Raw genomic sequence first — 57,671 nt, forward strand, 5'->3', positions numbered from 1 at the left:
AATTATCTTGACTTATTACCACTAGACTTACTTTCATTTACCTATACCATACAGGGAAACGCTGGGCAAAACAAATCCGGCTAGCCGATAGACTAGCCGGATTGATTCACCTTATTTTTTTCGTTTAAGGTAGACGATTCCCCCTAAAGCAAGCAATACGATAAGCCCAACAATCACTAAGATCGTTGACTTTTGTTCGCCTGTTTTAGGTAGATAGGTATGGTTTCGTGAGCTGTAGCTTGCGGAAGTCGTTGTCCGTGAGTGGTTTCCTGTTTTCCTCTTCACGGATGCCTTCACATTTTCCTTCCTCACAGTCACCAATTGTTTTTTCGCGTTTGTTAATTGGAAGGTTACTGGTTTTGTATTCAATACATAGCCTTTCGGTGCCTCGGTTTCGACTAATTGATACTTCCCTGGTTTCATCTCCGAAACAACAAGCGTTCCTGTTTCATCGGTCTTCAACTTGTCTTTCAAGACTTTTCCTTGTTGATCTTGTAAAGAGAACGTCGCATTTGCTACCCCTTCGCCGGTTTTGCTGTCAATTTTCTTCAGCACGACGGTACAAGTAAGGCCTTTATTGGTTTTCTTCACTCGAACAGGGCTCGTTTGATCTGCTTTGATCGTGAAGGCCACTGGTTTCGCATCCAGCTGATACCCAGCAGGCGCTTTGGTTTCGATCAATTGATAATTCCCTGGCTCCAAGTTCTTCACTGCTAGACGTCCGTTGTCATCCGTACGCATCTTTTCCGTCTCAATTACTTTTCCTGCTTGGGTTTGCAGCTCGAATTCCGCTCCAGCCAATGGTTGATTGGTTGCTTCATCGACTTTTTCTAAAAGAACACCGCCGCTAATCGTCTTATTGGTCTTAGTGAGCGCCATTGATTCTGCTTGATCCTTCACCGTAAACTTCACTGGCGTCGTATCCTTCACATAGCCTGTTGGTGCTTCCATTTCGACCAATTGATAGCTGCCGGGTGTCGGTGTCTCAAGTACAATTTTTCCTGATTTATCCGTCACGAGATCCGACTGCAGCACTTTTCCTTGATCATCTTTCAATTCAAAAGCTGCTCCAGATAAGACTTCTCCAGTTTTTTCATCGGTCTTCGTTAGAAGGATTGTTCCTGGTTTCAGTGGTGTCTTGGCATTTGTCTTCTCCACTTCAGCTGCTTTCGCTTGTGCTTTGGTAATCGTGAATTCAATTGGCGTCGCATCCATTTCATACCCTGTTGGTGCCTTTGTTTCAACAAATTGATAATCGCCAGGCGCTAGATCAGCGACTTCCAACTTACCATAGCCATCGGTGGACAAATCTTCCTTCAACGTCTTTCCGTTACTGTCTTGTAATTGGAAGGTTGCTCCTTTTAACGCTGCTTTTGATTGTTCATCCACTTTCGTTAAGATGACTGACCCCGTTGAGAGAGTATTGGTTTTCTTAACATTGACCACTTGTCCTTGACGCTCAGTGATCGAAAATTTCACTGGTGTTTCATCCAGCTGATAGCCTGTCGGTGCTTCTGTTTCGACAAACTGATACTCACCAATTGGCAAATCTTTCACTGTGAAACGTCCGTCCATTCCAGTCTCATGGTTTTCGCTGATGACGCTTCCGTCAGTTTTCTCTAGTCGGAATTTGGCGCCGGCTAAGGCTTCTTTTGTTTGTGCGTCGGTCTTCGTCAGCTCCACACTATTTGGCACGGTCTCTTTATTCACTACCTTGATAACCGCCATATTCTCGTTAAGCGTGATGGCTTTGCCATCTTGATATTCTGGATTTATTTCATATCCATTTGGTGCTTTGCTCTCCTTCAGCAGATAGTCGCCTAATGGCAATCCTGTAAAGGTCAGCTTCCCATCTGCATCCGTATCTGCTTTTAGCCCTGTTTCTGTGCCGTCTGCTTTAAGGATTTCAAAGGTTGCACCTGCCAAGCCTTTGCCATTTTCATCTACTTTCAGGACGGGTAGATCAGCGGTCTTCACTACTCCCGTCCCGCTTCCGTTAGTAAAGCTCAAATTGATCACGGTATTTGCTTGGCGATAATACGCAGGTAGTGCGCCATAGCTGGCGGCATTTACCTGAGAAACGTTTTTTACACCGCCGGGGAACTCGCTAATAGTATTGTATTGTACGCGAAGATTACTTTCTGCTTTGTAGTCAGAAAAAGCAATCTTAAACGTATCTCCCGTGATCGTCAGTCGATAATGATCCGAACTGACTTTTTCGCCAGTGGCCGTATTGGTAACAACGAAAGACGTCGGATCATATGCTGCATTGGTTGTTCCTGGTGTTAAGGTATCCGTGATTTCAGGATCTTGAACAGGCATATTCGCTGTGATATTTCTGGTCGTTACCGTCCAATTGGCTACATTTTCTTTCTCTGGATCTTTGGCCACCGATTTTAGCAAGGCATATTCATAATTGTAGGCATAGAGGCTCGTTTTATATTCGGTCGGCGCCTTGTCACCGTAAGTTACTTTCGCAACATTATCTAACCGATTATATACGTACCAGTCTCGTTTAACTCGGGTTCGATATTTTACATACACTCGTTTGGCACCTAAGTTGCCAAACTCTAAATTGATACTATTGTTTTCAGTATCAATTTTTGTCGGATAAGCGTCGCTGCCCTCTGGAACTAGATTGTAATCGGTGGTTAAGTAGCGCTGAATGTTATCGATCATGGATTGGCTCGTTACTTCTTCAAAACGTAAGGTTCCTGGTACCAGTTCTGTTCCTGCTGGCAAGCTGTCTTCCATTTTAGTCATATCAAATTTCGCACCGGTAGAATTTAAAAAGACCAGCCAGTTTTGATACAAATAGTCGCCCGAAGTACTTGCTGTTTGCGCTATTTTGGTTCCCCCAGTGTAATAAGGATCAATGAATGTTCCTTTAGCCTCATACTCGATAACACCGGGAGTATCACCATAATTCAAAGTCGCTTTGTTTTTGATTTCTGTTTTCTCAGTAGAGGTTTCGATTTTCGTTTTAATCGTAATGACGAGTGTGTCCTTTAATTCATTATAATCTCCAAGAAAATCAATTCTCACACCTCCATTGAAGCTGTCTGGTGCTCCATTAACATTGGGCTGTGCGCCGACAGGTGAGCCGTTTTCATCGAATTTAGTCACCTTGTAATCAACATTTTCAACTAATGGAATGGATTCAGTATCAGAGATTTTTTTATTAATCGTTAAGCCAGTATAATCTTTGACCGCACCAATAAAGTAGTCATGAACGACAGGCCTTTTCATGGTGTATTTTTCCGCATTGACTGTAATGTTCCATTCCATCGTCCGATTGAAGATATCGATGGTCCCTGCTTCTTTGGATAAAAGATTGGGAATAAGGCTAACTTGCGCTTCTTTAGTGACCGTTCCATTGGTTACCTTGTTCTTGATTACGCGCTCGGTCGGATCAGTGATTTTCGTTGAATATCGAACCACGTAAGCCTGTGTCGTATTTCCTTTCGGTGTGAAAGTAACTGACCCATCGCTATCAGATGAAACCGCAAAGTCATTCGTTCCGTCTCCTTGTGAAACCACCTCATAGCTATTGCCATTACTATAGTTAAATCCAACTTTTTCAATACTGATGGAGCCAGCTACCAGTTCAACCCCTTGATCTGCTAGATTAGTAATTAATTGAGACGCGGTAGTCAACGGCTGCTCATTAAAATTGTATTTGATCTCCCAATCAATGGCCCCCGTCTCTTGATTGATTTTTCCTTTTGCCTCTAAGGGCTGCAGTGTCACAAAATTTTTACTTGTACTGCTGGAATTTAATTGTGTGCTGTTTTCATTGGTGTAAGAATACGCGTAAAAATAATTGTATTCATTTCCTGAAATGGATTCGTCAACGTAATTTTTTCCATTAATACCAGAAATGACAGATTCCGCGATCACTGCCTTTTTGCCAATTGATTTTATTAGACTGATTTCCGCAATCGGTCGTGTACTATCTACACCTTTATAAGTGATCTCATAGTCTACGCCCTTAGTCAGCAACGTTTTACTGCCCACTAGCGCTCCATTAAAATCGACATCGCTAGAATATACTTTGATCGAATCGTAACTCATTTTACTGTCACTATTATAGGCCTCAACTCGATAGGTACGATTCGCGTTGTCTGTTCGATCAAGATTAAAAACTGACGTTATTTCAGCCTTTTTAGGGTTCAATGTATCCATTGTTAACGCAGTGCTATTCTTTCCTGGATCGACACTAGAAGTCATTTCGATAGCAAAGACCGTTGGTGTCGGCGCCGTATCAAAGATTACCTTTTGATTTTCTTCCTCCACTCCAGAGACCTTCTCTAAAGAAGTAACCAAAGTTAAGTCATAAACCTCTGAAGAAACGTTGTCTTCTAAAAAGGTGATCGTTAATTCCTTCGTCGCCGCATTAATTGTCCATTTGGCGGAGGTCATTGGACTGAAATCACCCGATATATCTTTTGCGATCGCTATCTGGGCAGGCAATTGCGTAGTAAAGGTATCCCCCGTCTGATAATTTTTATTTGAAAAAGAAAATTTCAAGGCTAGCTTGATCCCTGTCATATTCGGCAAAGTATCGTTCGGCTGCACTTCATCTCCATTAATTTTATACATTTTTACGGAGCTGAAAATATTGTCCGTAATCGCTGTCCGTGTCTGTTTTTTCTCGACTTCTTTTGTTTCTGTCTCCGTTGTTGCTTTCGTCGCTTCAGTAGAAGAGGACGAACTGCTTGTTTGAACGGTTTCTTTCTTGCTCTCAGAAGAAGGAACTGTTGATGACGTCGTTGGAGCAGCAGGCTTTGGTACAGAAGACACGTTTTCCTTGCTCTCCGTTGAATTTATCGTTGATGCAGTTGTTCCTTGCCCATAGGCAAAAGCCGGACTAAGCGTTTGCAAAACAAGTAAAACCACTAAACCAATCACTACTAATCTGTTCTTCATAACCACTAACACCTTTCTTAACTAATTAATCAACGAAAACGATAACGTCCGATATATAATTATCTTTTCGTTATAACAGCTACTTTTTAAATTATTTACTTATATAATTAATTTAAAAATAACTATTATCAATTAATAAATTATAGAACAATGTTAATTGTTAAACGTATCAAAAAGTATGTTTATCTCCTTCAACTTTTGAGCAGTTTTAGTTACGCTTTTCTTCCAGAGATCACTAAAAAAACGTCGACAATCTGCCGACGTTTCAGACTTTTTATTTAATTCTATTGTTCGTAAGCAACAATCCTTTTCAGCTATCTCGCAAATCGGAAACCAACGTCAGTCTCTGCCTATATCGAATTTACGATCAAGCCAATCGCGGCTAAAATCGCTCCGCCAACGATTTGAATAACTAAGACTTTTGTCGGTGTATATTTTTTGTGTTTCAACAAGTAATACGTTAGTAAAGTAACCCCTAGCGGCAAGATTCCTTTGACCAAAGCGTCCAAGACATCCGTCTGAATCGACAGATTCTCTTTTCCACTCAAGTGAATACTTAACGGTGTTGCGATCTTGACAAAGTTCGCCGCCAACGAGCCGATAACAATCGCCCCTAACGTCTGGGAGAAGGTCATAATGTAGGACAAACGACCGCCTGCCATCATTTTCTGGATGCCTTCTTTTCCTTGCTCGTACCCTTGAATCCATAAGAAGTAGGCAATCACCGTCATGATGATCCAATGAAGACCAAAGAAAAGGACAGGTCCCATAAAGATATTCCCTTTCGCACCAAACGGCAAAGTGAAGGAAAGCAGGATCGGAATGAGCGTTCCCTGCCATAACGTATCACCGATCCCCGCCAACGGCCCCATCAATCCGGTTTTTAAGCCATTAATGGTCTGATCGTTAATATCCGCGCCTAACGCCCGTTCTTCCTCCATCGCGATGGTCATCGCCAAGATCGGACCACCAAAGGATGGCTCGGTATTGAAAAATTGCATGTGTCGTTCTAAAGCGGACTTCATCTCGTCTTCGTCTTTTCCATACAGCTTTTTCAAAATCGGACTAAAGGCATGGACAACTCCCGTCGCTTGCAACCGTTCATAGTTATAGTTTGCATGAGAAAAGAATGTCCAACGCCAGAAGGCTTTTACAACATCCTTTTTCGTCAATAGCTTCTCTTGCTTTGGTTCAACTGCTTGCTCCATTAGACTAGACCTCCATTCTTATCCTTCAAATACAATTCCGTGAAGACATAACCGATGATTCCCGCGAATACAGCAATTGGAACAGAAGGCAAACCCGAATAAGTCGCTAACATAAAACCAAAAGTAAAGAACAGCAGGGTTCCCTTTCCATTCATCGCCCGCAGGTTCATAGCGATCCCCAACGCTGGCAAGATCCCGCCAATTGCCGAAAGAACATCTAACGGACGGCCACTTAACGCGTCCACAATTCCTTCTACTGCGTCAGCGCCAAGGTAAGCAGCTAGCGCAACTGGAACAACCGTGATCAACAATAAAAATAATTGCGGTGGTACGATATGAAGCCAGTTGATGCGATCGATTTTTCCTTCTTCGGCTGCCTTATCCGCCATATGGACAAAGGTGATATCAACGGTCATGTGAGCTACCCAGATCAAAGTTCCTAACAACCCAATAGGCACAGCCAAGGTCACTGCGACAGCTGGTTCAACCTTCGCTGCCATAGCTAAAGCGGTTCCAAGAGTTCCCGCAAGTGCAGGGTCCATCGCGACCGTTCCACCAGCTGAGATAAATGCCAGATACGGCAGGTTAATCGCAGCTCCAATAATACACCCTTGAACGGGATCACCTAAAATCAACCCTACAACCGTCCCGTTGACTAATGGACGCATCCAGCCATGGGTTCCGACTAACGAAAGCCAAGGTGTTCCATTGATTCCAAGATAATAAACGACGCCGATTAAAATAGCTTGGATTAGACTAATTTTCATTTCTCCACTTCCTTCATTATTTTTTTATAGCAATCCCTCGATTGCCTGTGACCCTTGATCTGGAATAACATGAATCTTCATTTTGACATTTTGACCGACGATTTTTCTAAAGGTCTCTTTTTCTTCCTCTGATGCTGAGATATTTTTATAGAAGGTTTTTCGATCCTTTCGTGCGCCCATCCCGCCGATAATCACCTCATCAAACGTCACACCCTTTTCGATCAATCGCCAATACGTTTGCGGCTCTTTTGCCAGCACAATGATCTTATGACCGTCAGGAATATTCGAAAGCAGCTTGGTGCCGTCCTCGACACCTAAAATAGATAACTTGATGCCATTAGGCACCGCCATGGACATGATAGATTTAGTAAATTCATCCCCTGCTGTCGCATCATCCACAATGACGATATGGTTTCCTCCTGTAAATTGCAGCCAAGCAGTCATTACCTGCCCATGAATCAAACGATCATCAATTCTTGCTAAAACGATTTCTCCCATATTTACACACTCCCTATTTCATCTAGTTGAAATTTACTAACAACAATGCCATCCGATTCCAAAACGCCTCAATCGACTTTTTGCTCCAGCTTGGCCATCTCTTCCAAAAATTCTTTGATTCCGTCTTGTCCAGCAGTCATCGCCGCTTGGTAAATGGTTTCTAAATCCGCACCGATCATTCGTTGATTAAAGGCCTCAATGAGCATCGGTAAGTTGACGCCTGAAACCAGACGATAGCGATGATCCTTCAATTTGTTAAAGCACATGGCCGCTTGGTTATAAGGGCTTGCCGAAAACAAATCGACTAAAACCAAAACTCCTTCTCCCTTATCCAATTGACGAATACCTGCTTGAATTTTTTCGCTGAATTCAACAATGTCATCCCCATGCTTCAAGCCTAGCGTTTGATAGGCTTCTTGTTCCCCCATAATCAGACGCAGGCTGTCCATCATTCCTGTCGCCATCTCCCCATGGGTGACGATCAATATTCCTGTCATCTCCACACTCCCTTTGTTTGAATACAAAATTTTTACCAATTAAAATGCATGACTGTTTTGTTCCAGCCGGGTTTCTCTACAAACTTCTCCATCACCTGACTAAAATCTCTCCCAGTCGAAATCTCAACAATCTGATCCGGTAAAATCTTACTTAAGGCTGCGCGATATTCCGGTTTCTTCATTCCATTCACCACTGCTTCAAAATCAACCGTCGATGAACGGCTGCTCCCGTGAGCCGTGATTCCTTTTTCCAAAATATCTCGAGTATCAATCGGTACTAGCTCTTCTGTGACTCCCATAAAAATAATATCCGCCAATGAATCCGCTATTTCGATCGCTTGGTTTAGCGCACTCTCACTAAAGCGTCCTCCCGTACATTCAATCAATACATCGAACCGTTCTTTGGAATGTTCAAAGTCATAAGTTAGTACATTCTCCGTTCGCGCAAAGTCAAAATGAGTGAGCTTATCATCCGCCGCTCCGAAAACAACAAACCGTTCTGCGTCAACTCCATACAAATATTTCAGCATGACAGCAGTAAAATACCCCACAGGTCCATCGCCAAAAAGAGCAACTCGTGTATCCTGTTTTTTCAGCTTGTCCTCCACATGACTAAGTGCATGGTGAGAAACAGAAGAAAGCTCAGCCAGCACCGCAATCTCGTTAGGAATTTCATCAGGAATCCGTACCAAGCATTCTTCAGGATGAACCAAACGACTTTGCGCCATTCCATCATAACCACTACCCAAAAAAGCATTTCCCTTGGAATAATTCTCAGGGACATCCGGTTTCTGATCAATTTCGGGATGTAAAATTTGTCCCGGTATATTCGGAACCACCACCACGCGGTCACCTACTGAAAATTTTTCTGATCGTGTTTCTTTTACAACACCAATCCCTTCATGTAATAGCGCCATCGGCAATTTTTTTGCCAAAGCCTCTGGACGACGATGGCCTGCAAAGTATCTTAAATCGGCATGGCAGATGCTCGCATAGCTGGGTTCTACTGCTACCCATTTTTCTGGGATTTCTCTCGTTTTGTTCACTTCCTCAATTACCCCTGGTTCAACAAGACTAAAAACTCTCGAATCAATCGATTGCCCCATTTTATTTCCTCCTCATTATCGAGCGCTCATTAATACTCTTTATTGCTCGTTAACGAGTATAGCATCGTGCTTTTAATTTGTAAACGCTTTATTTTTAAAATATCATTCAGCCTAACGTGTTTTAGCTTATTGAATAAAGTTTGTGAAGAGATAAAAAAACAATTTCTTTTAATTACTCCTTTGTTCCATGACTCATATTTTTATAAATCAAATGGATTTACTATTTTATTTGAAAAACAGCTCGAAAAAACTCGTTTACGCTCGTTAGTTGACTCTATGTATTGACACTTTCGGTTATTTTCCATAGACTGAGAAGTAAGAATGTCTTTTTTTGAGGAGAAAGCATAGATTCGCGTAGACAGCGAAAGGGTGAAGTGAGATGTTAACAGGAGAACGAAGAATAAAGTTAGTTGAAACGATTGAGAACAAACAATTTATTTCTGTATCCCAATTATCAGAAATCTTTCAGGTACACGAAACAACCATTCGAAGGGATCTAGATGAATTAGAGGCGCAGGGGCTCGTTGTAAGAATTCACGGAGGCGTGGTGCCAGCCAGTATCAAACAGGATGAACCTGTCTTTGAGGATCGGGCCACAGAGAATATAACCGAAAAAGTACGTATTGGAAAATACGCGACAAACTATATAAAAAGCGGTGAAGCGATCATTTTAGATTCTGGAACAACGACTTTAGAAATTGCGAAGACGCTTAATGAAATGCCCCAGCTGCAGGACATCACGATCATTACGAATGACGTAAACATCGCCTCTGTTTTACGATCCAATCGAAACATTACCACCATCGTTACCGGCGGAACACTCTTCCACGACAGCTATATGCTGAATGGACAAATCGCCAACGAATCCTTGCAGCAGCTCAGTGTGGATAAAGCCTTTATCGCAACACCTGCCCTAAATGTGGAAAAAGGGCTGACTCATTTCAACGAGCTATTGATTACGACGAAAAAAAATATGATCGATGCCGCTGCAAAAAAAATTGTCGTCACCGATCACACAAAAATCGGTCGTCGGGCATTGTACACTTTTCTGCCAATTGATCAGATTGATTTGCTGATCACGGATAATCAAACAGATAAAAAGCTCATTGACGAGATGTACAAAAACGGGATTAAACAAATTGAGAAGGTGTAATTTTCCCAATAGCACAAAACACTTATTATTTTAATTACTTAAATAATAAGTGTTTTGTATTTTGTCATATACTATCATCATTTTCTATTTTATTTATTCCATCACTCGATCCTGTATGATTCCAGCTGCTTTAAGAAGCATACAAGTAATAACTGGACCAACAAAGGAAAATCCTCTTTTTTTCATATCCTTAGCAATAGTCGTTGCTTCCGGTAATGTGTTAGGCACTTCCTCGGCCAATTCATACTCGCGAACGATTGGCACGCCTCCTACAAAATCCCAAAGATAGTCAGCAAATGACTCATAATCTTCAAGTAAAGTCACGATTGCCCGTGCGTTTTGAACGACCGCTTGAATTTTTCGTGAATTACGAATCATTTCCGGATCTTTTGCGATCTCTTCAATATCTTCTGGAAAAAATGCCGCTACCTTGCGAAAATCCATCCCACAAAAGTTTCGCTCAAATACTTCCCTCTTTCCCGCTGCTGCCTGCCAGCTAAGGCCCGCTTGAAAAACGCCCACCGTCAATAACAAGAATAGCATGTGATCATCTCGCGTTGGTTCTCCCCACCGATCACTGTACCACTGATAGTTCTTCATTCTGTGACACCGCCTTTGATTCTCCATTATAACGAAAAAAACTGGCTTTTCAGCCAGCATAGCATTAATTTTTCTTGTGGCATACCGCTTCAATATTGTATCCATCTGGATCATAGACAAATGCGCCGTAATAATTCTCATGGTACTGAGGTCGTAAACCTGGTGCCCCGTTATCAATCCCCCCAGCAGCCATCGCCGCTTGATAGAATTGATCGACTATTTCTCGTTCTTGCGCACTAAAAGCAAGGTGAATATTACTCGGTTCGCTTTTCACAATCCAAAGATCGCCTCCATCTCCTCCAAAACAAACACCATGATCCATCGCAATCTTCACTTGATAACCAAGGGGTTTTAAAGCTTCCTCATAAAAGGCTCTGCTCTTCGCTAAATCGTTGACACCAATACTCAAATGATCAATCATTCACTGCACCATCCTTTCCTTCAATTAATTTCAGTATAGCTTAAAAAAACGCTTTCATCCAACTTGCTCTATACTATTTCCCGACAGTACCTTCTCCTCTCATTTCCCAAAAAACATCCAGAATTTGAAGCAATCGTAATTTTTTTGGTAATTATGATAAATTCACGAACATTCGTAAGTCAGTATTGTTTTAATTTAGTGATTTCTCTTTCGAAAAGGATCGTTTTTCATGAAACATCGAATAATTTTTATTAATTGACGAATTATCAAAGTCAATCACTTTTTTTCAGAAAAAATCGAGGAAAAATGTCATGTTAAAATCAACTTATAAATAACTACCATTTATTATTCATTGATTTGAAAAGATGGAATGTACAGAAAGGTGTGGAACTTATGTTTAGAGAACTGTTCTTGACCCCTCAGCAACAGAAAAAAATTCAATTCTTTAAGCTGATGGAGGGGTATCCCGAAGGCACATACTCAGTAAATACCCTAAGTCAAAAGTTTAAATGCAATTATCAGTCCTTTTTACAAATGCTGCGAGAGCTCAATGAATCCTTGATTGAGCTCAAAGAAAAACCACTCTTTGTGGAGGCCTCGAAAATTTACTGGAAAAGTGAGCCCAGTCGTTCCAATCGTTTCTTAATTTCAGAAGTCAAACAATCCATTCCCTATCGTTTTATTTTGACTTCCTTATTCCAGCCTCAAAAAAGCTTAACTGCATTTAGCAAGGAAACTTCTGTCAGCGAATCTACAATCTTACGCCGAATGCGTCCTCTGATCGATTATCTTGCCGAATGCAACATTCACCTCAATTTCTCGAAGATGGCGTTAACAGGTCATGAAGCGGTCGTCCGACTATTTTATATCAAAGCGCTTTGGTCGGCTTCCTTAGGTGAAGATATTGCGAAATGTCCCTTTGATTTTACTGCCGAGGATAATTTACTTAGAGACCTGCTTACTCTCTTCCCTTTGCAGATCCATCCGAAATTGCTTCGTTTGATGCTTTGTGTATGTCGTCTGCGTAACGAGCAAAAGAATTATTTAAATGAAGCCCCATTTGACGATCTTCTATTTTCTCAAACAACGCCGTTATTGGAGCTGTATCTTTCAAATATTCTGGATTCTCCCGAGCAAATCAAAAGAAACATTGAGTTCTTCAACTATTTATTCTACTACTATCCTTATTGCGTCAAAAAGGAACCTCACAAGGTAAATCCTTTGATGCTCTACTATACAAAAAATGTGGAAGAACGCGATCCATTATGTTTAGCCATCGACAGCTTTTACCGTTATTGTTCTGGTGAGTTGTTAAAAAATGTCTTAGGGGAACAAGAGAAAAAAATCCTCCTAAACAATATCGCACGAACCTTTTTAGGCTACTCTATCCAAAAGAAGAAGATTCCGCTGCTTTTTGAAACAGGCAACAAAGAGCAATTTCTGCAATCAGAGCTGTATCGTGAGCTGTATCCCGAGATAAAAAAGGCCATTAGAAAACTGAGTCGTCGCAGAAAACTTGAATGGTTAGCCACCGTTACCGATTCACTTTCTAAAACGCTATGCTTGAGTCTTCTACCGCTTTTCATTGTAAATGACGAAAAAATTCGTGTCGGTCTTGTATCGATTCCCAACTATCTCTACCTGCAGCACATCGTGAAATTTCTGAACAACCTGAAATTTATCGAAGTGGTTTTCCAACCTCAGCCAGATGAGCCGATTGATCTTTTTATTACCACCTTCAAGGAGCTGCTGCCCACTCAAAATAGCGATTGCTATCTGATCAATATTTTGAATGCAGATTACAAATCGGATCTTCTGCCCCGCTTGCTGGCCATTCAAAACAAAAAGAAATTTGCCTAAAAAAATCGTCTGGCTCAATCTTGCTTGAGTCCAGACGATTTTTTAGATATTCGCTTGTAAATCCTCATAGAATGCCGCTTTCGTAGCAGAAATATAAGGGGCTACCCATAAATAGGCGATTCCGAAGGTCAAACCAGTTACAATGTACCAGCCAAGAAAAGTAACATCCAGCCAGAACAACCGTCCCTTGTGTCCATCCATCAATCGGCGACTTGCCGTGATCGTATCCAAGACTTTAGGCTTCTCCCCTGTTTGTTGAATTTGATCATAATAGATAAAGTAGCTTTGAGAATAGGCATACGCTTTTACAATCCCAGGAATGATGAATAAGAATGTCCATAACGTTGTAAAGATATTGGTAAGCAACGCTAAAAGAATCACGCCACCGATAAATACCCCTTGAAAGCCGCGAAAAGCATCCTTCAAAGGATCAATATGCGTCCGTTCGCCCCGCAGCAAATCTAAATAAGTCCATGAGATCCCGCTCATAAACAGTGCGCTGATGATGGAAGAAACCAAACTAGTTCCACCGCCACTCGCATTATTTTGCTGATACTCAGAAACGGAAGAAATCATCCCATCTCCAGATCCATGGATAAAGAACCAAATAACGCCAGATAATACCACAAAAAACATTACAGCTACTGTAAGCAATGTTGGAATCAAATTTAAAATAACCGCTTGTCCCCATTTTCCTCTCAGTGCATTTTTCGCTTCTGCCTTTAATTCAGCAGTCGTTTTCATAACCTAATAACCCCTTTCTAGTAAATAGTTTAATATATAGTACCTTTTTTAGAAAGACTTTTAAATAATCTTGCCTTTCACTTTACGATAAGGGCGGCATCATTTGCCAAAAATCAGATAACATTTGTGATTGATAGCGGCTCTTTCGAACAAGCACCGTAATGTCATTTTTCAATTGCCAATCGTCAACGAGAACTTCTTTTAGCTTTCCCTTCAAAATCTCTTCTTTGACCAATCGATAGGGAAGCACAGATAGGCCGAAGCCGGACTTCACTGCCGAAATCAACGCTTGTGAGTCCACACTTTCCCAAATCGGAAAAACCTTGAAGCCTTGGAAAACTGCAGCCGATTCAAAGGTTTCTCGTACAGCACTTCCCCGTTCTCGCAATAATAACGGTTGCTGTAAAAGCTCCTTAAAGCTAAGCTGTTCATCACCAGATCCTTCAGCTGCCACGACACATAAACGGTAGTCAGCAATTTTTTTCGCTTCAAAAGCTGGCTGCAGAACATGCCCTTCAATAAAAGCAATATCCACCTCACCTTTTTCTAAAAGCGCAATGGATTCAGAGGCAGGAAAAACCTGAACATTGAAACTACCTGCTGGATGCTTGTCACTAAATTTATGCAGCAGCTGCGGCAACTCCGTCTGCGCATAGGTGATACAGGAAGCGATTTTTATTGGCGGCTGTTTTTCTAAGTTTGGCAGATGTGCTTCTACCGCTTCAAACTCCTCAATAATCGGTTGAATTTCCTTTAAAAACAATTCACCCGCCGGAGTTAATCTCACGCTGCGATGCAACCGTTCAAAGAACTGTGTCCCTGCTTCATTTTCTAAATCTTTCATTGCGTGAGAGACAGCCGATTGTGTCAAATACAGATTGTTTGCCGCTTTGGTGAAGTTGTTAGTTTTTGCGATTTCACGAAAAATCAGACATTGTTTGAAATTCATTGTTGCTCCTCTCTCATGAATTATATTCATGTTAACAGCTCAATATTATCATTTCACACATGCCAAACCAACCTTTATACTAGAGATAATGTAAAAAAAGAAAGGTTGGTCCCATGGCAAAATTAAAATTCTACTCGTGGTTAGCGGGAATAAACTTATTCATCAGTACGTTTACCTTCGGCGGCGGCTATGTGGTTGTCCCGATGATTCGCAAATATTATGTAGAAAAGAAGGCGCTATTTACAAAGGATGAATTGATGGAAATGGCTGCAGTTGCCCAATCCTCCCCAGGAGCCATCGCTATCAATTTGAGTGTGCTGGCCGGCAAGAAGGTCGCAGGAATGCTAGGGGTATTCATCAGCGCCATTTGTTCAATTATTCCACCGTTAGTGATTTTAGGTCTTATTTCCAATTGGTACGTCGCTTTTGCTGCTAACGAAACCGTTATGGCAGTGCTAAAAGGAATGCAGGCTTGTGTAACGGCTTTGATTATTGACATCGTGATTGATATGTACCAGCTGATTCGCCAAGAGCATTCAAAACTATTAAGTGCTCTGGTTCCTTTTTCGTTTATCGCCAATGTATTCTTTGATTTAAACGTCATTTACATTTTGCTATTTAGTATTGGGATCTGTCTTATCTACACCTATTATCGACAGAAAAAGGAGGTTTAACCTATGCAACTATTTTGGACCTTCCTAAAAATTGGATTATTCAGTATCGGCGGCGGCTACGCCATCATTCCCTTGATTCAAGAACAGGTCGTTCATCAACAGGGATGGTTAAGCGACAAAGTTTTCACCGATATTATCACGATATCTCAAATGACTCCCGGTCCTCTGGCCGTCAACACCTCGACCTTTGTTGGTATGCAAATAGACGGTGTCCTCGGTGCTATCCTTGCAACGATTGGTTGTATTTTAGGAGGATGCGTCATTTCAATCAGTTTGTATCAATTTTTTCAAAAACATCAGGAATCACTGTATGTTTCTGTGGCGCTAAAGAGTCTGAAAGCTTCGTCCGTAGGCTTAATCATGTCCGCCGGCTTTACCATTTTGCTGCTGACTTTTTTTGAAAGCTCCGAACTCTCTAGGAACATGCTCGCACATATCGACTGGTCAGCGGCATTTCTATTCGTTGCGTCATTGATCATTCTACGAAAATTCAAACCGAACCCCATCCTACTGATGTGTTTGGCTGGCTTCATCGGATTTCTTATCTATTAGACTTAAAAAGGTCATCCTCAAATGAGAATGACCTTTTTAACCTCTTCCCTTACGAAAGCAACATTTCCTGTTTTTGCTCTTGCTCACAATACTCCAATGCGGTTGACGTCAGGAGATAGCCTTCGCCCCATGAAGTTTGAACGGTTTCACCTGTGACACCATCCTTTTGAAATGCGATGCGCAATTTCTTAACCAGGATTGAAAGTTGTGCTAAACGAGATTTCGTCGCACCATCCTTCCATAGATATTCGCACAAATCCTCTCGTGAAATCACTTTCCCCTTCGCTTGATAAAGCTTTTCTAAAGCTCGGCGTTCCAATTTTGATAAGGTCAAAGAACCAGTAGTCTGGATTTCTGATTCTTCCCCGATACGATTTCCTACAAGGGAAAGGATCATCTCTTGTGATACCAGTCGTTTGGCCCAGCGACAAAGAGACTCACGCAGCTCCTCGACACTGGCATGTTCATTGATCCACCCATGAAATCCTTCTATTGGCTTTTCCGGCTCGCTCTCAAGTTTCCGCAAAATGATTTTTGACTCCGGTAATGTTGATAGCAAATGCCTTACTTCATTTTCAGAGATCGTTTCACTGAGAATGATATAGTCAAAATACGTAAGCATCGGCAGCTTTTTAACTTGCTGTGTCATTAAGTAAAACATATTCGAGCAGCAAAAAACTTCATAGTTTAGTCGTTGTAGTTTTGCTTGAAGCTCTTGTTCTACTAAAATATTCTTCGTTAAAAGTAATATAGATATCATTTTTTCACCTCTTCTTTGGTGTAAGACTGTTAAGAATCGTTCAATCGTGATCCTTCTTTTGAAATTTTTTCTTTAGCTGCTTGTTCATTTGTTCCGTCATTTTGACACTAACACTGAATAAAATGGCCTTCCCGATAAAAAAGCCTGCTATTATAACAAGGAAAGCAAATCCCATGATCATCGGTGGAACATTCCAAACAAAAAGCTTACTGCAGATGAAAAACGCGGTAAAAATAAGCAGGATATAGGCTACTTGAATCCAAAAAATCCCTAAAAGATCAACTAAGGAATCAATATAAAATATCGAACACCCAACACCAACTATTAATGAAAAAATCAGAATCGAAAAAACATTTTCATTCGTCAAATTCGCACCCGTTAGAAGGGCAAAAATGATGCTTAGGGTAAAGATGAACGAGAAGATAATGGTTAATTCCCGAATAACGCTCCATTTATTCATACTCACTCCTCCATCCCTAATTGATTTTTTAAATTGCGAACGTAATTTCTTGAAATAGAAATCTTCTCATTGTTCTTCAACTTAACAATTAGCCGCCCGTTGAACGTTGGACTGATCAACTCAATTTTCTCAATATTAAGAATAACTGATTTAGAGACTCGAATATATTGTGTGTCTTTGTATTTTTCTTCTAATTGATAGAGCTTTTCTTTAATTTCAAAAACTTCATCCTTGGTATATAAAAAGACTTTTTTCTCCACCGCTTCAAAATAATAAACATCCTTCAATCTAACCTTATGCAGCTGTTCATCCTTGTTCACCCATAGAAAAGCATTTTTTACTTGCAGAGAATTAATTAAACGCAGCAAATCATCGTCTAAAGACTTTACTTTTAGGATAAGTTCTTCCTCTCCTTGATCAATGATATCCACTTTAATTTTGATAGAAAAACCTCCCAACCTTACCAGAAATATTATACATAAAAAATAAATATTATGCTTTTAATTATTAATGTTATTTATTTTATATGAAAATTCTGCTTGATTGATCTTATTTATCCATAGATAATATTGTTGTTTTTCTCCTTTTAATATATATTCCCCACCTTTTATATCAGATTTGAACAAGTTTGACTCCGTATTCGGCACTAATACAATCGGACTTTTATTAACAAAAACGGGATTATTACTTTTTTTATAAAATAATTTATATTCATCATCTTCAAATGTCGGTATCAAAATAGCATAATTACGGTGGTGGATAATTTGCTTTTTAATGCGCGCCAGAAAAGATAGCCAATTCCAAGAAGTAGGATACATCCAACAGCAATCACCAAAAATAATCGTCTTCTATGTTTTTTCTTGAGCCCTTTAAGCTGCTGCTGCGCTTTAGCCGGCAGTTTTGTTCGCTCTCCTGTCACCAATAAGCGATGAGAATTAATCATGTAAGGGGTACAAGTAAGCAGTGTGACCCTATCCTTCTCTTTCTCAATCCGGAGCTGCTCCGTTTCTTCTGGCTTGACCACTTGGATATTCATTACTTTATAGGCGAAGGTATTGCCGCCGATCTCAATATAGAACAGATCTCTTTTTTTCAGTTCCGGCAGATCGGAGAAAAATTTAGCCTTCGATAAGCCGCGGTGAGCAGAAATCACCGCATGCGTATTTTTCCCGCCGATAGGATAGGAAGTTCCTTCCAATAAAGAAGCTCCTCGTTCAAGAAAAAATTCGCTGGTTCGATCAAAAATAGGCAAACTCACATCAATCTTAGGAATCGAGATCGTGCCGATGGTATGATCAGATAAATAGTCCGGATTCTTAGAGAAATCTCTTTCCTCTTCTTTTTCAGAAAAAGGATCTCCGCCAGCATTGATTCCCTCCAAAGCCAACTTTGCATTTTCCTTCTGCATCTTTTTTTGAGCCGCAGCCAGATTCACTTGATCCTCTCGGTTCGCCTTTTCCTGCGCCTGCTCAATGATTCGCTGATCAAGATAGGACATAACGGTATTTCCAATAAAAGGATATGCAAGAGCTCCCAGCCCAAAAATTAGGACGAACATCATGAAGACGTCTATGATGATTTTTCTTTGCCATTTTTTCATTGCCCGTTCTCCTATCCTTTACTACAAAGACCGAGTATCAAATCACACGTGATTGATATCCCGGCCTTATGATTAATCAGTTGTTCGTTTTATTCTTCAACTGTTTCTTTATTGCGTAAGAAGTATGCACCAACTGCAACTACTGCTACAGCACCGATCGCAATAATTGCGTAGATGCCATTTCCGCCGGTACCTGGTAAAGTCCCTTTACGTTTGTTCTCTACTTCTGTTTCATCACCAACGACGATCGTTGATGTATAGGTGCCATAATCAACAGTGAAAGGAATATCTGCCGTCAGAGCTACGTAATCATTACTTGGTGCTTGCGTTTCTTCCAACCAATATTGAACCAACTCCTTACCCACAGTCGCCGGGTGCGTTGGATCACCGACTGATGAGCTTCCAGGAACGGTCTCTAATGGTAATGCAACGCCAGTCGCGTCGTGACTTACAGTTCCTTCAAGGCCTGTGACAGTGAATAATCCTCCACCTGCTGAGGTTAGTTCTAAAGCATCACCTTTTGTGGTTGACCAGCGTGATGGGCTTGACGTTGTTGCTTTAGCGATCATGTACTCAGTCACGCCATTGTTTTTACGTTTCACAATGAATTTTGCGCCATCTAACGACGTACCATTGTCTTGATCAACTTTTTCAAAGCGACGACCATAAGTGATGACGTCATCTCCTGACCAAGGCAATGTTTGTAATCCGTTCGATGGGTTATTTTCATACTGCAATGTTGCTTGGTTGTCGATCCATTCATCCGGTGTCGTATTTTCATCTAAATACATGCGATATTTGAAGACTAATTTTTTGCCGGCATACTTGCCAAGCTTTACAACATCTGGTGTTTGATCACTCAAGCTGTTTTTATTATTGAAAAATACATGGAAGATATTGTCATATCCTGTTTTGATTGATGTGCCGCTTGGATCAGCAACAACCGAGAAATCTACATCTGAAATTGCTGTCAAGGAGCCATTCGATTCGACTACGTATAAGCCTTGATTGTCTAAATAATGCAGATTCGGTTGCGATTCATCACGTAAGAAGAATTGAGTATAGCGATAAACGGGGTTCGCTAGATCATTATTAGCTAATCCATCAATCCCTACTGGTACATCAAATGTGATTTTGTATTCAATGGGTTCACCAACTGTAAAATCATCTTTTTCTTCCTTCTCTTTGATCACATCGATGTCATCTGTTTGAACATTTTTTGGATATAAGAAAAGTTCCGTAAGCTTGTCGTTCGTTGGCGTGCCATCTGCGTTCATTTTGTATACGGGAAAAATCACTACCATGTTGTCTGCTGCACCGCTCGCTGAAATATTACTTGGACGAGAAGTTTCTACAAATAGATAGACCGCATCTTTTTCTACAGAATTAACTGTCACTTTATCCGGTAATGTAAACTTCGCATGCCCCGTTGCATCTGTCGTCTTTTCAGAACCAACTGCAGTCAAACCAGAAGCCCCCGCTGTCGCGATCGCATCTCGTAATTGATTTACTGACCAAGTTGGATTCGCAGCAGCCAATGTATAGAATTTTTCCGTTGCGTCATAAACGGTGAAACCGACATCTTTTAATGGGTGCCCTCCATTGTTAGTATGCCAATCTTCATCTTTTTCACCAGTATTCTGGATATCTGCTGGTTTGGAATCGTATGCCCCTTTATAAATATTCACGTCTACATCCGTTGGTGCTGCTTCCGCTACAAGACCATTGCCTAAGCCAGCAAAACTGCTTAGCATAAAGATCAGAATACCCAATAATCCCCAAATTCTTTTTTTAAATTTCATGCCTCATACTCCTTTTTTATTTTAATGTATTTATTTTTCCTCAGAAAAATAAGTCTGATTTTCAAGCCGTATACCATCTCTCTATACTCTGACACCTACTTACTCATCGAAACTTTGACCCTTGATTTATTCACCAAAATGACTGCTAAAAGTTCGACTGGCATCCTTTTTCATTTTAATGTATTTATTTTTTCTTCCTTAATCGCTAATCTCGTACTCTTTTCTTAACAATGACGATTATGAATAGACAGAGAAGACCAAGTACAAATAGATAAATCGATGGCGTCATTCCCGTCTGGGGCAATCGTCTGCTGGGTAAGCGATAGTAAATCTCACTCGACCCTGTTGAAGGCAACTCTTTGTTTCCCCTTTTTTTGTTAACGATTCGCAACGGTTCTTTGGTGTCACTGCTAGCCTCATTAATCTCAAAGTCAATAAAGTAATTTTCTGGTAAAAAGTAACCATCTGGCGCTTTGACTTCTAAGAGAGAGTAACTACCATAGATCATTCCATCCAATTCAAAAATCCCCTGTTCATTGGAAGTTAGGACCAATAGTTCTTCTGGGTGTTCGTTGCCATACTCAGCTGAGACCCACTTTTTTTGCTTCGTCAAATACTGCATGTCTTTGTTTAAAACAACGAAGTTCGCCTCTTTCAACACATCGCCAGATTTTTCGTCAATTTTTTGAAACCGTTTCATACCAGCGACTCGTTGGTTGTAAACGATCGGTAGTTTGTCTTTCTGCGATAGCGCGCCGACCTCAGTTCCATTAATCAAAATCAGTTGCCGCTGATCTTGAGGAATTTCCACCGAAATATGACGCGCTTGCTCAGATATCTCATATCCTTCAACCGTCGCGACCTCCTCAAACAAATAGCTGCCGCTTTTCAAACCTAGATTCGTTCTAACGATCCCTTCTTGATCGGAAATCATTTTCTTTACACGCTCATCTTTCAACGGTGACTCTTTAATTTCCTTTTCAGAAAGCCAATCGCTGACAGAGCCTGCCGTTGCTCTTAAATAGAATTTTTCTCCCTGTTCATTCTTCGAGAGAATAAAACTGGCTCCAGCTAACGGTTTGGTAGAACCGTCATTTTCTTTCGACATTTTGATAAAATACGGTTCACGAACATACGCTTTATTTTTTGTGTAAACATGTGTGGCGGTTGCACCAAACAAACGACTATCTAAAACCAGATAATTGGACAAGCCAACCGGATCGACTGGCAAACTATTTCCGCTGTCTAACTCAACAATAAGGTAGACCTGCTGTCGATCAGTCGGCAGTGTAATAGAAAGTAACCCATCTTCAGTCACACTGCTTCCTGTATTGTCGGTGAAGCTTCCTTTAGCAGTCGTCTTGGTTTGAACAAAATGAATTTTCGGGTAGCGCGCTTGGATAGCTTCTTCCTCCACATGACCAGGTGTTGCCAATATTTCCAGCTCACTGCGTAATACATTGGCCTCATCCGCGATAAAATCTTTTGCCTGATCAAATGACAGCTGCTTATCGACCATTACATAATCGCGAAGGTAATCTCCAATCTCGTAAATTGCAAAAGTTGAACCATTCACTCCGTATGAATCTTTTAACAGTTCTGTATCACCTAGTGCGCCGCCCTGATTAATTTGGCTAGGTACTTCTTGATTTACAAATAGACGTTTATGGAGATGAATTTGAGCTTCTGCCGCGTCAGCCGGTTGAACCAACACAATTCCCGCTAAACAAATCAAGAGCAGAGAAAGAAGAGATTTCATTTTCATCGTCCAACACCTGCCTTTTTTCGCTTGAACTGCTGATTGGCAAAATATCCGCTCACGATCAGAAGTGCGATGGGGGCTAACCTGGTAAACCATGTATAACCATTACCTCCAGTTTCTGGTAACGTGCCTTTCGGATGATTTTCAACCGTTACTATATTGGCAGTTGCTAACTGACCGCCAATAATCGTAAATTGAACTGGTGAAGATAGTTGTACATAGCCAGTCGGTGCTTGGGTTTCTACAAAATAATAGGTTTCTTCAGGTAAGCCGGTAATCACTAATTGTCCAGTTGGTGTCACCACATTCTCTGGTTGAAAATTCCAAGTAGCGCCTGTTTTCACTGCTTTGTACGTACCTTTTACAGCCGTACCATCACCGACCTCTAATTCTTCTGATGCAAACCAAGTTGTCCCAGCACTATTAGTGGCTACTTTAAACTTCGCACCTTTCAAATTTTTGTCATTGGTAGCGTCCTTCTTCTCCAGTGTCACGCCGCCTTCTGCCCGTTCGTTCGTGACTTCAAAGGTGATCGTTACACCCTCGTCAGTAATCTCGCTGACAGCTGTTTTACCATCTCCGACAATTTTATGACCATCAGGCGCTTTGGTTTCCAGCAGATAGTATTTTCCTAAAGGTAATCCGGTAATAGTGATTTCTCCTTTAGTCCCTGTACTTTCGATAAACTCGTATTTATCACTGGTCGTATTGTACTTATACTCATAATCTTTACCAGTAACAAATTTCGCACCCATTTTCGTTTCCGAATTATCTGGATTGACTAGATACAGTTCAAATTCAGCACCATTTAATTTTTCGTTATCGGAATTTTTTTTCGTCAGCTTTAGCTTTCCGACCTTTTTACGGTTTTCTCTCGTTACACTGACTGTCTCTCCATCAGTGGTAATCTTTGCTGCGTTAGACTTACCGTCGTCATCGTAGGTATAGCCATCAGGCGCCGCTTCTTCTTGGAAATAATACTCATCGATCGGTAGTCCTGAGACCGTGATCTCGCCGTTTTTGGCAGTCGAACCAATGTCTTCAACCAACTCATATTTTTTCCCTGTATCGTTGTACTGATAGAGATAATTTTTACCTGATTCCAATAAAACTTGGGGAGTAACCAATTCGTCGCCGTTCTTCTTGCGAAGCGTGAACTTGGCGCCGTTTAGTTTTTCATCTGTGTCTGCATCCTTTTTAACTAAAGTAATTTTTCCTTTGGCCAACTCGTTATAGGCACTGACAGCGACACCTTCTGCCGCATTTTTATCGATCGTAAAATAATACTTCCCAGATTCATTCTTTCCATCTGGTGGAATAATCTCTAGTTTATCTGTGTACCGCGGATCAGGATTACTCACTTCAACCAAGCAATAATTTCCGTCGGTCAAATTTTCATAAAGTAGAACTCCGTTGCTATCTGTTTTCTTTTTTCCGCCTGAAATTGTGACATAGGTATTCGAACCAGCAGGGGTTTCCTTTTTCAATTCAAATTCGACATCTTTTAGAATTACTTGCGTATCCTTATCCATCTTCTTCAATCGGAAAGTCGTCGGCGGTACACGGGTTGCACCACCACCCCAGTTACTGACAGTGACTTTACTTACATCACTTTCTTCACCAGAAGTATTTGTTTCCCAATAGACCATCGCCTTATTTTCGATGATCGAACCTTCGCCTAAAGTGGTTGAGCAGGTAATTCGAACCACTAAACCGAATGGATAATTATCATAGGTTTGTCCACTATCAACACTAAAATAGTTTTCGTATGCCTCTTTCGTTTTATCTCCCCGTAAAGCCGTCATTTTCCCATCATTTACTGCTGTATCTATCAAATCCCAAATACGTTCTTTCGTACTTCTAGCTGCATTGCCAAAGAGCAGCAGCCCATTACTTTTGTCATTCGTTAGATTGGGCAAATCTTTGAAATTCATCACCAGCTTATTATCCGAAGTTACTCCATAACAAGGATAATTATGACTTTCAATCCGAGTCTCAAAATCTGCATCTGATTCAGAAATATTTTGCGTAAGACTTTCTAACGGCAAGCTCGTATTGGTATTTGTTGTACTTAGCATTTGAAAAGATCCTAGATTATCTGAAGTCATATTTCCATCTTCATCCGCCGCATAAATGTTCATGTATGCAGAATACTCGATCAAAGTTAAAGAAGGATCTAATTGGTCTTTTAAGACAACTTTTTTGTATAAGCTTGGACCATCATCTTCAAACGCTTTTTTATAATTGTCCATCATGATTGGGATATTCCAATAAACTCTATTACTATTGTTGGTTGCCCCACCATTTTTAGTAATGGGCTTTTGATCCCCAATCGGTTTTCCCGGATACGATTCAGCTGGCTTGGGATCGATTTCGATTGGGTAGCTGCCAGTTTCCGTATTTCCTGTCGAACCGCTGCTGCTTTCTTGACTAGCTGTCCCATAAGCTGTCGCATAACAATCCTGCAGCCCATTCCAATTCGTCTCTACCGCATCATTGAAGGTAATTTTTAAAAACTTTTTCCCGGAAATTGTTTCCAGCGTCATATCTCCAATCTTATCGCCAGAACTTTCGTAAAATGGCACTGAATTGCTTACACTAGAAAAATTGAAGTACTCTTCCGGTAACGCAATATAGATAAAGTCCCCATCTTTTAAGTTCGCCGAAGAGGGTACAGTAAAGGTATAGTCAAAGTACACACCGTCACCGACTTTTATTGTTGGTTGAGGGTCCTGTTTAACGCCCTCCTTTACAATATAAATGGGTGGATTGCTACCATTCTTGATATAAATGTTGTTCAACTTCATATCGTTAATTTCACTTGTTTTGTCTGTCGCTGCAAAGGGGGTTATTCCACCGCCAAATGGGGTTAACTTCTGACTCTTATCAGCGGTCTTCTTTTTCACAGCACTTTTCTCACTTGTTGTTTCTTTGGTAGCTATTTCCTGCTTTAAATCCAGCTGAAATTCATGTGTATTAAAAAAATTCAATGTTACCTGTGACAAGGAACGTACTTGATCAGACAGCTGAAATTCAAATTTTACTCCTTCAATCGAAGCAGGCTGGTCATTGTCGTTTACTACTGTCAATTGATTGTTTTCAATCGTTAGAGTAACATCCTCTTCGTGATAAATCTCTTTATCCTTTGTTGTGACTTCTGCTGGGAGCAACCATGTGCTTTTTTCTTTTTCGCCCACACTTAGATCAAATTTTGAAATAATCAAAGCATCAGGTTTGATTTCTTTAGAAAGTATATTTCCTTGGCTGTCTGTAAGCTGGAGATTCGTTACACGACTGGTCTCCACAGTCTGCAGATTTTCAGCGATCGTCTGGATTGGAAAACTGGACAGGACCATCAGAAAAATTGAAAGAATCGGCCACCACCGCTTTTTGATTTTACTCATAATGCCCTCCTTTCATTTATGACTTTTCTCTTCCCTTCTATTGGCAATCCCCCCCACTCTCTTTCCTATATCATTTCTTTTAAAGCTAAAGCCAATAAAAATTTTTAATTATTCATTTATCAAAATACTCAACTTTCAGCTCTCAAAAATAAATACAGAAAATCATTTTAAAATCATTTTTATTATATTTCTACTATTTTCATGTGACAATATTTTTGGAACAAGATGCATTACAAACGAATAAGAGGTTAAAATTAAGACATATAATCCTTCTTTTCTATTTAAAATTAAGTCTATAATCTTAAAATATTTATTATCATTACAAAAACGCTTTTATGTGCATTAATTTTCAATTACTTAATTAATACTCAACCATTTTGTTCTTCCACTTACAAAGATAATAAAATCATGCCGTTGAAAATAAATTATTAACGCACAAAAAAAGACGTATCTAATGTAATCAGATACGTCCCGTAATTAAAGAGGCAGCCACTCTCCGTTTGTTCGATAACTCTCAGCGTATGCTTCCGCCTGTGATACAATTTCCTGATCATATTGGCAATAAGCCAATAATTTGATCGCATTACTACCTGTTGTTACACCTTTCCGCAAAGTATAATCAAAGAATATTTCGTCATTAGTAACGACCTCGCGAAAGTGATAATTCTCATAGCGTTCTCCTAAAATTCGACTTAACTCCACATCATGTGTGGCTAAACAAAGAAAGCAATCCAAATCAGCAAATTTTTTCAAAATGATCGAAGCGGCAGCGATTCGTTCTATTACATTGGTTCCTTTGAACATTTCGTCCATAAAAATCATCACGTAGGAAGAGGATTCCGCAATGTGCAATAAACGTTTCAACGATTTTATCTCCGCCATATAAAAGCTGTCACCAGTAATAATATCATCCTTAAGATTCATCGAACTATAGACTTGGCAAGGTTTAAAGCGATAGCTTTTCGCTAAACAGGTGTTAAACAGCTGGCCTAGAATCGCGTTCACTGTCAACGTTCGCGCAAAAGTAGATTTCCCACTCGCATTTGAGCCCGTAATCAATAATTTATTGCCCATATTATGTGTGTTAGGAACAGGCTCTGCTAACAGCGGATGAATGATTTCTTCAAATACTATTTCATTTTCTTCACTAAAATCCGGCTTACAGTAATAAGCTAAACTTTCACGATAAGAAGCAATTGAGATGCAGAGTTCGACATAGCCGATTGTTTCATATAGCTCCAGCGCTTCATTGCGATGTTTCTGAAATAACTTTACCATCGCATAATACGCATAGCCATAGATTGAAAAATAGGAAGTAATGATCATCATCAAACTGTTTGCTGAACTAGAAATTTGAATAATGTAATCCGCTAATGCCGTAATATTTTTAAATACGCCAAGATGTTTACGCATTTGCTCTGTTTCCTTCTGAAAAGCAGGAAGCTCTAATGCCACCATTAGTTTTGCCGCACGAACCATTCGGGAAAACATGCCTAAAGCCTCGAAGGCATGATAAATTTTGCGCAATACAAAGGAAAATAAAATGAGTCCCAAACAAAAACCGAGACAGACCGCCAAGATGCCATAATCAATATCAACGACCATCCATATCAAGCTGCCAACATTTATCGCTGTTACCAAAACAATTAGCGGCATCGCTATTTGCGGAAATTTGCTTGGATCTATCAGCAGATCAATAAGCTGATTATTTGTTTTCCGACCAATTCGATAAAAAGCAAATTGCAATTGCTCACGTTTTTCACTGTTCTCTCTTATACATTCCACAGCCTGTTCAAAATGACTCAGGTCCGGGTTCTTCTGTCTTCTAAAAAAGTAATAGCTGTATTCATCGCCGATACTAGATTGCGTATTTTTCATCCGCTTAAAAAGTTCATCTATATTCAAATCTGTCCAAGTAATATCATCAATCATCGGTCCACGATTTTTCATGTGATGATAATACTTTTTCATACTAGTATAATCGCGTTCATCTAGTTTCCATTCAGTCTTTTTCCCATACTCCTCTTTGATTTGAGCTTTAATTTTTTGATTCCGGCGATAAGTAAAATAAACAGAAATTAGAAAAAAAAGACCCACAATACCAAACACAATTCCATATATTCCGATAACTCCCACTGACGTACCCCCACCTTCTTTTTTGTTTATTTTACCATTTAAAAAAAGCGGTACTATTTTTTATAGATACTTAAAGTAAAAACTCATCATATATGCCAAGAAGACCAGCCATCAATCGACTGGTCTTCATTTATATAGGCATCGCCACTGGTTTGAACCCCTCCAAGCCAATAATGACAAAAGAGGTTCCTTTTTCAATTAAATGTTCTTTACTTTTCATGCGTATTTTCTTTCCGCTCACTATTCCTTGACCTTTATAGGAAATATTCGTTACAGCAACGCCAATCTCCCAAAGCAGCTTTTGTTCCTTTCGATCTCTTAAGGCAGCAATCGAGTATCTTTCAATATTAAATAGTAAACCAACCACAATAATCCAAAAAAGTTTTAGTTGAATAGAACCTGTCACTGGTACAATCGATAGCGCGAGGATCAATCCGCTATTCGTGAGCCCTCCGCCATCCCAATTATTGGCCCATGCATAAAACAACGAAGCATCTGTATATTTTTCAAGAAAACAGACAAAGAATCCAGCAAATGCCAGAATGCCGGCAATGCTATAAAGAATAAAATTCGGCGCAGCAGTCGTTAGTAGGCTCCCACCCCACAAGCAAGGAATCACATTCAAAACTATCGCCCAAACGAGATAATAAATTGTTATCCCCCACTCAATTCCTCGCCGATGAACTTGATCCAATTTTTCACCAGCACTGATTGGATCACCAAGCTGCTTCAGCACTTCTTTTGTAGCGGCTTCTTCACTCATTCCTCTATTGATCAGTGCCTCTTTGTGATCCTCGATATGCTCCTTGTATTCTCGCATTATTTCACTTCGTGCGCTTGTTACCTTGATACATTTTGAGAGCTTTTTCAAATACTCTTTAGTGTCCATATTCCACACCACCTAAAATATCTGAAACAGTCGCAGAATAGGTCTCCCACTCTTTGATTTTGGCTTTTAAATAAATTTCCCCAGTTTTGGTCAATTGATAGTATTTTCTTTTTTTGCCATTCACTTCATTTTCATAACAATTAAGGTAGTTAGTTTTGACTAATTGATGCAGGAGTGGATACAAGGTGCCAGTTTTCAATTCAAAAACATTTTGAGAGCGTTGCGACAGCAGCTCGATCATTTCATACCCGTACATATCTCGTTCAGAAAGCAAGCTTAATATCAGCATCGTGGTACTCCCAGAGACTAATCCTTTGTCGATCATTTTTTCCACCTCCACATGTAGATTATCTACTTAAATTATATGTCGATAATCTACATATGTCAAATTCATTTTTTTCTTTTGACTTTTATAAATCTAAAGGCTTGTGATCATAAAAATCAATGATAAAATAAGGGAATCATAAGAAACAAGGAGAACTATATTAATGACTAATGCACTTGAAATAAACGAGTTGAAAAAAGTCTATGCTACTGGTGTGGAGGCCTTGAAGGGGATTAATTTGACGGTTGAGGAAGGTGATTTTTACGCGTTACTAGGACCAAACGGTGCGGGGAAATCGACAACTATCGGAATTATCACCTCGCTCGTCAACAAAACATCGGGCAATGTCAAAGTCTTCGGCTATGACTTAGACAGAGAATTAGTAATGGCCAAACAACAAATTGGCTTAGTACCGCAAGAATTTAACTTCAATCCTTTTGAGACTGTCCAGCAGATTGTTGTCAATCAAGCGGGCTATTATGGCGTTCCACGAAAGGAAGCTTTAGCTCGCAGCGAAAAATACTTGAAGCAGTCGGATTTATGGGAAAAACGGAATGTTCGTGCGCGAATGTTATCTGGAGGAATGAAGCGTCGTTTAATGATCGCTCGTGCGCTAATGCATGAACCCAAATTATTGATCTTAGATGAACCGACCGCTGGTGTTGATATCGAGTTGCGCCGTGAAATGTGGACTTTCCTACGGGAGCTTAACGCAAGTGGAACAACGATCATTTTGACAACTCATTATTTAGAAGAAGCCGAGATGCTCTGTCGAAACATCGGTATTATTCAAGCAGGTGAGCTGATTGAAAATACCAGTATGAAATCTTTATTGGCAAAACTGCAATTCGAGACATTCATTTTTGACTTAGCGCCTTATGAGATTGAACCTATGATCAACGGCTTCAAGCATACGTTTGTCGATGAACAAACCTTAGAAGTAGAGGTCGTGCGCGATCAAGGAATCAACGAGCTCTTTGACCAACTGACGAAACAAGGAATCAAGGTACTTTCTATGCGGAATAAATCAAACCGTTTAGAAGAACTATTCCTAAAAATCACGGAGGAAAATCATGTCTAATCTATACTTCACTGCCCTTAAAAGTCTGGCAGTCAAAGAAACCAATCGCTATTTAAGAATCTGGGTACAAACGTTAGTCCCCCCAGTCATTACTACATCTTTGTATTTTGTTATTTTCGGTAACTTAATCGGCGGACGTATCGGGGATATGGCTGGCTTTTCTTACATGGAGTTTATCGTCCCAGGCTTGATCATGATGTCTGCGATTACCAGCTCCTATGCCAACGTCTCCTCTTCTTTCTTCTCACAAAAGTTTCAGAAGAATATTGAAGAGCTGCTAGTGGCACCTGTGCCGACTCATATTATTATTTGGGGCTTCGTGACAGGCGGCGTTGGCCGCAGTGTCTTAGTTGGCTCCCTAGTAACGATTATCTCGCTCTTTTTCGTTCCACTTCATGTGTACTCATGGGCCATCGTTGTCATTACCTTATTGATGACGGCCATTTTGTTTTCATTGGCGGGACTATTGAACGGCATCTTCGCTCAATCCTTTGACGATGTTTCCATCGTTCCGACCTTTGTTTTACAGCCGTTAACTTATCTTGGTGGTGTTTTCTATGCGATTTCGATGTTGCCGCCCTTTTGGCAAGCTGTTTCTAAGATCAATCCAATCGTCTACATGATCTCCGGGTTCCGTTACGGCTTCCTTGGTGTGATGGACGTATCTATCGTTGTATCCATGTCGATCCTAGTGTTATTCATTGTCGTTCTTTACAGTGTTTGCTGGCATCTAATTGACCGCGGACGTGGATTAAGAAGCTAAACAAAAAGCTGAGTTTGAGCAAATAAACGCTCGAACTCAGCTTTTTGTTTAATAATAAACTTCATCCAAGAAAAGCCCTTGCGCTGGCGCGGTCTCTCCTGCATCCTTGCGCACTTTATTCTCCAAAACCTCATCAATGACATCGAGCGACAGTTTGCCTGAGCCAATCTCTAAAATGGTTCCCATTAAAATACGCACCATTTTATGCAGGAAACCGTCACCGATAAAGGTAAAATGCAACATACTTCCTTCACGTTCAATCGAAATACGTTCAATCGTTCGTGTAGTTGATTTTTTTGTTTTTTTCAACGCAGAAAAGCCAATAAAGTCATGTTTGCCTAATAATTTCTCACAGGCCGCATTCATTTTATCCATGTCTAATTTATCAGGAACATAAAAGCTGTGGTACCGCTCGAAAGCTGTTGGAATTGGATTATTCCACACATAATAGCTGTACTGCTTTCCTTTTACATTATATCGGGCATGGAAACGTTCAGGCATTTCTTCAACTTTTTTTACAACGATGTCCCCTGGCAAATAGCGATTAAAGAATGACAGCATTTCACCGCGGGCCATTTCTGAATTTGTTTTAAAATTCGCGACCTGACCTCTGGCATGAGTGCCCGCATCCGTTCGACCAGATCCAATGATCTCGATTTTTTCACCTGTCATTTGCGCGATAACACTTTCGATCTTTCCCTGAATCGTTTTTTCAGAATCTCCTAAACGCTGCCAGCCAAGGTATCGTTTGCCATCATATTCAATGGTTAATTTAATATTTCGCATCCACATTTCCTCCTCGTTCACTTCACACTGAACCAATGTACCACAGAAGACTGAGAGGGACTAGTGGTGAGGTCAAAAGAAGACCAGAGGACTTTTAAAAAGTGCTCTGGCTTACCCTGAAATTAAGCATGGATCATGTTCTTGTTGTATTCTTTTTTTATACGACTTAAAGCTTCCATTAATAAGTTTCTTGGCATTCCAATACTCAGACGAACAAATCCTTCACCATCTTGAACAAAGTAACTGCCTACCACCATCGTTAATTTTGCACGTTGAAAGAAACCCTGCATCTCTGATTCATCCTTGAACCAATTATGAACATCAATCCACGCTAGAAAAGATGATTCGGCTGGCATAACTTTAGCTTCTGGTATATCTGCAAAAAAATCATAAATGATTTCCATATTTTCTTCTACATAATCAATCATTTCATCCAGCCAATCTTCACTTTCATTATAAGCGGCCACAATTGCTGGCACAGCAAATACGTGAGGAGAGGTAATTGAATTTTTTTGCAATTGAAGCAGCAGTGTTTCTCTAATATCCGGATTTGGAACCACCACATATGAGGTTTTTAATCCCCCTAAATTAAACCCCTTATTAGGCGAAAGACACAAGACACTATGTTGAGAAATTTTTGGATGTGCATTCCAAATCGAAGTAAATGTTTGATTCTTATAAACAATATCACGATGTATTTCATCACAAACTAGAAGGACCTCATGACGAATACATAATTCTGCTAATTGGAAAAGTTCTTCCTTTGTCCAAATACGACCAGAAGGATTCTGTGGACTGCAAAAAATATATAACTTAATATTATTTTCTTTCATCTGTTTTTCTATATCGTCAAAATCAAGATAATAGCGATTTTCACGATTAATCAGTGAGCTGCAAAAGAGCTTTCTTTCATTATGCTCTATCGCTTCAGCAAAAGGATCATACGCAGGGGTGTTAATCAGAACACCTTCTCCTATTTTCGTATAGGCCTGTACAATATAATGCAATGTAGATACTGTTCCGAAGGTTAGCTTAATCCATTCTTTTTCAATATGTGTATTATATCGCCGTTTGTTCCAATTGATCACTGCTTCGTAAAACTCATCTGGAATATAAGTATAACTGTAATCTCCAATACTTGCGCGTTTCATTACTGCTTTTTGAATGGCCGGGGCAACTTCAAAATCGATGTCCGCTAAGTCCATTGGAATTGCCTCTTCATTTAATCCAAATTTTTCTTTTAGTACCTGATTGCTCCATTTCCGTGCATTTCCTTGCTTGCGGTCAATGACATTCTCCAAATTGTACATGTTACACACCTACATTCACTAAATCTTTAGTCGTTTGATTTAAGACAACGGCAACACCATTTTGTATTGCAATATCATCTTCGATTCGTACACCACCTACATCGGGTAGATAAATTCCTGGTTCAACACTCATCGCCATATTTTCTTTTAAAATCATTTGGCTATTTTTATTCAAAATCGGTATATCACCACCCATACCAATGCCATGGCCTAACCCGTGGCTAAAATATTTGCCATAACCTGACTCATCGATAATTTTTCGTGCAACTTCATCTACTTCTTGACCTGTTACGCCTTCGCGAATAAAATCAATAGCTGTTTGTTGAGCCTCTTTCACCACTTGATAGATCGTATACAATTCTTGAGGTGCCTCGCCTATTGTCACCGTTCGAGTCATATCTGACTGATACTCTTCCAGCACAATTCCAAAATCAATTGTGACAAAATCTCCTTGTTCTAATAAACGTCGCGTTGGTCTTCCATGAGGAAGTGCACTTCGCGGTCCACTTGCGACAATCGGATCAAAGGCCATAGCTGAAGCTCCTTTTTTCAAAGAAAGGTAATGAATCAATGCCCCTAATTCATTCTCACTCATACCAACCCTAATACTTGGAAGTAGTTCCGCAAAAATTTCATCCGTCATTGTACATGCATTTTTGATCAATTGAATTTCTTCTGCTGATTTGATTGCACGTAATTGTTGAATTTGACTTGACCAAATGGTTACATTGAATGTCTCAGATAAACAACTATATTCTTTTATTGACAAACCGTCTGATTCAATCGCCAGATTTTTGATTTTTTGCTGGTGCAGCCATTCGATAATCTTGGGCAAATAACTTCCCTGTGGCACTTCAAAATTTTCAAACCCACCCGTTAAATCTTTTATTTCTTGTCGGTAGCGCCCATCAAAAAATTGTACCTGAGAAGAAGGTGTCACAACTAAATAGATACCACTGCCTCCTAAGGAACCAAAGTATTTTTTGTTCCCACGATTTTTGATAATGATGGCCTCTTTATCTGATTTTTTTAGAAGTTTTTGTAATTTCTCAATTCTCATCTGCTACTCTCCATTACTAGAAGTCCAAATCTAAGCCGTCTAAAATATCTGTATCACCTTGATCAAAAATATTCTTCTGTTCTTTTTTCTTCGCTTCATCTCTCAATTCATTTCGTTCCATAACCTTAAAGAATGGCACATAAATTGCGACCGCTAAGACTAACTGCAACGCGTTAACTAAAATTGTTCGCCAATCTCCGTTCGTCAAAAATCCTTCAAGAAAGACCCCCACATACGGTGGATCAAAAATTGGTTTATTCAATAATCCCCAATGCATAAAGAACATCGGCAAGGTTCCAATGAGCGCCCCACCAAATACATGTGGAATAAACATTAACGGATTCAAAATAATAGGTGCACCAAACAAGATCGGCTCATTGATTCCAAATAAAGCCGGAAACAGTGAGACTTTTCCAATTTTTCGATACCGTTTTGATTTAGAAACCATGCAAGCAACGATGCAGCCGATTGAAATCCCACAGCCAGTAAAGCCGAAGAAAGCACTTGATGTCCCAGCTGTATAAAAATGAGGAATTGGTTCCCCAGCTTGAAAAGCCGAAATGTTTTCTGCTATAAATGCAACCATAATTGGGCGTGTGATGGGACTAAACACAGATGAATGAATCCCAAAGAAAAAGATCAGACAAATGCAGAAATTCAATGCTAAAACTGACCAAGGATTATCCATTGATCCAACCAGTGGCGATAAGAAACGAGTCAAAATGGTTGGAGGCAATTCGCCAGCAGTTTGCATTAATGCGAAACGACCAATAATGAAGGTTCCCCCTACAATCAAGGTTACAGGAATCAGTTCAAATGACTTGGATACAAAATCTGGCACCCCTTCAGGCATTCGAATGGTTAAGTTTCTTTTTTTGCAGAAATTATATAATTCCACTGTTATTAACGCAACGAACATCGAAGTGAACAGACCTTTAGCACCAAAATTAGCAATGTCTAGCAGACCATTTTCATCAAACATCGCTGTCATGAACAAAAAACCAAAAAGCGATAACGTTACTGCTCCCGGAATATATAATTTGTAGTGGTTCCCTAAATTATAAGAAATCGCCGCACAAGCATAGAGGCCGATCAAGCCAGTTGATAAAGTCACAGGCAAATTGAATAATTCTGCATTATTCAAAATGAACTGACTAAATCCATTGGATTCACCCAGCATATTCGGTAATGCAGGTAAGATAGCAAAGAAACTTCCTAAAATAGTAAATGGTGTCATTGCAACCATCCCAGCTTTGATTGCACTTAAATGCCTTTGATTATCAACCTTATGTGCCAATGGGACAAAGAATCGATTCATAAAAGCTTCAAATTTTGCGAACATAGTATTCCTCCTAGTTCCTAGTAATGATTCTGTTTCATGATAAAAACTATATTGTCATTTCCTTTACACTTTCTAATCTCAGAATAGCGAAGCAGATATTTTTTAGCTTAGATGGCTTGTTTCGCTAACTGGTGCTTTTTATGTGTAACCAAGGCAAGTTTCATTACAGTTGCTCCATCCATCTGTCCATAAACATCTTTATCAATCACAGCATAAGGAATATCTCTCGGCTCTAAAATGGATTTGATGAAATCTATCTTATGAGTGATTTGTGGTCCAACTAGAACAATATCCCAACCATCAATTTGACTTTCAATCGAGTCTGCGGGAATTGCCGTAAAATCAAAATCCGCATCATTCAATTTTGCACTTTGTTGAACCACCTTGCGCATATTCTGCATCAACATATTCGTAGAAAATCCTCCAGCACAGCATAATAAAATTTTCATAATATCTATCTCCTTAAAAATATGTTTTTATTGTAATACCGAAATCAACGTTTCTATTAAGTCTCGAGCTAATTGACTTGTCATATAATGATCTTGAGCATGAACCATTAATAATCCGACATTTGACGATTCCACTTCATCACTTAATTCTCGACTAATCAAATCTGTTTGAATGTTATGAGCTTCTAAATCCAAATTTCGCGACTCTTCAATCAGTCCTTTTGCCAAATCAAACTCCTTGGTTTTTACGCATTCCAGTGCCTCAAAAGCTTTCGCTTTACTTTCTCCAGCAATCGAGATCAGTTGTACGATTTCTTGTTCTTCTTTTGTCATGTTTTTTATCCCTTCTAAATGAAATCTACCATTCGGTGATATGTTTCTTCTGTAAAATTTTTAATTAACTCTTCATATAGTTCAATCATTTGTTGAATATCCTGTTTATTTACGATTGAATAGGCACAATGTCCATAGCGAACAGGCAAAATCGTCACGACAGTCGGTTTTCCTTCGTTCACTTTGTGTGCTTCCCCACCATCTGTTCCACCTGAATTAAACATATCCAACTGTAATGGAATCGTCCGTTTTTTTGCTATTTCTTTCACATAGCGCACCATTTCCAGATTTGGAGCGAGCGTTCGATCGAAGTGAGTCAAGATCGGCCCTTTTCCAATCTGCCGTTGGTTGGTATGATCCCGAACAAATGCTGTGCTGAATGTCGCCACATCAATAACAAAAACGACGTCCGGATTAATCATCTGAACAGCTGTCTTTGCTCCCCGAATTCCCACTTCTTCACTGCTAGTGTTTGCAAAATGAACAGTCAGCGGTACCTCCTCTTCCGCTAAACGCTTCATCAGCTCTCCCATGACAAAACAAGCTAAACGATCATCGAAGGCTTTACCAGCATAAATATCTTGAACATCAAAGGCTTCAAATTCCGTGGCGAAGCATGCCATATTCCCAATTTCTATACCTAACTCAGCTACTTCTTCAGCTGTTGTCGCTCCAATGTCACAATAAAGATTTTCAGTTTGACCTTCACGATAGTCACCATTAATGACACCACTAATCTTTCTTCCATTAAACGTAGTAATCCGAACCTTTTGTAGATGTTGAGCAAGCGGTTTTACACCACCGACGACCATTAAATGAATCAGCCCCGAGCTGCTAATGCTACGAACCATGAACCCAACTTCATCCATATGTCCGCAGATCATGATACTTTTATGGCTTTTTCCTTTCTTCGTAAAAATCAAACTACCAAGTCCATCTGTCCTTTTTTCATAATGAAGCCCATCTAGCTCGGTTAAAATAGCTTTACGGACTTCCTTTTCGTTGCTCGCTATTCCGTCAGCATTCGTAAGCTCCTTCAAAAAATCAATATTCACTCTAATTCCTTCTTCCTAAAACACGTTTTAATGTATAGTAAAACTCATGATAATTTTTACTCTCAGCTAACATATTTATCGCTGCCGGATGATTCATTAACTTGCTTAATTCTTTCGAAATAATTTGGTGAATGTCTAGTTGTTCAGCTTTTAATGAAACCATAAAAATGATCTTGGCTGTCCGCCCAGCTGAACTTGCTCCTTCTGGCAAGAGACAAACCGCGACTCGGTTTTCTTTTCCAGACATGAGTAGCGGGTGAGGGATTGCAACCCCATTTTGATAGATCGTCGACAAATAATTTTCTCGTTCCAGTAATGAATCCTTATATCCTTTAAATCCAATAGTTTCTTCTACTTGGACTGCAAGATCCATTAAAATATCGGAATAAGATTGGCCTCTTTCAATTCGAAACAAAGATTCCGAAAACAACTCAAAAAAGGAACGCTCTATTGAAAAACTTTCATCGCTTCTCACCAGACTAAGGTTTTCACTTACCTCTAAATAATCTAGCTCACTTTGGATCTCACTCATTAAAATAACTGGACAATCGATTTCAATCGTTAGTTCAATAATTGAAAAAATCAAATCAGGATAATAATCTTTTATTTGTTCTATTTCAAACATGGAAAAAGTTTGAATCTTTGCTCGGGGAAAAATTCGTTTTAACTTCATCTCTACTAGGTAAGCCATTCCTCCTCCCGATGAGCAAACAACCGCAATTCGATAAATGTTTTCAATCAATTTTTGCTGCCATTTATGATAAGGAACGGTCATGTGTGTCGCAAGATAACCAATTTCATCTGAAGCTATTCTCAATTTAAACTTTTCTTCGAGCCATTTTGAGAACATCACAGCGAAATTGAAAATCACAGGATAATCTTTACTAATATCTTCCAAATAAGGGTTACTAAATTTCATTTCTTTACGCGAACGTTCGATCAACGCTGCTACATGTAGATACACTAGATCAATAAATTCCTGATCCGTCGAAAAATGAGTCTTTTGCTGCTGATCCATCTGTTGAAAAAAGTTTGTAATTTCTTCTTTTAATACTTGTTTATTACTTAATATTTCAAGTTTCTTTGTTTTAGCAAGTAAACTAGCCTCAAAGTAATCATGTGCCTCTTTTTGGTTCGGCACTAATAAACCCGTTCCATGGAGAATCTCTGTCAAAAGAGAATTAGATTTGTCAGATTGTTTCTCTTTTTTTTGAGTCAGTAATAATAAAAATAGTTCCTCTTCCAGCCTTCTAAATTCTATATAATCAATTTTCCACTTATTCTTATCAATTAAATGATAAAGATTGTCTTTTAATTTTTTTTGTTTTTCTACCGTAAATGTTGTCTCTAATTTCTCAAGTAACTTTATATTCCCTTTCTGATAATAATCTTGCAGCAATAATAGTCGATTTTTTAATTCACAAATGAGCCGAATCCCATAGTGCGCTTTTCTTTCCAAAATTAAAGGGCTATCTTTAAGGTATCTCTCAAGCTTCGAAAGATCTTTTTTAATTTGGCTGCTACTGACTAGTAATTCGTCACTTAGTTGTTTGACAGTCTGATAATTTTCATCAATTAAAAGGAGACTCAACAGTGAATCTAATCGGTATTTTTGCATCTCAATCGTTGATTCAGTAAATCCAGCTAGATATGATGAAAATTTTTCTTCATCTAAAATAACCAATCGGCATCCTAATTTAGCAGATCGTTCAATCTTGAATCCTTGTTGTAATTCTGATAAACCTTGCAAATCGTTACGGATTGTTCTAGAGGAAACACCAATTTTTTTTGCTAAATGATTGATCTTCAAGTAATCATTTTCTTTTAGTATTGTCAGTATCTGTCCTTCTCTCATCCTCACCTCTCCTTTTTAGCAAGCGCTATCATTTACACGCTTAGTATAGAAAAACCTACTTCATTAGAAAAGTTGAATTTTTTCCACCTAATAGTGCAAAACGTGTCTGGTTACTAAAATCTATAAATGCCTTTTTGCACGTTTAATGATTTGCGCATTTTATGAATTGTATCAATTGACTATTTCTCTCACAATAAAAATGATAATTCAAAGCGCACGTTCTCATTTAAGGACGTATTTAAAATTTCAGTCATTGATCTTTAAATATAAAACCCTCTGCTCATTAAAAAGATGGGCAGAGGGTTAAAGAATCATTTATTAATTAAACCTTAGGAAAACGTGCTAATTTTGCATAGCCTGCTAATTCTTCTTCGATACGTAGGAACTGGTTGTATTTTTCCACCCGTTCACTTCGGGCCATCGATCCGGTTTTGATTTGTCCGGCATTCATTGAAACCGCAAAGTCAGCGATAAATGTATCACCTGTTTCACCTGAACGATGAGAGATCATGGTTGAATACCCATTAGCTCGAGCTAGTTTGATCGTTTCGATTGATTCGGAGACGGTACCGATTTGATTTAGTTTAATCAAAATTGAGTTGGCAATTTTTTTATCAATTCCTTCAGCGAAGATGGCAGGATTCGTTACAAAAATATCATCACCGACTAATTGAATATCTTCTCCCATAGCTTCAGTCATCTTCTTGAAGCCCTCCCAGTCATGTTCGGAGAATCCATCTTCAATGGAGATAATTGCTGGATACTTCTTTACTAAATCTTGATAGTAGGTCAGCAGTTCCTCTGAAGTCATTTCTTCGCCTTCAAAATGGTATTTTTTTGTTTCCTCGTTATAAAATTCACTCGATGCCGGATCTAATGCAATGGCAATTTCTTCACCTGATACATACCCAGCCTCCTTAATAGCACGATATAACATTTCGATTGCTGCTTCTGTACTGCCTAATTTAGGAGCAAAACCGCCTTCATCACCAACAGCAGTTTCGTACCCTTCTTTGGCTAAAATATTTTTTAATGTATGTTAGGTGTTAGCAATTTTTTCAACACCGTCACGGAAGCTTTCACGTTTTACTGGTGTGATCAAGAATTCCTGAACGTCAATTCCTGAGTCCGCGTGAACACCGCCATTGATTACATTGAAAAAGGGCTGTGGCAATTCAAGATCCACTCCGCCAAGATAGCGATACAAAGGAATATCTTGGCTTTTGGCGGCCGCACGAGCAATTGCCATCGAAACGCCAAGAATAGCGTTGGCTCCTAAGCGCCCCTTGTTTGGCGTACCATCTAAGTCAATCATACATTTATCGATGTTCGCTTGATCAAAAGGAGATAAACCCTTCAACGCATCATTAATCTCAGTATTCACATTTTCCACTGCCTTCATGACACCTTTTCCCATTAAGTAATACCGCCGTCACGCAATTCGACTGCTTCACGATCTCCTGTAGATGCACCACTTGGTACTTCCGCACGACCCAACGAGCCATCCGATAAAAGGACATCTGCTTCGATGGTTGGATTTCCGCGGGAATCAAAAATTTCTCTTGCTTTTACTGTTTCAATTACGACTGTCATATTTAGTTCCTCCTTAAAAATGAATACAAAAAAACCTGTTACACGTTAAGTACCTTTAAAACGACTCAAAGCGAATAAGCCAGAGCATTAAAAGTATTTAACCTATAACAGGCGCCATCAGCTGAATAATTCAGCAGTTAGGAGGGGTGCACCATCCCTCTTTCGAAAAAAGAATAGCACTACAAAGTTCATTTAGCAAGTGAAACACTGTTTTTCATTTTCGTAAGTAAAAAGGACAGCCCGCTTTTTTCACAAAGGGGCTGTCCTAAAAATCTATTTCCCTAGTACCAATCGTCTAGTATAAACTGCCTGTCCCGAGTGCATCACAGCATCGTCGATTGCCGAAACGATACGAACTTGGCGGGTTACTGGCGGGTTCCAATTGGTATCGATCACGTCATCAAGACTGCTTTCCTCAACGTTTTTCAAATACTGTTTTGTAAAAGCTACACTAGCAGATAAATAATCTAAAACCAATTGACGATCGGTTACGACTACCTTCGCGGCTTCTTCAGGGGTGTGACGATAATCTTCCGTATCGTCCGGCAAATCTAAAGCAAATTTCTCTGACCAGCCAGCACTTGTCCATAATGCTTCCGTTCCATTTAAATCCGAGATTTGCAGATCTAGTTCTCGCGCGGTATGCCACATAAGCCAAGTAACAGATTTGATTAAAGGGGCCGGCATTTGATTCGCCTCTTCCGTCGTCATCTGCTCAAAGGTATCTTCAAAACGTTCTTGCGCGCGATCCAGCATTTCCATCGCAAATTCTGTGTTCTCCATCATGAAATCCTCCTAGTTCGTGATAATGTACTACTTTTACCATACTACGATGAATTTCAGAGGGCAACTATTCGATGTTCGAGTATAAATAGATCAAATCATTTTCGACTTGTTCGGCTTCACTTATTTCGTCAAAATGAAACAGCAATTTTTGTGTGGGCAAAACAATTTCTAACTCATGCTCTTTGCGTTGAACAGCCATAGAATCCCTGGGATAAAACTTATGGGTGAATTGATCCAAATCAATATCCGGTTGAATCAGCATCACTCCCGCCGAATAGAACACAACCGGCAGATTATCCATTGTTTCCAATAACGTGAAATTCATTAATTCCTCTGCTGACAGCTGCGAATCAATATAGGCCTGTAGGATCAAGAACTGCTGTGCTTGATTGAACACTTGATTGAATTCACTCATTCCTTTACTCCTCAATCAAAATAGCCGGAATGCCGAAGCCTGCTAAAATGCGAGCAGAAGTATAGGTATTTAGGCCTTTTCTGAAGGTAATATACACCTTGCGATCCCTTGGAATCTCATTGATGCGATCACGCAACTCGTTCATTGGAATGTTTTTGGTCGCTTCGATGCTGCCAGAGGCCGCTTTATTAGGTTCGCGGATATCTAAGAAAAAGGCATTGGTTAAATCCTCTGCCGGAATATCCTCCACCTTGATCGTTTCGACCACATTGGTCATTTGATTAATCGCCACGTAGCCGGCGATATTTAATGGATCGCGTGTCGTTGAGTAGGGAGGAGAATAAGGCAATTCCAAATCTGGTAAATCAAAGACTGTTAGATTGCCAGTGATAGCCACAGATAGTTCGCCCATTCGCTTGTCTACACCCTTTTCACCAACTGCTTGTCCTCCTAAAATTTTGCCGCTTGTCGCATCAAAAATGATTTTTAAGTTTAAGCGTGTCGCTCCTGGATAAAAGTACGCATGATCAAAGGGCGTTACAAAGATGGATTTATAATTCGTGATTCCCGCAGCCTTCAACGCATGCTCTGTCATCCCAGCATAGCTTGCGGTGTAATCAAAGATTTTCGCTACCCCAGCACCGATATACCCACGATAACTCATTGGTGTGCCATTGACCATATCTGCTAACATATGTCCTTGCCGATTGGCGGCACTAGACAGCATACTGGATGTTGCTAGTCCTGTAACTAGGCTCGTTGTTTTAATAATATCTCCGATCGCATAGATATCAGGGACGTTCGTTTCTAATTGATCATTAACAATAATCTGCCCATCATCAGATAGTTCAATACCAGCGGATTTCGCCACTTCATTGTTTGGGGCAACCCCAGTAGCGAAAATGATCATATCTGGCTCAAGCGTTGTGCCATCAGACAACACAACTTCTTTTCCTGCTTGGCGAATTTCTTCAACCTTTGTACTTAAATGAACATGCAGGCCCTTTTCAATCAGCTTATCGTAGATTAAATCCGCGATTTCTTCATCATAGGGAAACGCGACCTGCGGCAATTGATCAACGAGAGTTACATCCATCCCGCGATGCTTGAAGTTCTCAGCCAACTCCAAGCCCATAACACCGGCACCTAAAACTAGAACATTCTTAGGATCCTTTTCATCGATAAATGACTTGATGTCTGCCGCATTGGTGACACTGCGTAAAACAAAGCCATTTTCTGCTTCCTCGGCCCCCTTAATTGGTGGAAAAGTTGGACGAGCACCTGCAGAAATAACTAATTTATCATAGTTCGTTGTAGCTTCCTCTCCAGTTTTTAAATCCTTAACGACCAATTGTTTCTTATCTGGATCAATTGTCTGTACCTCGTGAGTCGTGAAGACATCGATATTATTTTTTACCTTCAAAATTTCAGGTGTTCGTTCAATCAAAGAATCTAAATCTTCAATCACACCGCCTAAATAATATGGCAACGCACAACTGGCGTAAGAAATATTTTCTCCACGTTCATAAATAACGATCTCATGCTCTTCATTCAACCGACGTAAGCGTGTGGCAAATGAAGGACCGCCGGCAACTCCGCCGATAACTACAACTTTCATGTGAACCTCTCCTTTTCATGGTAGACCTCTATATTTTGGGTAATACTTCGGTTCAACTCTACAGTCGTGTATTACCTCATTTCGTTTCTTTTTTGATAGTACTATTTTTATAAAATACCAGCAAAGAATTGTTCTCCAAAAAAATTGTTAGTATAAAAAAAGATCAATCTCCTTTTATTGAGGATTGATCTTTACTCTTTATTCAATTCTACTAAGCTTGTCTTTTTCCCGTCTCTCACTATTTCTAATCGCAATTGCTTTCGCCCTGTTCGAATCGCATGATATTCGATCGTGTTCCCATCGTCTGTCATAATGACTTCCTTTTTAGTGGAATTAACCGCGATTCTCGCTTTTTTTAATGCTAAAGCACCCTTACGCTTAATCGTCCAATCAGTAAAGTTCTTATTCTGAGCTTTAAAGGAATAGTTCACCGATTGATTGGTCCAATTACCTTGAAGCCAGGCAGAATTATTGGGGGTTACTTTATTAATAATTGTAAACAGCATTAAAATCGCTACAACTACTCCCCCAATAGCAATTTGTTTTCTCCATTTAAATAGATAGTTCACAAGATTTTCTTTGATTTCCTCCATCGTTGTGATACTCATGTTAGGCATTCCCCTCCAATACTTCTCCCTTAATCAACTCCTAGATAGTGAAAATCCTAACATACAGCTTTGTGATTGACAAATCCTTTTTCAATCGTTTTCATTTTTATTCTGAATAAAGAAGATCAGCCAACGCTTCTGTTAACTGATCCATATTCCCTTTTATTCATTTAGATTGTCTTCGAGAAGCTTCACAGCAGTACGGACATACTCGTAACAGGGTCTTTTTCCAAGCAGCTTCGTGCAATAAAGCGAGCCGCATGTTTGTTGAAACTCTTGTGTCATTTCAACGACAAACTTTCCAGCTGCATCATTTTTACACTTTGCTGGATCAATCATTTCCGGTGTTCCTTTTAAAAAATTTGCGACCATATACGTGCCGGCTAATGCTCCACATAACCCCTGATAATTACCGCCGCCATAGTGACTCGCCAGTTCATTTACCCTGTCCAACTCGAGCCCGATTTCCTGGCAATAAGCACCGACGACTGCCTGACAACAGTTGCGACCCGCTTGAAAATAAGTCATTGCTTGCTCTTCGTGATCCATGTCCCTCCATCCTTTCGATTTACTGACTTAAATCATTTTTACTAATGTAATACAAGATACGCCATCCTCTTCGTATGGCTCGCCTCTTTTTAGATATCCTAAACTCTCATAAAAGGCTGCGGCTGACAATTCTCCGTGAATCAAAATCTGATTGTAGCGCTTCTGTTTAGCTGCTTTTTCTAATGCTTTGACCACTTGACTACCTAAATGGTTGCCGCGATATTCGGCAATCGTCGCTACACGGCCAATCCGTGCTACATCCTTAGCTTCCGTTAACAAGCGAGCAGTTGCGACGGGTCGGCTTCCATCAAAGAGGACACTATAGATAGTAGCTAATGTATCATTCCGATCAAACTCATCCGCCAGTGACAGGTTTCTTTCCAAAATGAAAACCTGCATTCGAACATAACTGCTGGCTGCTCGCAGATAATTTGCACTGCCTATTTCTAATCTCAAGTCTGCCATAATGCCTCCTGTTTCCATCTATTATACTATTTTTTTCGATACTCTTTGAGTGGCAATCCTGCTTCTTTTAAAAACGGCGAGGGTTCAATGGTTTTATTGTTGACAGTTTTTGGATAGGTAACATAAAGATTTTCCTTTGCACGTGTAATAGCCACATACATCAATCGGCGTTGCTCCTCTAACGTTGTCGGTGGAGCGCCTTCCTCTCTTGCCTTTTGCAAATCACAGTCGGCTTTCTTTACTGTGTGATGGTTTGGTAACGCGTCTTGATAAACACCTTTAATAAAGATGTTTTTCTTGCCTAAGCCTTTACTGGCATGGATCGACAGTAAATAAACGGCATTTAATTTTTCCTGATCATAGACACGCAGTCTTTTTTTCATGCCTTCGTTTTGCTGACTAGCCTGTTGAAAAGCTTCTAGAAGCCCTGGCCAATCTCCTGCTGCAGACAACTCTTTATGCAACCAATCCGCCTCTTCTTCACTCAAATCCTTTTTGAATTTGGGTGTTGCCAGCAACGCATCTGCTAATGCCGTAAGATTTAGCCTGCCCTGTTGATAAAAAAAGTACATTTCCTTAAAAAACACTTTTGCATGATCTTGCGATGACGGAGAAAGATTTCGTTCACTGACTAAAAAAGCGACTAGATCATTAATCTTAAACTTGTTTTTACTAAACAGTTCGTCGCTAAATTTTGCACTAGAATTAAATTTGATGAAATGAAAAAAGGCATATTGCTGAATGATTTTCTTCAGTGCATCATTTTTTTGTTGGATTGCTGTCGCCGAGGCCAACATTTCTAATTGCTGAAAGAGCGTCTTAAACAATGGCAATCCAAAAATCCCCAACAAGTCATCGTTAGACGGTGTAACAAAAGGGACCTTGTATTTTTTTAATTGTTTCAACAGAGAACGCAGCTGTACCCGTGTCGGATACAAGACCATCGTATCACGATAATCAGGGCTACCATCCTTCAGCGGGGCTTCATTTGCTAACTTCTGTATTTTTTGTCCGATCCAAGCGGCCTCATCCTCATCATCAGGAAAACCAATGCCATAACAATCATGAGCAATCGTTTTTTTACTAGCGGTCATCGTTTTTTCTAATCGATCATGGGCATTAAAACGAATCAAACGATTGCCAGCTTCTACGATCGGTGCATCTGAACGATAGTTAGTCATTAATTTCAGAGACGTTTGTTTGTGCTCTTGTTCAAAATCTTTAATATAACTCGGCTCTGCCCCGCGAAAGTAGTAAATACTTTGGTCATCATCCCCAACAATAATCAACTTACTGGAATTTTTCTGCATGACTTCCTTATCTGGCGGACAGATCAATGCTACAATCTGTTTTTGTAACGGGTTGATATCCTGAAACTCATCAATAAAAATGTAACGGTATTTCTCCTGCAGCGTTTGCTGGGCTGTTCTGTCGTTTTCTAAAATCAATTTCAGATTAAACAGCATATCGTCAAAAGTAATAAAGTGCTGTGTCTTTTTTGTCAACGCCAGCTCAGTTAAAAACTGCTGAAAAACTTCACTTAATTTTTGATTCAGAAGAAGCTCCTGCCCATCAAAATACTTGGCGACGAATCCAACCATCTCCTGATCCGAATATCCCATGTTTCGCCAATAACTAATGCGAGAGGCAATCGTTCGATCTTCAAGCTTGTCAAAATTGTATAAACGATATTTCTTTATTAAGTGATTCACCACTTGATAATATTGATCTTCATTGATTTGCCCTTCAATCCCCCACTGTTTCAGGTCGGGATTCTTCCGCAGCAACTCATTGTACTCCGCGTTGAACCAGCCATGAAATGTTTGTACTTTGACACGGGCAAAACCGCCTAAATAATGATTGACCCGCGCTTCCATCTCTAACTTTGCCTTACGCGAAAAAGTACACATCATGATTGCCTTTGGATCTACTGATTTTTCTAATACTAAATAAGCCGCTTTGGCACAAATTGTTTGAGTCTTGCCGCTTCCTGCACCAGCGATGATCCGTAAATGCGTCTGCATTGGAAAACGAATCGCCGCTAATTGATCTTCACTAAAAGAATGACCATTATTCTGCGCAATTAATTGCTGCAAAGTATCTTTATCATCCAGCGTATCTCGTTCTGCTTCGATTAAATCTGATTTTATGTAATTTGAAAGCTTTGTGAACATGTATCCTTGGTTCCCTTCTATGTAAAAAAATCATACTTGTTTATTATAACTGAATCGTAGGAATTTAATAGCGAACACCACCAAAGCACCAAAAAAGTGATTGCAGAAAAAAAGCAGTGCTCTTTTCTACAATCACTTTTGATTAGCTCCATTTATCTTATTTCAGCCTTTGCTGATCTTTTCTATATTTCAATGGCGTGATTCCTGTAATTTTTTTGAAGCTGCGAACAAAATAACTAGGCTCAATATAGCCAAGTGCATCACTGATTTCAGCAATCGGCCAATCCGTTGTCTCTAACAATTGTTGTGCCCAATAAACTTTTAGCTTCCCATAAATTTTGCTAAACGGTTCTCCAAACTCTTCTTTTAATAAACGGCTTAGATAGCTTGGCGAAAGATTACTTACCTCGGCTAACGTTTTCAGGTCCACATGATTCGCCTTATTCTCAAAGACTAAATCAATCGCAGGCTGTAATAATGGATTTTTAGCTAAATAAACTCCTGTTGAATCCTGCAGACGATTTTCTAATTTCGAATGTTGAATATCTTGCTGAACAAATTCTAAGTCCAATGATTGCTCATCAACGGGATCTTTCCGCTTAGATAGCCGCAATGTTTGTCGATAGGCTTTGATTAAATAGTCCTTTTTTATCGCCTCAGACACAATGTATTCACTGATCTTTTCCAGCATCTCTGCCGATTTCTTTAAGTCTTCTTTAGTGAAACGCGGGTATTGATCGATCAAAAAATGATGCTCTTTTTTAAATGTATTTAGGAAAGTTTGATCCTCTACCTGCAGCACCTGCTCTAAATCCTCCTGCTCCTCTTCTAACAGGATTTCTCCCGCCATGATAGCTCCTACATAACGATTATCTATCATAATAGGAATCGCCATGTCGACGATATCGAAATGGCACCGATAGATAAAGGGCTGCCCTGTTCTTACAGCCTCAAGTCCCCCGCGAGAATCACACTTTTCACAATAAACAGAAAGCTCCGGATGATTACGGACTAGCTGACAAAAAGGCTGAACCTGACTATGCTTTGTTACAGGTCTTCCTCGATAGTCCACCAATATAATGGCTAAATGCGTCGCTATTGCAATACTTTCCTGAACAGCTTCCCATTTATTCAGATCCAGTACTTGTTCAATATCAAATTGTGTGTTGTTCACAGGATCACCTCTAAATTTATTATAGAACTTCCGAGCAAAATAGCAAAATTTTCCCATTTCATAAAATAGTTCAATGTTTTTGTGAAAGAAAGCGGTAACACAGTTCAATGATTATTTTATGATAACGCTTTATGATTAACGTGTAAACAAAACAAAGGAGGATTCATCATGAGAAAAGCACTTATCTTACCAACAAAATATGTTCAAGGAGAAGACGAACTATTAAACTTAGGTTATTTTGTCAAAACATTCGGAAAATCTGCCCTGTTGATTGCCAATCCCGATGACGTTGAGCGGATCCGTCCACAGCTTGATTCCACAGCCAACAAATTCAATGTTTCATTTATTGAAGGCGGATTCAATGGGGAAGTTACTCGAGAAGAAACCAAACGTCTCCAAGCAATCGCTAAGGAAAAACAAACAGATTGCATCATTGGTTTAGGCGGGGGAAAGGCGATCGATGCTTCAAAAGTCGTAGCGGAAGGCGAACGTTTAATTATTGTTCCTACAATTGCTGCGCAGGACGCACCGACTTCACATTCAGCAGTGCTCTACCACGCAGACGGGTCATTTGATGATTACGCGTATTTCAAACAAAGTCCAAGTGTTGTCCTAGTAGATACAAAAGTGATTGCTAAAGCACCGACTCGTTTCCTTGTTGCTGGTATGGGAGATGCGTTATCAACGTATTTTGAAGCACGCGCTACACACAATTCTTATTCACGGGTAAACGCAAGCTTGCCAATGGGGTCTCTAGATGGATCAACGCCACCAGCAAGTGGGACCTACGCAGCACTGGCCATGGCAAAACTTTGCTGGGAACACTTACAGGAAGACGGTTTGAACGCAAAAATTGCCTGTGATGCTAACGTGGTCACAGAGTCGTTAAATAAAATCGTTGAAACCAATATCTTACTTTCAGGCTTAGGTTTTGAAAGTGGCGGTTTGGCTGCAGCGCATGCTATCCACAATGGAATGACCGTACTTCCCGGAACACACCATTATCTTCATGGAGAAAAAGTTGCTTTTGCAACTCTAGCTCAACTTGTATTAGAAGATGCGGAAACAGCAGAACTTCATGCGGTGTTGGACTTCATGGCAGCAATTGGTTTACCTCTCACATTAGCTGATCTGGGTGTTCCTTCGATCACCTTTGAAGAAGCCTTAGAAGTCGCAAAAATCGCTTCAATTCCAGAGGAATCGATTCATTCTATGCCATTCTCAATTGTGGTGGAAGAAGTCGCAAACGCGATCATCGTCGCTGATCGCATTGGACAGGCCTACAAAGATTCGCACTGATTGAGCTTTAATTATTCGAGAACTTTTAAATCTATTTAAAATAAGGAGTAATTCTATGAAAAAAGCAATTCTCTTAGTTTCACATAGTAAAAAGATTACAGATGGCGTGAAAGACATGATCGAACAAATGGCTCAAAGTGATTCCCTTCAGATCTTTTCTTTAGGTGGAACCGCTGATAACGAACTAGGCAGTGATCCTACCAAAATCGTTGAAGCCATCGATAAAAACGATTCAGTCGATACCTTCTTTGTCTTTGCCGATCTAGGAAGTGCTGTCCTAAGTGCTGAATTGGCTTTTGATATGTTGGAAGCAGAGCAGCAAAAAAAATATGTATTAGTTGATGCTCCTTTAGTGGAGGGTGCCTTCGCTGCTGGAATTACTGCTAGTGTCTCCGATGACCTTGAGCACATTCTAACAGAAGCAAAAAATGCACCTAAGAAGGGATGGAGCTAAGATGAAAAAAATTATGAATGAACCAAGAGATATCATCGAAGAAATGCTATCTGGAATCGTGACTAGCTATCCAATGATTGTTCATCGGGTGGCGGATTCGCGAGTTATAGCTAGAAATACGACTTCCTCGTATGTAGGAATCGTCTCAGGAGGAGGCAGCGGTCACGAACCTGCTCATGCAGGATTTGTTGGTGATGGCATGCTAAGTGCAGCTGTTCTTGGTGATGTATTTACCTCACCCACTCCTGATCAAATTGAACTTGCCATTGAAGAAGCAAATAATGGGCAAGGTGTCCTATTGGTTGTTAAAAACTATACCGGTGATATTTTGAATTTTGAAATGGCGAAGGAAATCGCAGAGATGAACGATATCGCTGTGGAGATCGTCGTAGTGGATGATGACATTGCTGTAGAAGACAGTACGTATACTGCCGGAAAACGAGGAGTCGCTGGAACTATTTTGGTTCATAAAATACTGGGCCATGCCGCAAAACATGGCGCTGATTTACCCACATTAAAAAAATTAGGGGATCAGGTTGTGGCAGCAACCAAAACGATTGGCGTCGCACTAAAAGCCGCGACTGTTCCTGAAGTCGGAAAACCGGGCTTTTTATTAGCAGAAGATGAAATCGAATTCGGCGTTGGTATTCACGGCGAACCAGGATATCGTCGAGAAAAATTGCAGCCTTCAAAGAAATTAGCAGAAGAATTAGTCGGGAAATTGATCTCCTCCTATGACAAGAAGCCAAATGAAATTGGAGTTTTAGTCAATGGAATGGGTGGAACCCCCTTGATGGAGCAATTCATTTTTATTAACGATGTTTCAGATTTACTGAAAAAAGAAAAGATACAGGTCAGCTTCCATAAAGTCGGGAATTACATGACCTCGATTGACATGCAGGGACTTTCCTTAACATTTATTGATTTAACAAATACAGACTGGCAAAAAGCATTGACAGCTCCAGTTTCAACAATTTCTTGGTAATTTTACATGTAAGGAGTAAGGAAAATGAATATAACAGTAAAAGAAATTCAAGCTTGGTTGTCTGATTTTGAACAAGCGATTGCAGAAAATAAAGCTTATTTGAGTGAGTTAGATACGCCCATTGGTGATGGCGATCACGGGAATAACATGGATCGCGGAATGACTGAATATGCTAAAGTAGTTAAAGAAAAACAACCTCAGACAATTAGTGATACCTTCAAGATTCTGTCTATGGCACTCATCTCAAAAGTTGGTGGAGCTTCAGGACCCTTATACGGTTCAGCCTTTATGAATTTGACAAAAGAAACGAACAATCTTACTGAAATCACTAATAAACAAGAACTTGCCGAGCTCTTAGAAGCAGGATTACAAGGAATTCAAGCTCGCGGAAAAGCCGTTCCAGGCGACAAAACCATGGTAGATGTTTGGCAAACAGTGATTGATGATCTGAAAAACACTGAATTATCTTCTGATAGTATCGAAGCCGCTAAAGAAAAGACAAAAGATATGCAAGCAAAAAAAGGCCGTGCTTCCTATTTAGGAGAACGCTCCATTGGACACATTGATCCCGGGGCGGCCTCTAGCGCGATCCTCTTCCAAAGTCTCCTCCCCTACTTGAACTGATGATAAATGCTCGGCGGTTTCTCGCTGAGCATTTTCTCTTTTTAAGCCATCTTCTCCATAATGGTTTCTTCGAGAGCTTCATACGGGTAATCTCTTCTACTGTAAAGTCCATTTCATAGCCTCTTGATACAACTAAAAATACACTATTGTCGTAATTTTTTTCGATAGTCACTATAATGAGTGGGAATTATATCTCTTCATTTTAGGAGCGAATACTATGGAAAAACAGAAAACACTCAGTAGGTCTATTATAATTTTAGGACTATTTTCTTTTATCACCTCTCTATCAGGTGAAAGTACAAACTTAGCCTTGCCAACAATCAGTCATGCCTTGGCAATTACAAATAACGAAGCCACATGGATCGTGCAAATCGGTTTAATCACCACGACGATCTTATTGGTGGCTTTTGGACATTTGGGGGACATTCTTTCGAAAGAACTAATTTTTCTCGTCGGCGGCATATTGTTTACAGCCGGATCACTCATTAACGGTCTATCACCAAGTTTTACCGTTCTTTTATTCGGGCGTATCGTCCAAGCAATCGGCTCAGCCATGATCATGGCGAACTCTATTGGGCTAACCACAGAGTATTCGACCCCTGAAAAACGGGGAACTGCTTTGGCGATTATCTCCATGTTTATTTCAGTCGGTGCGATTTCAGGCCCTGCCTTAGGTGGTGTTCTACTATCGGCATTTTCTTGGCGCTGGATCTATTTAATCAATGTCCCATTAGGTTTGATTTTTACCTTTATCGGCTATCGCGTCTTTACTTTTCCAAAGCTGACTAGAGGCACAATTGAACAGCCCTTAAAAGAAGCCAATTGGCTAGGGCAGGGAATTTTCTCTGTAGGAATTATCACCCTATCTCTTTCAAGCCTTTTCTTTCAAAGTGCGAATGCTCGCTATTTAGTAGGAAGTCTCGCATTTTTTATTGGTGCTGGTCTAACCATCTATTCCTTTATTCAGGACGATCATAGTAAAAATCCTTGGATTTCACCAAATGTCCTACGAAACAAACGATTTATGTTATCGATGTTTGCGCTGTTTTTAGCGATGCTAACCAATGTCGCTTCCAATATCTTATTGCCTTTCTATCTTCAAAGTTTCCACCGAATTGATCCAATGATCAGCGGTCTGGTAATGGTTTTACAATCCGTTGTTATGCTGATAATCGCCCCAATTGCTGGGCGGCTCTCAGATAGAATTGGTTCCAGCAAACTGATTATTACAGGAATCAGCATTTTGATTCTTTCTCAAATCGGCTACACCTTTTATCCCTTAAAACTAAATTGGCTGCTCGTTTTATTCCCCATTCTCTTAAATGGAATCGGAATGGGTATTTTTCTATCTCCGAATAACTCATTAGCGATGTCCTTTGTTGACAAACAGTTTACTGGTGTCGCAGGCTCATTGACCTCTTTTTTTAGAACAATCGGTATGAGTCTTGGAATCAGCATTGCTTCGGCTGTTTTATTTGCACAATTACCGAATGTTCGCTACATCTCACCAGCTTTAGGCAGTCATTTTGTCCAAGCCTTTCACAATGTCTTTTGGGTTATGGCTGCTCTAGCGATCCTTTGCCTATTGTTATCTATCTACGCAATCAGGAGTAATCGGAAAAAATAATTGCAAATCAGCTGGTTTTTTAACCAAATTTTACCTCAAAAAAAGAGTTTCCGATTTTTCGGAAACTCTTTTGCTTGTTCTTATGGGTGAATATATTGTAAACCAGCTGCGCTTAATGTCGCAGTGTTTGGTCCAGTCGGTGTTGGGAAGCCCATACCGCCTTGAGTAATAGTGATTGTATTATTTGAAGCATTGTATGATTGAACATAAGCAACGTGCCCGTATGAAGGATCCGCATTCCATGTTCCAACGGATTGCCCTTGAGCAAAGACCACGATTGATCCAGCTGCAGGCGTACCATCTACTTGGAAGCCATCAGCAGCTGCTGAAGCACCCCATTGACATCCATTACCCCAGTATGTTCCAGCCCAAGGTGCAACATTTTTAACGTACCAAGTACATTGACCTACTGCATACATATTACCTGAACCAGTATGATCGACTTTACTGCCGCCAGTACTTGCTGTTGGTGCAGGAGTCGGTGCTGATGTTGAATCTTTTGTATCCTCAGTCGTGCTAGTAGTTGTTTCTTGTGTTGAAGAAGATGACGTTGAGCTTTCTTCACTCGCACTTGATGAAGCTTCAGTAGAAGATGCTGTTGAACTTTCCGCTGTTTCTTTCGCTTGTTCAGCAGCAGCCTTTGCTTGAGACTCTTCAAACGCTTTTTGTGCTTTTGCAGCTTCTTTGGCTTGACGTTCTTGTTCAGCTTTTTGTGCTTTTGCAGCTTCTTGCTGTTCTTTCAAGACACGTGCTTGCTCTGCTTTTGCTTCTTCTTGTTCTTTCTTCAATTTCGCTTTATCTTGTTCAGCGGTTGCTTGTTCCGCAGCATAGTTCGCTTTCACAACATTCAATTCAGCTTGTTTGTTGGCAATTTCATTTTTTTGTGTTTCTAATTCTTTTTGGTTTGCTTGAATTTCAGCAACTTTTGTTTCATTATCTTTAACTTTTTCTTCTACCGCTTTTTCATCAGCTTTTTGTTGCTCCATCAATGAATGGTTTGCTTTAACCATCGTTGACATTGCTTGAACACGGCCGATTACGTCTGATAATGAATCTGCTTCTAAAACAGCAGAAACATAGCTAGAAGCCTGCCCCTTCACCTGTGTATCACGGGCTTGGTTCTTGATTACTTCATTACGTTTTGCGATACGTACTTTCAAAGTAGCAATTTTTTCTTGTAACTTCATTGTATCTTTATTTAATTGATCTTGTTTCGCTTCTAAGTCTTTAACTTTTCCACTAACTGTTGCGATTTCACTTGTTAATCCATCAATTTGCGTTTGAACATCGGATTGTTTCCCTTGTAAATCACTAATCTTTTGGTCTTTTTCTTGAATTTGTTGATCATAATTATCTGCTAGTGCAATACTTGGCACTGCTGAGACAGCAATTGTACACACCAACAATGCTGATAATATACTCTTTTTCACTAATTATTCCTCCGGCTATTATGTTGATTTAAATGAATGATCGCATAACGTCAGAAGTAATTCTAACATAGTGATATATCACGCAGATAAAAGTAATGTTACAAATATATTTCAATATTATTCTTAAAGTTTTTAAATTAAGAAAGAGAAAACCCTTTGCTCTCACTATTTATGTCTCTTTCAGAAAGAAAACAAAGAAAAATACTACGCATTATTAAGCCTATTCTTTGGTGCTATTTCTCTTTTTAGCTAAAATGGAATTAAAAGAAAGAGGGGGAATAGTATGCGCTGGCGAGGAGATCGACAAAGCTCAAATGTGGAAGATCGTTCAGGAAGTAACAACCGGCCTACCGGAAAAATAGCGGCTGGTGGCGGTATTGGTGTATTTTTGATTGCTATTATTGTTTTTTTCATTTCTGGAGGAGATTTAGGGACAGTCACCGATACTTTAGGCGGTGGTATCACTGCGGCAACTTATAAAACTGAAAATGTTTCTTCAAAAGAATACACGGAGCAAAAAGAATTTGCCGCAGTCGTCTTTGCACATTTAGAGGATTATTGGGACAGCGAGTTTGAACAGTTGGACAAGCCCTATCAAAATCCAAAACTCGTGCTATTTACTGATAGCGTGAACTCAGCCTGTGGACAAGCAAGCTCACAGGTCGGACCCTTTTATTGCCCTGCCGATCAAAACGTTTACTTAGATTTAAGTTTTGCTGATGAGTTATCCAGTAAATACGGCGCAACAGGTGACTACGCAATGGCTTACGTGATCGCCCATGAAGTCGGACATCATGTACAAAATGAGTTGGGAATAACAGATCAACTTGAGAAAATTCGAAAACGGGTTTCAGAAACTGAATACAATAAATATAGTGTACGTCTAGAATTACAGGCTGACTATTTAGCAGGATGTTTTTCAAAATATCTCGCTGGAGAAACCTATCAAGAACAGCCGATTCTAGAAGAAGGCGACATTGAGGAAGCAATCACTGCGGCAAATGCGATTGGTGACGACACGCTGCAAAAAGAATACCAAGGATATGTCGTTCCAGATAGTTTTACCCACGGCACTAGCCAACAGCGCACGGATTGGTTCAAGCGTGGGTTCAAATACGGTGACTTAGAACATGGCGATACATTTAATGAAAAGAACCTAGATTTATTAACAGCCGCATAAATTTAGAGCGTATTCATTATTATACGAATCAAGTTACTTTTTTCTATATGAAAAAAATGCCCTCTCAAAAATTAGTTTTGAGAGGGCATTTTCGTTTGGAATAACTTACGTACTACAGTACTACAGAATTATGCTTTCTTTTTCCGATAAAAGTAGAGTGCCCCTGCCAAAATGACAATTACTAATCCGATATAAGGCAAGACTTTCAACACTTGCTCCCCTGTTTGCGGCAAACTTCCACCGCTGCTGTATGAAGAATCTCCTCCCCCATACGACACATCGAGGCCGCTGCCGTTGTTGAAAATATCACCTTTTGTCGAAGGCAGCTCAGGATTTGTTTTCTTCACTGTTACCGTTTGAGCTTCATCATTGATATCCTCATGAGCACCAATCAGATTACCCTTCGTATCAAATAATTTTTCAAAAGCAACAAGTGTCAAATCATCTGAAAGTATACTACGACGGAAAGTAAAGCTCATTTCAACAGTTCCGCTACCAGTATCGCTAGCTACAAACGTTGTCTGACTCTCAATTTCGCGTCCCATTACAGTGAATGGTTCAGCTGAATTTTTCAACATCAGTTTGCCACGCACAGTGTAGCTTTCTCCCGGAACTAGATTTTCATAAAAAACTATATCCTTAATGACGACATCTTCATCACTATCTTTACTGATTTCAGCCGCTTGTGTTCCAACTTTCGGATAATTTACTGATTGATCTTTATCTTCAATATCGGTATGAGCAGCTACTTCTCTATCTTCTTGATACAACGTCTCAAAGACAACAACAGTTTTACCAGCCAGATCGCCCTTCGTGATCTTGAATTCCAATTCGATGGTACCATCACGCTTAGTCGCTTTGAAGGTCTTCTCAGCATGAACCTCATTGCCATCGCGGGTTAAGAATGGCTTGTTCGTCGCTTTGTCCATCAAGACGCCTTTGACCGTGTATTCCTTGCCTACGATCAAGTTCTTGTAGCTGACTTCATCAACGACTGTTACTTCGTCATCAGCAAAGCCTTCGTTTGTACCTGAATCTTTATCTTTTGCTTTAGTTGAAACTTGCGGCTGCCGGACTGTCTGATCTTCATCTTCGATATCCTCATGCAATCCAACCAGTTTGCCCTCAGTATTAAACAATTTCTCGAAGACCACCAATACAGTATCTTCGGTTAAATACTTGCGGTCAAATTGGAAAGTAACTTCCACCGTTCCGCTTCCGGATTCTGAAGCGATAAAGGTTGCCTTGCTCGTTACTTCTTCCTCTCCCGCCTTGAAGGCTTTTCCTGTTTCTTTATCCATCAACGTACCAGTAACCGTGTATTCTTTGCCTGGAACTAAGTTTTCATAAGATACGATATCTTTAATGATCACTTCTTTATCCGTTGATCCAGTGGTTTCAGAAGCTTTAGTTCCGACTTTTGGATAAGACACAGTTTGTGCTTCATCTTCAATATCCGTATGAGCGGCTACCTCTTTTTCATCGTGATAAAGTGTTTCAAAAACCACCACTGTCTTACCAGCGAGGTCGCCACGTTTAATAAAGAATTCTAAATTGATG

General features: G+C 39.9%; 50 protein-coding genes, 1 pseudogene and 1 riboswitch (1 of these 52 running past the window's edge). Of the genes and pseudogenes, 12 read left to right on the top strand and 39 right to left on the bottom strand.

Annotated elements, in window-relative coordinates:
* Positions 1-111: 111 nt before the first annotated feature.
* From RV13_RS13145 to RV13_RS13170, 6 genes are all read right to left on the bottom strand, one after another.
* Positions 112-4,929, bottom strand: coding sequence for a SpaA isopeptide-forming pilin-related protein (locus RV13_RS13145; protein ID WP_010746896.1), 4,818 nt, complete (start codon positions 4,927-4,929; stop codon positions 112-114).
* Positions 4,930-5,279: 350 nt separating this feature from the next.
* Positions 5,280-6,137 carry a PTS system mannose/fructose/sorbose family transporter subunit IID gene (locus RV13_RS13150; protein WP_010746897.1) on the bottom strand — a complete coding sequence of 286 codons (858 nt, stop codon included), beginning with the start codon at positions 6,135-6,137 and terminating at the stop codon, positions 5,280-5,282.
* Entirely contained in the window at positions 6,137-6,904 is a 768-nt protein-coding gene (locus tag RV13_RS13155) for a PTS mannose/fructose/sorbose/N-acetylgalactosamine transporter subunit IIC (protein ID WP_010746898.1), read from the bottom strand. Before RV13_RS13155 ends, RV13_RS13150 begins: the two co-directional genes overlap by 1 nt.
* 24 nt (positions 6,905-6,928) lie before the next feature.
* Positions 6,929-7,402, bottom strand: coding sequence for a PTS sugar transporter subunit IIB (locus tag RV13_RS13160; RefSeq protein ID WP_010746899.1), 474 nt, complete (start codon positions 7,400-7,402; stop codon positions 6,929-6,931).
* Between the two features lie 68 nt (positions 7,403-7,470).
* Positions 7,471-7,899 (bottom strand): PTS sugar transporter subunit IIA, encoded by a 429-nt coding sequence (locus RV13_RS13165; RefSeq protein ID WP_010746900.1) that lies wholly within the window; start codon positions 7,897-7,899, stop codon positions 7,471-7,473.
* 32 nt (positions 7,900-7,931) lie between these two features.
* On the bottom strand, positions 7,932-9,005 hold the full coding sequence (locus RV13_RS13170) for an alcohol dehydrogenase catalytic domain-containing protein (RefSeq protein WP_010746901.1): 1,074 nt from the start codon (positions 9,003-9,005) through the stop codon (positions 7,932-7,934).
* 379 nt (positions 9,006-9,384) lie between these two features.
* On the opposite strand from RV13_RS13170, the gene RV13_RS13175 reads away from it, so the two are divergent.
* Positions 9,385-10,158: a DeoR/GlpR family DNA-binding transcription regulator gene (locus tag RV13_RS13175; RefSeq protein ID WP_060789316.1), complete on the top strand. Its 774-nt coding sequence runs from the start codon at positions 9,385-9,387 to the stop codon at positions 10,156-10,158.
* 93 nt (positions 10,159-10,251) lie between these two features.
* On the opposite strand, the gene RV13_RS13180 is transcribed toward RV13_RS13175, so the two are convergent.
* Together RV13_RS13180 and RV13_RS13185 are read right to left on the bottom strand one after the other, a co-directional pair.
* Entirely contained in the window at positions 10,252-10,758 is a 507-nt protein-coding gene (locus RV13_RS13180) for a DNA-3-methyladenine glycosylase I (protein ID WP_010746903.1), read from the bottom strand.
* A 64-nt stretch (positions 10,759-10,822) separates the two neighbouring features.
* Positions 10,823-11,179 (bottom strand): VOC family protein, encoded by a 357-nt coding sequence (locus RV13_RS13185; RefSeq protein ID WP_010746904.1) that lies wholly within the window; start codon positions 11,177-11,179, stop codon positions 10,823-10,825.
* A 393-nt stretch (positions 11,180-11,572) separates the two neighbouring features.
* On the opposite strand from RV13_RS13185, the gene RV13_RS13190 reads away from it, so the two are divergent.
* The gene (locus tag RV13_RS13190; RefSeq protein WP_010746905.1) at positions 11,573-13,039 is read left to right on the top strand and encodes a helix-turn-helix domain-containing protein; all 1,467 of its coding nucleotides are present in this window, start codon (positions 11,573-11,575) and stop codon (positions 13,037-13,039) included.
* 42 nt (positions 13,040-13,081) lie between these two features.
* Here the strand turns inward: RV13_RS13190 and RV13_RS13195 are convergent, their stop codons facing one another.
* Positions 13,082-13,783 (bottom strand): DUF975 family protein, encoded by a 702-nt coding sequence (locus RV13_RS13195; protein WP_010746906.1) that lies wholly within the window; start codon positions 13,781-13,783, stop codon positions 13,082-13,084.
* A gap of 82 nt (positions 13,784-13,865) precedes the next feature.
* Positions 13,866-14,732, bottom strand: coding sequence for a LysR family transcriptional regulator (locus RV13_RS13200; RefSeq protein WP_010746907.1), 867 nt, complete (start codon positions 14,730-14,732; stop codon positions 13,866-13,868).
* 113 nt (positions 14,733-14,845) lie between these two features.
* Here RV13_RS13200 and RV13_RS13205 point away from each other — a divergent pair, with 113 nt between their 5' ends.
* Both RV13_RS13205 and RV13_RS13210 read left to right on the top strand, forming a co-directional pair.
* Positions 14,846-15,406 carry a chromate transporter gene (locus tag RV13_RS13205; protein ID WP_010746908.1) on the top strand — a complete coding sequence of 187 codons (561 nt, stop codon included), beginning with the start codon at positions 14,846-14,848 and terminating at the stop codon, positions 15,404-15,406.
* Between the two features lie 3 nt (positions 15,407-15,409).
* The gene (locus RV13_RS13210) at positions 15,410-15,958 is read left to right on the top strand and encodes a chromate transporter (RefSeq protein WP_010746909.1); all 549 of its coding nucleotides are present in this window, start codon (positions 15,410-15,412) and stop codon (positions 15,956-15,958) included.
* Between the two features lie 49 nt (positions 15,959-16,007).
* On the opposite strand, the gene RV13_RS13215 is transcribed toward RV13_RS13210, so the two are convergent.
* The 10 genes from RV13_RS13215 to RV13_RS13265 form a co-directional block, all read right to left on the bottom strand.
* Entirely contained in the window at positions 16,008-16,718 is a 711-nt protein-coding gene (locus tag RV13_RS13215; protein WP_060789317.1) for a winged helix-turn-helix domain-containing protein, read from the bottom strand.
* Positions 16,719-16,758: 40 nt separating this feature from the next.
* A complete protein-coding gene (locus RV13_RS13220; protein WP_010746911.1) occupies positions 16,759-17,178 on the bottom strand; it encodes a hypothetical protein in 420 nt (139 codons plus the stop codon).
* Between the two features lie 2 nt (positions 17,179-17,180).
* Positions 17,181-17,609 (bottom strand): LytTR family DNA-binding domain-containing protein, encoded by a 429-nt coding sequence (locus tag RV13_RS13225; RefSeq protein ID WP_231371725.1) that lies wholly within the window; start codon positions 17,607-17,609, stop codon positions 17,181-17,183.
* A 302-nt stretch (positions 17,610-17,911) separates the two neighbouring features.
* Positions 17,912-18,778, bottom strand: a complete 867-nt coding sequence (locus RV13_RS13235) for a class C sortase (protein ID WP_060789319.1) — start codon at positions 18,776-18,778, stop codon at positions 17,912-17,914.
* An 89-nt stretch (positions 18,779-18,867) separates the two neighbouring features.
* Positions 18,868-20,580 (bottom strand): SpaH/EbpB family LPXTG-anchored major pilin, encoded by a 1,713-nt coding sequence (locus RV13_RS13240; RefSeq protein WP_010746914.1) that lies wholly within the window; start codon positions 20,578-20,580, stop codon positions 18,868-18,870.
* A gap of 205 nt (positions 20,581-20,785) precedes the next feature.
* Positions 20,786-22,345, bottom strand: coding sequence for a SpaA isopeptide-forming pilin-related protein (locus RV13_RS13245; RefSeq protein WP_010746915.1), 1,560 nt, complete (start codon positions 22,343-22,345; stop codon positions 20,786-20,788).
* On the bottom strand, positions 22,342-25,746 hold the full coding sequence (locus RV13_RS13250) for an MSCRAMM family protein (RefSeq protein ID WP_028020470.1): 3,405 nt from the start codon (positions 25,744-25,746) through the stop codon (positions 22,342-22,344). The genes RV13_RS13245 and RV13_RS13250 overlap by 4 nt, the downstream gene beginning before the upstream one ends.
* 477 nt (positions 25,747-26,223) lie before the next feature.
* Entirely contained in the window at positions 26,224-27,882 is a 1,659-nt protein-coding gene (locus RV13_RS13255; protein WP_010746917.1) for a MutS-related protein, read from the bottom strand.
* A 130-nt stretch (positions 27,883-28,012) separates the two neighbouring features.
* The gene (locus RV13_RS13260) at positions 28,013-28,771 is read right to left on the bottom strand and encodes a permease prefix domain 1-containing protein (protein WP_010746918.1); all 759 of its coding nucleotides are present in this window, start codon (positions 28,769-28,771) and stop codon (positions 28,013-28,015) included.
* Positions 28,761-29,096 (bottom strand): PadR family transcriptional regulator, encoded by a 336-nt coding sequence (locus RV13_RS13265; RefSeq protein WP_010746919.1) that lies wholly within the window; start codon positions 29,094-29,096, stop codon positions 28,761-28,763. The genes RV13_RS13260 and RV13_RS13265 overlap by 11 nt, the downstream gene beginning before the upstream one ends.
* Positions 29,097-29,259: 163 nt before the next feature.
* Between RV13_RS13265 and RV13_RS13270 the strand changes: the two genes are divergently transcribed.
* On the top strand, positions 29,260-30,177 hold the full coding sequence (locus RV13_RS13270; protein ID WP_010746920.1) for an ABC transporter ATP-binding protein: 918 nt from the start codon (positions 29,260-29,262) through the stop codon (positions 30,175-30,177).
* Positions 30,170-30,940 (top strand): ABC transporter permease, encoded by a 771-nt coding sequence (locus tag RV13_RS13275; RefSeq protein WP_010746921.1) that lies wholly within the window; start codon positions 30,170-30,172, stop codon positions 30,938-30,940. Before RV13_RS13270 ends, RV13_RS13275 begins: the two co-directional genes overlap by 8 nt.
* 48 nt (positions 30,941-30,988) lie before the next feature.
* Here the strand turns inward: RV13_RS13275 and truA are convergent, their stop codons facing one another.
* From truA to RV13_RS13360, 17 genes and pseudogenes are all read right to left on the bottom strand, one after another.
* Positions 30,989-31,726: a tRNA pseudouridine(38-40) synthase TruA gene (gene truA, locus RV13_RS13280; protein WP_010746922.1), complete on the bottom strand. Its 738-nt coding sequence runs from the start codon at positions 31,724-31,726 to the stop codon at positions 30,989-30,991.
* A gap of 122 nt (positions 31,727-31,848) precedes the next feature.
* A complete protein-coding gene (locus RV13_RS13285; protein ID WP_010746923.1) occupies positions 31,849-33,036 on the bottom strand; it encodes a MalY/PatB family protein in 1,188 nt (395 codons plus the stop codon).
* Between the two features lies 1 nt (position 33,037).
* The gene (locus RV13_RS13290; protein WP_010746924.1) at positions 33,038-34,096 is read right to left on the bottom strand and encodes a M24 family metallopeptidase; all 1,059 of its coding nucleotides are present in this window, start codon (positions 34,094-34,096) and stop codon (positions 33,038-33,040) included.
* A gap of 16 nt (positions 34,097-34,112) precedes the next feature.
* A complete protein-coding gene (locus RV13_RS13295) occupies positions 34,113-35,438 on the bottom strand; it encodes a PTS sugar transporter subunit IIC (RefSeq protein WP_010746925.1) in 1,326 nt (441 codons plus the stop codon).
* A gap of 107 nt (positions 35,439-35,545) precedes the next feature.
* Positions 35,546-35,887 carry a PTS sugar transporter subunit IIB gene (locus tag RV13_RS13300; RefSeq protein ID WP_010746926.1) on the bottom strand — a complete coding sequence of 114 codons (342 nt, stop codon included), beginning with the start codon at positions 35,885-35,887 and terminating at the stop codon, positions 35,546-35,548.
* A 27-nt stretch (positions 35,888-35,914) separates the two neighbouring features.
* Positions 35,915-36,220, bottom strand: a complete 306-nt coding sequence (locus tag RV13_RS13305) for a PTS sugar transporter subunit IIA (RefSeq protein WP_060789320.1) — start codon at positions 36,218-36,220, stop codon at positions 35,915-35,917.
* Between the two features lie 14 nt (positions 36,221-36,234).
* Complete coding sequence (ypdE, locus tag RV13_RS13310; protein WP_010746928.1) at positions 36,235-37,275, bottom strand: aminopeptidase; 1,041 nt, start codon at positions 37,273-37,275, stop codon at positions 36,235-36,237.
* 1 nt (position 37,276) lies between these two features.
* A complete protein-coding gene (locus RV13_RS13315) occupies positions 37,277-39,130 on the bottom strand; it encodes a BglG family transcription antiterminator (RefSeq protein ID WP_010746929.1) in 1,854 nt (617 codons plus the stop codon).
* Positions 39,131-39,452: 322 nt separating this feature from the next.
* A pseudogene (gene eno, locus RV13_RS13320) lies at positions 39,453-40,723 on the bottom strand (phosphopyruvate hydratase).
* Between the two features lie 101 nt (positions 40,724-40,824).
* Positions 40,825-40,891: riboswitch (Fluoride riboswitch) on the bottom strand.
* 105 nt (positions 40,892-40,996) lie between these two features.
* Positions 40,997-41,506: a DinB family protein gene (locus RV13_RS13325; RefSeq protein ID WP_028020621.1), complete on the bottom strand. Its 510-nt coding sequence runs from the start codon at positions 41,504-41,506 to the stop codon at positions 40,997-40,999.
* A 67-nt stretch (positions 41,507-41,573) separates the two neighbouring features.
* On the bottom strand, positions 41,574-41,924 hold the full coding sequence (locus RV13_RS13330; RefSeq protein WP_010746934.1) for a hypothetical protein: 351 nt from the start codon (positions 41,922-41,924) through the stop codon (positions 41,574-41,576).
* 4 nt (positions 41,925-41,928) lie between these two features.
* Positions 41,929-43,542, bottom strand: a complete 1,614-nt coding sequence (locus tag RV13_RS13335; RefSeq protein WP_010746935.1) for an FAD-dependent oxidoreductase — start codon at positions 43,540-43,542, stop codon at positions 41,929-41,931.
* 191 nt (positions 43,543-43,733) lie between these two features.
* Positions 43,734-44,150, bottom strand: a complete 417-nt coding sequence (locus RV13_RS13340; RefSeq protein WP_010746936.1) for a hypothetical protein — start codon at positions 44,148-44,150, stop codon at positions 43,734-43,736.
* Between the two features lie 162 nt (positions 44,151-44,312).
* Complete coding sequence (locus RV13_RS13345) at positions 44,313-44,699, bottom strand: C-GCAxxG-C-C family protein (RefSeq protein WP_010746937.1); 387 nt, start codon at positions 44,697-44,699, stop codon at positions 44,313-44,315.
* 27 nt (positions 44,700-44,726) lie between these two features.
* Entirely contained in the window at positions 44,727-45,164 is a 438-nt protein-coding gene (locus RV13_RS13350; RefSeq protein WP_010746938.1) for a GNAT family N-acetyltransferase, read from the bottom strand.
* Positions 45,165-45,190: 26 nt separating this feature from the next.
* The gene (locus RV13_RS13355; RefSeq protein ID WP_010746939.1) at positions 45,191-47,338 is read right to left on the bottom strand and encodes an ATP-dependent helicase; all 2,148 of its coding nucleotides are present in this window, start codon (positions 47,336-47,338) and stop codon (positions 45,191-45,193) included.
* A 157-nt stretch (positions 47,339-47,495) separates the two neighbouring features.
* Positions 47,496-48,512, bottom strand: coding sequence for a PocR ligand-binding domain-containing protein (locus RV13_RS13360; protein ID WP_010746940.1), 1,017 nt, complete (start codon positions 48,510-48,512; stop codon positions 47,496-47,498).
* Positions 48,513-48,680: 168 nt separating this feature from the next.
* Here RV13_RS13360 and RV13_RS13365 point away from each other — a divergent pair, with 168 nt between their 5' ends.
* From RV13_RS13365 to RV13_RS13385, 5 genes are all read left to right on the top strand, one after another.
* Positions 48,681-49,811, top strand: a complete 1,131-nt coding sequence (locus tag RV13_RS13365; RefSeq protein WP_010746941.1) for a glycerol dehydrogenase — start codon at positions 48,681-48,683, stop codon at positions 49,809-49,811.
* A 55-nt stretch (positions 49,812-49,866) separates the two neighbouring features.
* Positions 49,867-50,265 (top strand): dihydroxyacetone kinase phosphoryl donor subunit DhaM, encoded by a 399-nt coding sequence (gene dhaM / locus RV13_RS13370; RefSeq protein ID WP_010746942.1) that lies wholly within the window; start codon positions 49,867-49,869, stop codon positions 50,263-50,265.
* 1 nt (position 50,266) lies between these two features.
* Positions 50,267-51,250 (top strand): dihydroxyacetone kinase subunit DhaK, encoded by a 984-nt coding sequence (gene dhaK / locus RV13_RS13375; RefSeq protein WP_010746943.1) that lies wholly within the window; start codon positions 50,267-50,269, stop codon positions 51,248-51,250.
* A gap of 24 nt (positions 51,251-51,274) precedes the next feature.
* The gene (gene dhaL, locus RV13_RS13380; protein ID WP_010746944.1) at positions 51,275-51,874 is read left to right on the top strand and encodes a dihydroxyacetone kinase subunit DhaL; all 600 of its coding nucleotides are present in this window, start codon (positions 51,275-51,277) and stop codon (positions 51,872-51,874) included.
* A 217-nt stretch (positions 51,875-52,091) separates the two neighbouring features.
* Complete coding sequence (locus RV13_RS13385; RefSeq protein ID WP_010746945.1) at positions 52,092-53,501, top strand: MFS transporter; 1,410 nt, start codon at positions 52,092-52,094, stop codon at positions 53,499-53,501.
* An 80-nt stretch (positions 53,502-53,581) separates the two neighbouring features.
* Here the strand turns inward: RV13_RS13385 and RV13_RS13390 are convergent, their stop codons facing one another.
* Positions 53,582-54,931, bottom strand: a complete 1,350-nt coding sequence (locus RV13_RS13390; protein ID WP_010746946.1) for a CHAP domain-containing protein — start codon at positions 54,929-54,931, stop codon at positions 53,582-53,584.
* A 283-nt stretch (positions 54,932-55,214) separates the two neighbouring features.
* On the opposite strand from RV13_RS13390, the gene ypfJ reads away from it, so the two are divergent.
* Complete coding sequence (gene ypfJ, locus RV13_RS13395) at positions 55,215-56,111, top strand: KPN_02809 family neutral zinc metallopeptidase (protein ID WP_010746947.1); 897 nt, start codon at positions 55,215-55,217, stop codon at positions 56,109-56,111.
* 128 nt (positions 56,112-56,239) lie between these two features.
* On the opposite strand, the gene RV13_RS13400 is transcribed toward ypfJ, so the two are convergent.
* Positions 56,240-57,671, bottom strand: partial view of a VaFE repeat-containing surface-anchored protein gene (locus tag RV13_RS13400; protein ID WP_060789321.1) — the 3' portion only. Its footprint extends 5,468 nt past the window's final position; 1,432 of the gene's 6,900 nt are visible here — the last part of the coding sequence; its start codon lies beyond the right edge, outside the window; it ends in the stop codon at positions 56,240-56,242.

The sequence above is a fragment of the Enterococcus raffinosus genome (genome assembly GCF_001886185.1).
Taxonomy (GTDB): Bacteria; Bacillota; Bacilli; order Lactobacillales; family Enterococcaceae; genus Enterococcus_A; species Enterococcus_A raffinosus.

Excerpts from the sequence above, each read along its gene's own strand:
- RV13_RS13145 (WP_010746896.1), bottom strand. The coding sequence starts at position 4,929 with ATGAAGAACAGATTAGTAGTGATTGGTTTAGTGGTTTTACTTGTTTTG.
- RV13_RS13150 (WP_010746897.1), bottom strand. The coding sequence starts at position 6,137 with ATGGAGCAAGCAGTTGAACCAAAGCAAGAGAAGCTATTGACGAAAAAG.
- RV13_RS13155 (WP_010746898.1), bottom strand. The coding sequence starts at position 6,904 with ATGAAAATTAGTCTAATCCAAGCTATTTTAATCGGCGTCGTTTATTAT.
- RV13_RS13160 (WP_010746899.1), bottom strand. The coding sequence starts at position 7,402 with ATGGGAGAAATCGTTTTAGCAAGAATTGATGATCGTTTGATTCATGGG.
- RV13_RS13165 (WP_010746900.1), bottom strand. The coding sequence starts at position 7,899 with ATGACAGGAATATTGATCGTCACCCATGGGGAGATGGCGACAGGAATG.
- RV13_RS13170 (WP_010746901.1), bottom strand. The coding sequence starts at position 9,005 with ATGGGGCAATCGATTGATTCGAGAGTTTTTAGTCTTGTTGAACCAGGG.
- RV13_RS13175 (WP_060789316.1), top strand. The coding sequence starts at position 9,385 with ATGTTAACAGGAGAACGAAGAATAAAGTTAGTTGAAACGATTGAGAAC.
- RV13_RS13180 (WP_010746903.1), bottom strand. The coding sequence starts at position 10,758 with ATGAAGAACTATCAGTGGTACAGTGATCGGTGGGGAGAACCAACGCGA.
- RV13_RS13185 (WP_010746904.1), bottom strand. The coding sequence starts at position 11,179 with ATGATTGATCATTTGAGTATTGGTGTCAACGATTTAGCGAAGAGCAGA.
- RV13_RS13190 (WP_010746905.1), top strand. The coding sequence starts at position 11,573 with ATGTTTAGAGAACTGTTCTTGACCCCTCAGCAACAGAAAAAAATTCAA.
- RV13_RS13195 (WP_010746906.1), bottom strand. The coding sequence starts at position 13,783 with ATGAAAACGACTGCTGAATTAAAGGCAGAAGCGAAAAATGCACTGAGA.
- RV13_RS13200 (WP_010746907.1), bottom strand. The coding sequence starts at position 14,732 with ATGAATTTCAAACAATGTCTGATTTTTCGTGAAATCGCAAAAACTAAC.
- RV13_RS13205 (WP_010746908.1), top strand. The coding sequence starts at position 14,846 with ATGGCAAAATTAAAATTCTACTCGTGGTTAGCGGGAATAAACTTATTC.
- RV13_RS13210 (WP_010746909.1), top strand. The coding sequence starts at position 15,410 with ATGCAACTATTTTGGACCTTCCTAAAAATTGGATTATTCAGTATCGGC.
- RV13_RS13215 (WP_060789317.1), bottom strand. The coding sequence starts at position 16,718 with ATGATATCTATATTACTTTTAACGAAGAATATTTTAGTAGAACAAGAG.
- RV13_RS13220 (WP_010746911.1), bottom strand. The coding sequence starts at position 17,178 with ATGAATAAATGGAGCGTTATTCGGGAATTAACCATTATCTTCTCGTTC.
- RV13_RS13235 (WP_060789319.1), bottom strand. The coding sequence starts at position 18,778 with ATGAAAAAATGGCAAAGAAAAATCATCATAGACGTCTTCATGATGTTC.
- RV13_RS13240 (WP_010746914.1), bottom strand. The coding sequence starts at position 20,580 with ATGAAATTTAAAAAAAGAATTTGGGGATTATTGGGTATTCTGATCTTT.
- RV13_RS13245 (WP_010746915.1), bottom strand. The coding sequence starts at position 22,345 with ATGAAAATGAAATCTCTTCTTTCTCTGCTCTTGATTTGTTTAGCGGGA.
- RV13_RS13250 (WP_028020470.1), bottom strand. The coding sequence starts at position 25,746 with ATGAGTAAAATCAAAAAGCGGTGGTGGCCGATTCTTTCAATTTTTCTG.
- RV13_RS13260 (WP_010746918.1), bottom strand. The coding sequence starts at position 28,771 with ATGGACACTAAAGAGTATTTGAAAAAGCTCTCAAAATGTATCAAGGTA.
- RV13_RS13265 (WP_010746919.1), bottom strand. The coding sequence starts at position 29,096 with ATGATCGACAAAGGATTAGTCTCTGGGAGTACCACGATGCTGATATTA.
- RV13_RS13270 (WP_010746920.1), top strand. The coding sequence starts at position 29,260 with ATGACTAATGCACTTGAAATAAACGAGTTGAAAAAAGTCTATGCTACT.
- RV13_RS13275 (WP_010746921.1), top strand. The coding sequence starts at position 30,170 with ATGTCTAATCTATACTTCACTGCCCTTAAAAGTCTGGCAGTCAAAGAA.
- truA (WP_010746922.1), bottom strand. The coding sequence starts at position 31,726 with ATGCGAAATATTAAATTAACCATTGAATATGATGGCAAACGATACCTT.
- RV13_RS13285 (WP_010746923.1), bottom strand. The coding sequence starts at position 33,036 with ATGTACAATTTGGAGAATGTCATTGACCGCAAGCAAGGAAATGCACGG.
- RV13_RS13290 (WP_010746924.1), bottom strand. The coding sequence starts at position 34,096 with ATGAGAATTGAGAAATTACAAAAACTTCTAAAAAAATCAGATAAAGAG.
- RV13_RS13295 (WP_010746925.1), bottom strand. The coding sequence starts at position 35,438 with ATGTTCGCAAAATTTGAAGCTTTTATGAATCGATTCTTTGTCCCATTG.
- RV13_RS13300 (WP_010746926.1), bottom strand. The coding sequence starts at position 35,887 with ATGAAAATTTTATTATGCTGTGCTGGAGGATTTTCTACGAATATGTTG.
- RV13_RS13305 (WP_060789320.1), bottom strand. The coding sequence starts at position 36,220 with ATGACAAAAGAAGAACAAGAAATCGTACAACTGATCTCGATTGCTGGA.
- RV13_RS13315 (WP_010746929.1), bottom strand. The coding sequence starts at position 39,130 with ATGAGAGAAGGACAGATACTGACAATACTAAAAGAAAATGATTACTTG.
- RV13_RS13325 (WP_028020621.1), bottom strand. The coding sequence starts at position 41,506 with ATGGAGAACACAGAATTTGCGATGGAAATGCTGGATCGCGCGCAAGAA.
- RV13_RS13330 (WP_010746934.1), bottom strand. The coding sequence starts at position 41,924 with ATGAGTGAATTCAATCAAGTGTTCAATCAAGCACAGCAGTTCTTGATC.
- RV13_RS13335 (WP_010746935.1), bottom strand. The coding sequence starts at position 43,542 with ATGAAAGTTGTAGTTATCGGCGGAGTTGCCGGCGGTCCTTCATTTGCC.
- RV13_RS13340 (WP_010746936.1), bottom strand. The coding sequence starts at position 44,150 with ATGAGTATCACAACGATGGAGGAAATCAAAGAAAATCTTGTGAACTAT.
- RV13_RS13345 (WP_010746937.1), bottom strand. The coding sequence starts at position 44,699 with ATGGATCACGAAGAGCAAGCAATGACTTATTTTCAAGCGGGTCGCAAC.
- RV13_RS13350 (WP_010746938.1), bottom strand. The coding sequence starts at position 45,164 with ATGGCAGACTTGAGATTAGAAATAGGCAGTGCAAATTATCTGCGAGCA.
- RV13_RS13355 (WP_010746939.1), bottom strand. The coding sequence starts at position 47,338 with ATGTTCACAAAGCTTTCAAATTACATAAAATCAGATTTAATCGAAGCA.
- RV13_RS13365 (WP_010746941.1), top strand. The coding sequence starts at position 48,681 with ATGAGAAAAGCACTTATCTTACCAACAAAATATGTTCAAGGAGAAGAC.
- dhaM (WP_010746942.1), top strand. The coding sequence starts at position 49,867 with ATGAAAAAAGCAATTCTCTTAGTTTCACATAGTAAAAAGATTACAGAT.
- dhaK (WP_010746943.1), top strand. The coding sequence starts at position 50,267 with ATGAAAAAAATTATGAATGAACCAAGAGATATCATCGAAGAAATGCTA.
- dhaL (WP_010746944.1), top strand. The coding sequence starts at position 51,275 with ATGAATATAACAGTAAAAGAAATTCAAGCTTGGTTGTCTGATTTTGAA.
- RV13_RS13385 (WP_010746945.1), top strand. The coding sequence starts at position 52,092 with ATGGAAAAACAGAAAACACTCAGTAGGTCTATTATAATTTTAGGACTA.
- ypfJ (WP_010746947.1), top strand. The coding sequence starts at position 55,215 with ATGCGCTGGCGAGGAGATCGACAAAGCTCAAATGTGGAAGATCGTTCA.